This window comes from Saccharothrix espanaensis DSM 44229 (assembly GCF_000328705.1).
GTDB classification, from domain to species: Bacteria; Actinomycetota; Actinomycetes; order Mycobacteriales; family Pseudonocardiaceae; genus Actinosynnema; species Actinosynnema espanaense.
In genome coordinates, this window is record NC_019673.1 from 395,365 (window position 1) to 453,035 (window position 57,671).

A 57,671-nucleotide genomic window follows, 5' to 3' on the forward strand; every position below is an offset into this window, starting at 1 on the left:
GCCTGCTCAAGCAGGTCAAGCAGGCCGGGAAGAAGGTCCGCGCGGCCTACGTGCCGGACGCCGCGACCGGCACCCGGTGGTTCGCCGAGCACGCCCACTGGGTGCGCGTGAACGGCGGGCTGCTGCCGTTCACGACCGAGGCCGCGGCGGCGGCCCGGGGCGCGGTGCTGACCTACGAGCAAGCCCTGGCGGGCGCGTGATGCGCGGCCGGTGGGCGCTCCGGGCGGCGTCGCTCGCGACCGGGTTGCTGCTGTGGCAGCTGTTGACGGCGACCGGCGCGCGGATCTGGCTGCGCTTCGACCAGCTGCCGACCGTGGTCGAGGTGGCCGGGCGGTTCGCCGAGCAGGTCCGGGTGCCGGAGTACTACCAGGACCTGGCGAGCAGCCTGGCCCGGATCGGCACCGGGTTCCTGCTGGCGGCGGTGGTCGGCACCGCCCTCGGTGTCGCGGTGGCCCGGTCCCGGCTGCTCGGCGACCTGGTCGGGCCGCTGCTGGAGGTGGCCCGGCCGATCCCGGCGATCGCGCTGGTGCCCATCGCCATCCTGCTGTTCCCGACCGACGAGCAGGGGATCGTGTTCATCACGTTCGTGGCCGCGTTCTTCCCGATCCTGGTCAGCACCCGGCACGCGGTGCGCGCGCTGCCGACCATCTGGGAGGACGCCGTGCGCACGATGGGCGGCGGTCGGTGGCAGGTGCTGGCGAAGGTGGTGCTGCCGGGCACGCTGCCCGGCGTGTTCGGCGGCCTGTCGGTGGGCATGGGCGTGTCGTGGATCTGCGTGATCTCCGCCGAGATGATCTCCGGCCGGTTCGGCGTCGGCTACCGCACCTGGCAGGCCTACACGGTGGTGGACTACCCCGGCGTGATCGTCGGCATGGTCACCATCGGCCTGCTCGGCTGGCTCACGTCGAGCGCGGTCGAGGTGCTCGGCCGCCGGGCGACCCGCTGGCTGCCCCGGGAGGCGCGGGCATGAGCGTGCGGATCGAGGGCCTGACCGCCGGGTACGGGCGCGCACCCGTGCTGCGCGGGCTGGACCTGGACATCGCCGACGGCGAGATCGTCGTGGTGACCGGGCCGTCCGGGTGCGGCAAGTCGACGCTGCTGCGCGCGGTCGCCGGGCTGCTGCCGATCACGGCCGGCCGGGTGCTGGTCGACGGCGTCGAGGTGCGCGGCACGTCGCGGGAGCGGGCGCTGGTGTTCCAGGACGACGGCCTGCTGCCGTGGCGCACGGCGTTGCGCAACGTCGAGCTGCCCCTTGCGCTGCAAGGGGTGGCGAAGGCCGAACGGCGGGAGCGGGCGCGCGGCTGGCTGGCCCGGGTCGGGCTGGCCGGGTTCGGCCGCTACCTGCCGCGCGAGCTGTCCGGCGGGATGCGGCAGCGGGTGCAGTTGGCGCGGACCCTGGCGCAGGCGCCGGGGCTGGTGTTGATGGACGAGCCGTTCGGCGCGCTGGACGCGCAGACCCGGGCGGCGATGCAGGAACTGGTGGTCGAGGTGCTGCGGGAAACCGGGACGACGACGATCTTCGTGACCCACGACGTGGACGAGGCGGTGCGGCTGGGCGACCGGGTGGTGGTGCTCGGCGCGGGCGAGGTGGCCGTGCGGCGCGAGGCGATCCTGGCGGTGCTGGGCTGATGACCGCGCCGATGGAGGTGCCCGACGTCGCCCGCCGGGTCGAGCTGACCTGCGACGTGCTGGTGGTCGGCGGTGGCACGGCCGGGTCGATGGCCGCGATCACCGCCGCCGAGCACGGGAAGTCCGTGCTGCTGCTGGAGAAGGCCCACGTGCGGCACTCCGGGGCGCTGGCGATGGGCATGGACGGCGTCAACAACGCCGTCATCCCGGGCAAGGCGTCGCCGGAGGACTACGTCGCCGAGATCACCCGGGCCAACGACGGGATCGTCGACCAGCGCACCGTGATGCAGACCGCGACGCGCGGATTCGCGATGGTGCAACGACTTGAGCGCTACGGCGTGAAGTTCGAGAAGGACGCCGCGGGGGAGTACCACGTCCGCCAGGTGCACCGGTCCGGCTCGTACGTGCTGCCCATGCCGGAGGGCAAGGACGTCAAGAAGGTGCTGTACCGGGTGATGCGCGAGCGGTCGATGCGCGAGCGGATCCGGATCGAGAACCGGGTGATGCCGGTGCGCGTGCTGACCTCCGCCGGCCGGGCGGTCGGCGCGGTCGGCTTCAACACCCGGACCGGCGAGTTCGTCACGGTCTCGGCGGGCGCGGTGGTGCTGGCCACCGGCGCGTGCGGCCGGCTCGGCCTGCCCGCCAGCGGGTACCTCTACGGCACCTACGAGAACCCGACCAACGCCGGCGACGGCTACTCCATGGCCTACCACGCCGGCGCGGAGCTGTCGGGCATCGAGTGCTTCCAGGTCAACCCGCTCATCAAGGACTACAACGGGCCGGCGTGCGCGTACGTGGGCAACCCGTTCGGCGCCTACCAGGTCAACGCGCTCGGCGAGCGGTTCGTGGACTGCGACTACTGGTCCGGGCAGATGATGGCCGAGGTGGCGGCGGAGATCGCCTCCGACCGGGGCCCGGTGTACCTGCGCACGACGCACCTGCCCGAGGAATCCGTCGCGGCGCTGGAGAACATCCTGCACACCACGGAACGGCCGACGCGCGGGACGTTCCACAGTGGACGCGGGCACGACTACCGCACGCACGACGTGGAGATGCACATCTCCGAGATCGGCCTGTGCGGCGGGCACTCCGCGTCCGGCGTGTGGGTGGACGAGCACGGGCGCACCACCGTCCCCGGCCTCTACGCGGCGGGCGACCTGGCGTGCGTGCCGCACAACTACATGCTCGGCGCGTTCGTCTTCGGCGACCTCGCGGGCGCGGACGCGGCGCGGTCCGCCGTGCCGCCGGGAGAGCTGCCCGAGGACCAGATCACCGACGCGCACGAGCTGGTCTACCGGCCGTTGCGCAACCCGGACGGCCCGCCCCAGCCGCAGGTCGAGTACAAGCTGCGGCGGTTCGTGAACGACTACGTGGCACCGCCGAAGACCGGCACGAAGCTCGAACTCGCGCTGGAGACGTTCGTGCGGATGACCGCGGAGATCGAGGGCATGGGCGCGCGCACCCCGCACGAGCTGATGCGGTGCGCCGAGGTGACGTTCATCCGGGACTGCGCCGAACTGGCCGCGCACGCCTCGCTGACCCGCGCGGAGAGCCGCTGGGGCCTCTACCACGACCGGGTCGACCTGCCCGAGCGCGACGACCAGGACTGGTTCCGCCACCTCAACCTGCGCAAGAACGCGGCCGGCGGGACGGAGTTCGTCACCCGGCCGGTGGCGCCCTACCTGGTACCGGTGGAGGGCTTCACGCCGCCGCCGGGCGAGGTGACCGTCCTGGCGGGCCGTGAGGTGGCCGTGGCGGCCCTCGCGGAGCCGGCGGCCGACAAGGCCGCGGGCGCGGGCTCCGAGCGCCTGCTGGAGCTGCTGGCGCTCACCGACGAGCAGCCGGACCTGGCGACGGTCGGCCCGTACCTGGCCGACCCGGACCCGGCCGTGCGGCGGTCGGCGGTCGCGCTGCTCACCGAGGCGGTGCCCGCCGGGTTCGAGTTCGCCCTCGTGCGCGCGATGGCCGACGAGGACGCCGACGTGCGGGAGGCGGCCGGGGCGGGCCTGCGCGAGCTCGTGGAGGTCGTTCCGGCCACCGAGGAGCTCGGGGAGGCGCTGCGGCTCTCCCCGTCGCGCGCGGTCGCCCTGGAGGTCCTCTGGGCGCTGAAGCTCGGCACGGTCGACACCTACGCCGAAGCGCTGGACGACCCGTCGGCCGCGGTCCGTTCGAGTGGGGTCCGAGGACTCGTCGCGTTGCGCGCGGCCGACGAGCTGGCGCGGGCGGCCGACGACCCGGAACGGGAGCTGCGGGTCCTGGTGGCCAAGGGGCTGGGCGGGCTGCGCGCCCGCCCGGACGTGCTGGTCGCCCTCGCGCACGACCCCGACCTGCTGGTCCGTGCCGCGGCGCTGGAGGCGGGCGCCGGGTTCGGGGTGCTGCGGCCGGTCGCGCGACGGGCGCTGGACGACCCGGCGTGGCAGGTCCGGGTGGGCGCGGTGTGGGCCGTGGAGGAGCCCGCGGCGGTGGTGGCGCGCCTGGCGGACGTGAACCTCGACGTTAGGAAAGCCGTGGTCCGGGTACTCGTGCGGTGGGCTGACCGGCCTGAAGTCGAGGTTGCGCTGGAACGGGCACTCGGTGACTCGGACGCGGACGTGCGCGCCTACGCGCGTCAGGCCCTCCGTTCGGTCGGAGGGCGCTAGTCGCGCGCCGGGTTCAGGCGGAGCGGGTGATCTCGGGCTCGTCCACGCGCGGCACGGGCAGCCGGTGGGCGTGGATGTCGATGCCCGCCACGCGGACCTGGTTGCGGCCGTTCTCCTTGGCCGTGTAGAGCGCCGCGTCGGCGCTGTGCTGCGCGGCCAGCAGGCTCTCGCCGTTGTCCGGGACCACGGCCACGCCGACGGACGCGGAGATCGCCCGCACCTCCGGGCCGTCCTCGGTCAGCGGCAGGTTGCGCCCGCGCAGGGTGACGGTGTTGCGGTGCTTGTCGGTGGTCACCACGGACATCTCGCCGATCGCCTCGCGCACCCGCTCGGCGATCGCGGTGCCCTGGGCCAGGCCGGTGTCGGCCAGCACGACCACGAACTCCTCGCCGCCGTCGCGGCCGGCCACGTCGCCCGGCCGGAGCTTCTCCCGCAGGATGCGGCCCACCTCGGCCAGCACCGCGTTGCCCGCCGGGTGGCCCCAGGTGTCGTTGATCCGCTTGAAGTGGTCGAGGTCGATCGCCAGCACGGTCACCGGCTGGCCGGCGTGCTTGCACCGGTCGGTCAGCTTGCCCGCGTGCTCGCTCAGGCCGTTGGTGTTGAACAGGCCGGTGCGGTAGTCGGTGTGCGCGTCCTTGGTCAGCTGAAGGTGCGCCTTGTGCTGCTCGGCGACCAGCCGCTCCAGGTGGGCCTGCCGCTCCGACGCGCGGTGCAGCAGGGCGTTGACCAGGATCACCGGCAGGACCAGCAGCAGCGGCGCGACCCAGTGCGTGGCGACCAGCAGCCCGAGCATCGCGCCGACGCCCAGCGTGGTCATCTCCAGCATGTTGTCGTTGCGCGTGCCCAGCGAGTCGACGAACCGGGTCTGCGGGTTGACGATCTTCAGCGCCACCGTCATCAGCAGCACCTGGACGAACCAGTAGAGCGTGGCCACCAGGACGAGCACGCCCAGCAGGGCCAGGTCGGTCAGGACCCGGCCGGAGGCGTCCAGCGAGAATCCCGACAGGTGGACGGCCGCGTTCGCGAGCAGCGTGCTGCCCACGATGTGCGCGGAGGTGAACACGAACCGGTACGGCTGCCGCCGGGCGATCGGCCACAGCACGATCCGCAGCCACACGGCGACCAGCACGGCCATGCCGGGCGGCAGCACGATCGCGGCGGCGAAAGTCCAGACCGACGTGAGGTCGAAGTACGGACCTGCGGATTCGTCACGTCGGGATTCCTCGGCGCGGCGCACGATCGTCAAGTGGACCGTGATCGCCAACAGCAGGGCCGCGAACCGCAGCCAATCCGTGGTCGGTGCGGAACCGAGGGTAGTCAGCAGCCAAATGGCGGCAATTCCGACCGCCAGTTCGACGGAAAGGATGTAGCCGATCGCGGTGCGGCGCAGCGCCCAAAGGTCCCAGTTGCGACTCAGCCGCCACTTGGCTGTCGCGGACGGCCCGTGGTCAGGCAAACTGTTCTTCACCACGTCCCCCTACACTCATGCCGCCGCCGCGCGGCCACTCGCCGGCGCAGCGACGGCCTCACGGCCCCCCTCGGTACCCAAGTCGCGAGTAGAGGAGCGTCTGCCATGCGTAACCGCGAGTGGTGACCCCATCGCTCTCCTTGAGCCCGGTCCGGAATCTTCACCGTACGTGCGTGCGTTCTCGCTGAGTGCGCACGAACGCCTCGTCATGACAATCGCCATTGATGATGAGTACGTTTCATGTGGTCACCGTGTTCGGGTCGGTCCTGGCCCTTGCCCGGTTCCAGGCTACGGTCGCCTGCCCCGCGAGGAGCAGCCCGATGGCGCCCGCGCCCGCCAGGGTCGCGGTCACCGAGCCGATGGCGTGCGCGACGACGCCCGCCAGGGCCATCCCACCACCCTGGCTGGACCGCAGCGCCGTCCGCGCGATGCCGTAAGCGCGGCCGCGGTACTCGTCCGGCAGGATCCGCATCCACGCCGAGCGCGCGGGCGTGTGGTACGCCCCGGCCATGCCGGCGATCACCAGCAGGGCGATCGTCCAGGTCAGGTTGGGGTTCAGCGCGAACATGACCAGCGGGGCCAGCGACAGGATCGCCAGCGGCCCGATCAGCCGCTCGCGCTTCGCCGGGTCTCTGACCAGCCGGAACAGCACCGCCACCCCCAGCACGTTGGCCGCCGGCTCGATGGCCAGGATGAGCCCCACGGCCCACACCGCGTCCAGGTCGGCCGCCAGCGGCACGGCCAGACCCTCGGGCACCATCGCGATGCCTGCCAACATGCGCATACCCATTAGAGAGCGCAAACGCGGTTCAGTGACGAGTAGGGCGAAAGCTCCTTTGCGATCTTCGGCATCCCGATGTGCCGAGCCGAGCGGGTCGGCCGCCGGGCGGAACGTCACCGAGGTCTGCACCAGGATCGCGACCAGCACGAACGTCGCCGCGTCGATCGCCAGGGCCACCTGCGGGCTGGTCGCGGTGACCAGGAAGCCCGCCGCGGCCAGACCGGCCATCTGGGCCACGTCCACCGAGGTGCCGAACAGGGCCACGCCGTCGTCGTAGCGCTTCTCCGGCAGCACCGACGGCAGGCTCGCCTCCTGCGCCGCCAGGAAGGGGGAGGCGACCATCAGCACGGTGACCAGGAGGACTATCATGATCCACAACGGGACACCGGGCACCGCCATCAGACCGACCAGGGCGGCCTGGACCCAGGCGCAGCAGACCATCACCGTGCGTCGGGGGAACCGGTCCGCGAGCCAGCCCAGCAAGGGGCCGGACACCAGCGACGGGAGCAGCGTCAGCGACCAGGTCAGGGCGGTCCACGCGGGGGAGTTCGTGCGCTCGAACACCAGGAGTGACAGGGCCACCGCCGCGAGCTGGTCGCCGACCGTGGACGCGGTCGAGCCGATCCACAGCCCGCGGAACTCGCGGTTGCCCACGAGCGCGCGGATGGTCCCCCCGGAAGTCACCGCTCCTCCAGGTTCGTCGGCCCCGATGAGTGAGTCACGTTACCCCCACCCGACGTAACAATTATCTCGGTTAGCACGGTAGAAGCTGCTGGTTGTTCACTCTCTGTCCTACCACAGTGTGTACCCGAACGGACTAGATCAGTTACATAAAGTAGTTACAATGGCGATAACCCGGGTACCTATTCTTGACAGTTGACGGTAGGTGACCCGCCGTGAGCAAAGCTCGCCTACCCAGGGTCAAGGCGACCTCCATTGGTCGTCGCACCGCTGGTCCGTGCGGTCCAGCGCGTTCGTGCGGGCCGACCAGTGGGTGGTCGGAGCACCGTTCGGCAATTGTTGCCGCGGCACGCTTGTCGATCATCAGAACTGGTAGTACAGGAACGGGCTGAACGTACCGCTGGCGACCAGGATCGCCGCGTAGGCAACGCCCACCGTCATCAGGGACACCCTAGCGGCTACCGCGATCTTGTCCCGCGAGGACTCCAGGTAGGGCCCCGTCACCGGGTGCGCGGGCATTACGACAATCGCCAGCGCGGCCACCAGCAGCACAATCCGCTGATTCGTCGCCGCCGCCGCCACGGCTTCGCCGAGACCGCCGGAATCGGGTACCAGAAGGTGCCCGATGATGGTGAACGCGTCGCCGAGGTCGGCCGACCGGAAGAACACCCAGCCGATTACCACGAGCACCGTGGTGAGCGCCCGCCGGCCAATTCGGGCGCGCGTGGTAACCGGTCCGGAATCCCAACCGAAACGCCGTTCCAGGACCAGCAGCGCGCCGTGGAACAATCCCCACACGAGGAACGTCCAGTTCGCGCCGTGCCAGAAACCGGTGAGCACGAAAACGATCCCGAGGTTCCGGTAGGTGCGCAGCACGCCGGTCCGGTTCCCGCCCAGCGGGATGTAGACGTAGTCCCGGAACCAGCGCGACAGCGACATGTGCCAGCGCCGCCAGAACTCGGTGATGGTCACCGAGGAGTACGGCCGGGCGAAGTTCTCCGGCAGCCGGAAGCCGAGCATCCGGCCCAGTCCGATGGCCATGTCCGAGTAACCGGAGAAGTCGAAGTACAGTTGCAGGGTGTAACCGATCGCGCCCAACCAGGCGATCGCGAAGGTCATCCGGTCGTTCGGGGTCGCGAAGCAGGCGTCCACCAGAGGGGCCAACGAGTCGGCGATGACGACCTTCTTGCACAGCCCCAGGGCGAACCTCGGGAACCCCGCCGCGATGTCGTCCCAACGGTGCAGCCGCTCCTGCGGCAACTGGTCGGCGATCTCCCTGAACCTGACGATCGGTCCGGCCACCAACTGGGGGAACATCGCGATGTAGGTGACGAACGCCACCGGCTCCCGCAGCGCCGGCCGCTCACCCCGGTAGACGTCCACCACGTACGAGATGTGGTGGAACGTGTAGAACGAGATGCCGATCGGCAGCGCCAGGTGCACCACCGGCAGGTCGACGCCGATGATCGACGCGATGGCGGCGAGCTGCTCGGTGGCGAACCCCAGGTACTTCCAGACCAGCAGCACGCCCAGGTTCAGGCAGATCGCGCCGACCAGCACCAGCTTCCGGTCGCCCGGCGCGCCCGGCTCCAGCCGGCGGCCGGCCAGGTAGTTCACCAGCATGGCGCCGAGCAGCAGGAACGTCGTCCCGCCCGCGCCGGTGAAGTAGAAGAACAGGCTCGCGACCGCCACGACCCCGTTGCGCCGCTTCGCGGGCGCGACGAGGACGGCCGCGAGCACGACCGGGAGGAAGAACCACAGGAACAGGGGCGTGGCGAAGGACATCGCCGGGAACCTTATCCGGCGGTCGTCGTCAAGGTCGCCGTTCGGGTGACCTGACGACCACCGTCACACCCGGTCAAAGCTCCAGCCTGCGCCGCCGGGCCACCTCGGCGAGCACCACACCGGCCGCCACCGACGCGTTGAGCGACTCCACGCCCGGTGCCATCGGGATCGACACGGTCTGGTCGCAGGTCTCCCGGACCAGCCGGGACAGCCCGCGCCCCTCCGAGCCCACGACCACCACCAGCGGCCCGGTGGCCAGGTCGAGGCCGTCCACGTCGACGTCGCCGTCCGCGTCCAGGCCCACGATCATCAGGCCCGCCTCGGCCCACTCGCGCAACTGGCGGGTCAGGTTCGTGGCGATCGCGATCGGCATCCGCGCCGCCGTGCCCGCGCTGGTCCGCCACGCGACGGCGGTGATGCTCGCCGAACGCCGCTGCGGCAGCACCACGCCCTGCGCCCCGAACGCCGCCGCCGAGCGCACGACGGCACCCAGGTTGCGCGGGTCGGTCACGCCGTCCAGCGCCACCAGCAGCGGCGGGTGGCCGGACTCCTTGGCGATCTTGAGCAGGTCGCGCGGCTCGGCGTACTCGTAGGGCGGCACCTGGAGCCCGAGGCCCTGGTGCATCGCGCCGCCGGTGATCCGGTCGAGCTCACCGCGCTGCACCTCCAGCACCGAGATGCCCCGGTCGGCGGCCAGCTTCACCGCCTCGGCCACCCGGTCGTCGGTGTCGATGCCCATCGCCACGTACAGCGCCGTCGCCGGGATGTCGGCGCGCAGGCACTCCACCACCGGGTTGCGCCCGGCGACCGTCTCCGGCGTGTTCTCGGCGTTCTTCTGCCGGCGCGACCGGGACTGGTCGGCCTTCGCGCCGGCCTGGGCCCGCTTGAACGCGGGGTGGTTCGGCCGCTCGGTCGCCTTCGGGGTAGGGCCCTTGCCCTGCAGGCCCTTCGACTTCTGCCCGCCGGAACCGACGACCGCGCCCTTCTTGGATCCGGGGTTGCGCATAGCACCCCGGCGCTTGGAGTTCCCTGCCACGAGCTCAGTCGTCCTTCAACGTCCACAGCGGACCGTCGGGGGTGTCCTCGACGGCGATCCCGGCCTGGAGCAGGTGGTCGCGCAGCGCGTCGGCCTTCGCGAAGTCCCTGCCCTGGCGGGCTTTCACGCGCTCTTCGAGCACGTGTTCGACCAGAGTGGCCAGCGCCTGGCGGCTGCCGGCCCCGGTGGTCGTGGTGTCGGTCCACGCGAGCGGGTCGACACCGAGCACGCCGGCCATGGCGCGCACCGACTCGGCCGCCGCGCGGGCGGACAGGTCGTCGGCCGCCTCCAGCGCCGTGTTGCCCTCCCGGACCCGCTTGTGGATCGCGGCCAGCGCGCCCGGCGTGCCCATGTCGTCGTCCATCGACGCGGTGAACGGCTGCGACAGCACGCCGTCCTCGCCGACCGCCCCGGTCCGCTCCACCACGCGGCGCAGGAACGACTCGATCCGCCGGTAGGCCGAGACCGCCTCCTCCAGCGCCTCGCGGGAGTACTCGATCGTCGACCGGTAGTGCGGGCCGACCAGGTAGTACCGCAGCTCCGGCGCCCGGACCTGCTTGAGCAGCTCCGGGATGGCGACCGTGTTGCCCAGCGACTTGGACATCTTCTCGCCGCTGAGGGTCACCCAGGCGTTGTGCATCCAGTACTGGGAGAACCCGTCGCCGGCCGCCTGCGACTGCGCCCGCTCGTTCTCGTGGTGCGGGAAGATCAGGTCGATGCCGCCGCCGTGGATGTCGAAGGTGCCGCCGAGGTAGGCGGTCGCCATCGCCGAGCACTCCAGGTGCCAGCCGGGCCGGCCCGCGCCCCACGGCGTCGGCCAGGCCGGCTCGCCGGGCTTCGCGGCCTTCCACAGCGTGAAGTCGCGCGGGTCGCGCTTGCCCTGGCCCGCCGACTCGCCCTGGTGCACCTCGTCGGGCTTCTGGCCGGACAGCGCGCCGTACTCCGGGAACGACGTGACCGAGAAGTAGACGTCGCCGCGCGACGCGTACGCGTGGCCGCGGTCGACCAGGCGTTGCATCAGCTCGACCATCTGGGTCATGTGGCCGGTGGCGCGCGGCGCGTACGACGGCGGCAGGCAGCCCAGCGCCGTGTACGCGTCCTCGAACGCGCGCTCGTGCTGGTAGGCCCACTCCCACCACGGACGCCCGTGGTCGGCGGCCTTGGCCAGGATCTTGTCGTCGATGTCGGTGACGTTGCGCACCAGTCGGACGTCCGCGTACGTGCGGCCCAGCCAGCGGCGCAGGACGTCGAAGTTCAGGCCGCTGCGCACGTGGCCGATGTGGGGCACGCCCTGCACGGTCGCCCCACACACGTAGATCGACGCCGTTCCGGAGACCTGCGGGTGGAATGCCCGCATGGACCGGCTCGCCGTGTCGTACAGGTGGAGGCTCACGTGGGAATGGTACGGGCGTTGGCCCCGCGGGGTTGAATCGCCCGCCTGGTTGTGCTTATGCCGGCTGCCTATGCCACGTGCTCGCGCAGCACCCGGAGCAGTGCGTCCGGCCGTTCGCCGGTCTCCAGCGGGGGCACGATCGCCACCTGGCAGCCCACCGCCGCCGCGCCGCCGTCGGCCTCCTCGCTGTCCCCGACCATGAGCGCCTCGCTCGGGTGCACGCCCAGCCGGTCGCAGGCGATCCGGAAGATCTTCGGGTCCGGCTTCACGTGCCCGACCTCGAAGGACAGCACGAACTCGTCCACCCGGTCCTGGACGCCGTGCCGGGCGAAGACGGTCCGGATGTCCCACGCGATGTTGCTCACCACGGCGGTCGGCAGGGCGGTGCCCAGCGCGGTCGCGGTGTCCGGGTAGGGCTGCCAGAACGGCGGCGAGCACAGCCGGGCGTAGAAGTCGTGCGGGTCCCGCGCCCCGGCCGCCACGAGCGCCTTGACGTGCAGGTCGCGGTGCAGGTCGCCGTCGAGGTCGCGGCGCTGCCACTCGTCGGGGTCGATGTCGAGGCCCTCGGCGACCCCGACCGGCGCGGTGAGCGCCCGCATCAGGTCCGCGTGCTCGGCCAGGGAGTCGTGCTCCAGGCGGAACAAAGTGCCGGAGAAGTCGAAGAGGACGGCGCGGATCGTCACATCCGCACGCTACGTGGTCTGGACCACTCGGGTGAAGCCCCGCACCCGGACCGCGACGCACACCACACCCCCGCGCCGGCGGTCCCGGCAGGACGCGGCGCGGGCCCGCCGCCGGCGTTTCCCGCACGCGCGGAGGTGTCGGCGTCACTTCGCGGCGTTGCCGGTGACCTTGGTCGGGGTCAGGCGGAGGACCACGCGGACGGCGTCGGGTTCCTCGCCGGGGTACGGGGTGCCCAGGTACTTCTGCGCCAGGGCGTTGACCAGCGTGCGGTCCTCGTCCTCGACGATCGACACGGTGCCGCGCAGCTCCACGTACGTCTCGGGGTCGTCCTTGGACCACACCGAGACGCTGGCCCGCGGGTCGCGGGCGAGGTTGCGCTCCTTGAGCCGGCCCCGGACGGTCGAGAACAGGATCTCGTCACCGTCCCGGGTGATCCACATGACGGAGCTCTGCGGGCTGCCGTCCTTGTTGAGCGTGGAGATCGTGGCGTAGTTCCTGCCGTCCACCAGGTCGCGCGTCGCCGCGCTGAGGATGATCGCCATGCGTCACAGGCTAGTGCGGGCCGGTTCAGTGCGACACCGGATCACTGCGACAGCGCGTCCGCCGGGACGACCAGCGCGGTGGCGATCGCCGCGATGCCCTCACCTCGGCCGGTGAGGCCCAGGCCGTCCGTCGTCGTCCCACTGACCGAGACAGGGCCGCCGACGGCCGCCGACAGCACGCGCTGCGCCTCGTCCCGGCGCCTGCCGACCTTGGGTGCGTTGCCGATCACCTGGACCGCCGCGTTGCCGACCCGCAGGCCCTGCTCGGCGAGCAGTCGGCGCACCTCGGCGAGGAACTCGACGCCGTGCCTGCCCGACCAGCGCGGGTCGCTGGTGCCGAACACGGCCCCGAGGTCGCCCAGGCCGCCGGCCGACAGCAGGGCGTCGCACAGGGCGTGCGCGGCGACGTCGCCGTCCGAGTGGCCGGCGCAGCCGGGCACGTCCGGCCAGAACAGGCCGGCGATCCAGCAGTCCCGGCCTTGTTCCACCTGGTGGACGTCGGACCCGATGCCGACCCTCACGCCTGGCCTCCCACGAGCAGTGCCTCCGCGACCGCGAGGTCGAACGGGGTGGTGATCTTCATGGCGTCCTGGTGCCCGGCGACGGTGGCGACCGGGACGCCCAGCCGCTCCACCAGGCCCGCGTCGTCGGTCGCGTGCAGCCCGGACTCGTGCGCGCGCAGCAGCACCCGGGCGTCGAAGCCCTGGGGGGTCTGGACGATCCTCAGCGCCGCCCGGTCGGGGGTGGCGACCACCACACCGTCCGCGTCGACCTGCTTGACCGTGTCGGTCACCGGGAGCACCGGGACGACCGCCGGCCGGCCCGCCTCGACCGCCTCCACCACGGCCCGCACCACGTGCGGCGGGGTGAAGGCGCGGGCGGCGTCGTGCACCAGGACGATGGTCGTGCCCGGGATCTCGCGCAGCGCGTACGCCAGCGCCAGCCGGACCGAGTCGGACCGCTCGGCGCCACCGGCCAACACGTGTACCGCCCCGCCGGCGGGTGCCAACGGGGCGGTGACGGTGTTCACGATGTCCACATCGGACGGTGGTGCGGCGATCACCACGTGCTGCACGCGACCTGCCTCGAACAGGCCCCGCACGGCACGCACCAACAGCGGCACGCCACCGACCGGCACGAGCGCCTTGGGCAGCCCGTAACCCAGCCGCTCACCCCGGCCCGCCGCGGGCACGAGCGCGACCACACCCATGTTCGCGGATCTCTACCTGGGAGTTTCGATGATCAGGACGCGGTGGCCAAGACCTCGTCGAGCAGGACCTCTGCCTTGTCCTCGTCGGTGCCCTCGGCGAGCGCCAGTTCGCTGACCAGTATCTGTCGAGCCTTCGCCAGCATCCGCTTCTCACCGGCGGACAATCCGCGATCCTTCTCACGCCGCCACAGGTCGCGCACCACTTCGGCCACCTTGTTCACGTCACCGGACGCGAGCTTCTCCAGGTTGGCCTTGTACCGCCGGGACCAGTTGGTCGGCTCCTCGGTGTGAGGAGCACGCAAGACCTCGAAGACCTTGTCGAGACCCTCCTGGCCGACGACGTCACGCACACCGACGATCTCGGCGTTGTCGGCGGGGACGCGGACCGTGAGGTCACCCTGGGCGACCTTGAGGACGAGGTACTTCTTCTCCTCGCCCTTGATCAACCGGGTCTCGATCGCTTCGATGAGAGCGGCACCGTGGTGCGGGTAGACGACGGTCTCTCCGACCTTGAAAACCATGTGTCCTCTGCCCCTTTCGCTAACCCCATCCTAACACGTCGAGCAATCCCCTCTTCGGCGTCCGGAGATCAGTTCGCGCAGGTCAGGGCCGCGAGGGGGGTTGACAAACCACCCGGTCGCGTGCAACGGCGCAGGTCGATCTTGCTCCACTGTGGACGGCCCCGGCGGCTGTGGGGCACCACATGAGGTGGGTGATCGGCGGCCCGGTTAGGCTCCTGGACTGGTGGTCGACCCGCTACGACCGGGTACGGCCCCGCCTGGTCAGCACACCGGAAGGATCCGAGAAGCCGTGGGTCGCGCACCGCAGAAGTCCCCAGCGCCACGCCGCCTGGTCCTCGTGGCCGCCGTCGCGGCGGGCCTCGGCCTGGCCGCCGCGGGTTGCAGCGCAGGTCAGATCACCCAGACCGACCAGCAGGTCGCCGCGGTGAACGGCGCGCAAGGCCAGGCCGGCGACATCGCCGTCCGGGACGCCCAGCTCCTGTTCCCGGTCGCCGAGGGTTACTACCACGAGGGTGACGACGCCCCGGTGGTCGTGGTCATCGCGAACAACGGCACCGCTGCCGACAAGCTGGTCTCGGTGACCGCCGACATCGCCGAGGGCGGCCGGATCAGCGGTGACGCGGAGCTGGAGCCGAACACGGCCATCCAGAGCGGCGCCGACCAGGACGACCAGGGCACCCGCCTGACCACCACCCCGCACGGCTCCTCGTCGGGCTCCGCCCACTCGACGGCCACCGCGACCACCACGCCGTCGGCGGACAGTTCGGGCCAGTCCGGCGCGCCCCAGACCACCGGCCGCACGGGGAGCACCTCGGGCACGTCCGGCAGCACCACCGGCAGCACCACCGGCAGCGCCACGGGGACCACCGGCTCGTCGGTGACCGGGACGTCGACGCCGACCTCCGGCAGCTCCGCGAGCCCGACCTCGTCGGCCGCGCCGTCCGAGCCGGGCAAGGTGAAGATCACCCTGAAGGGTCTCACCAAGGACCTGCGCCCCGGCCAGACGCTGCGGGTGACGTTCCTGTTCGAGAAGGCCGGCCAGGTCACGCTCGACCTGCCGATCGGCGCTTCTCCCGAGCCGCGCAAGGACGAGCCCGCCGAGCACTGACCGGGCAACCGCCCGCGAGGCCCCCCGAACCCGTCGTGCGCCCGGTGCGCGCGGCGGGTTCCGGCGTTGTCGGGGGTGGTCGTTAGCCTGCGTGGCGTGGTGAAGAACGGGCGCGCGACGACGACCTACCGGTGTGCCGAGTGCGGGAACGAGGTCGCCAAGTGGGTCGGCCGCTGCCCGGAGTGCCAGGCGTGGGGGACGGTCGAGGAGCGCGGCGTCACCCGCACGGCCGGCCGGGTGGTGGCCGGCGCGCCCAGCTCGCCGGCCCGGCCCATCGGCGAGGTCGACGTCGAGTCGGCGCGCGCCCGCAAGACCGGCGTGTCGGAGCTGGACCGGGTGCTCGGCGGCGGGCTGGTGCCCGGCGCGGTGGTCCTGCTGGCCGGGGAGCCCGGCGTCGGCAAGTCGACGCTGCTGCTGGAGGTCGCCTACCAGTGGGCGGTGAAGGGCGGCGTGCCGTCGCTCTACATCACCGGCGAGGAGTCGGCCGGGCAGGTGCGGCTGCGGGCCGAGCGGACCGGCAACATCCACGGGCAGATGTACCTCGCCGCGGAGAGCGACCTGGCGGCCGTGCTGGGGCAGGTGGAGGCGGTCCGGCCCGGCGTGCTGATCGTCGACTCGGTGCAGACGATGTCCTCGCCCGAGGTGGACGGCACGCCCGGCGGGGTGAGCCAGGTGCGCGCGGTCACCGCGAGCCTGGTGGCGCTGGCCAAGGAGCGCGGGCTGCCGATCGTGCTGGTCGGGCACGTCACCAAGGACGGCTCGGTGGCCGGGCCGCGGGTGCTGGAGCACCTGGTCGACGTGGTGCTCCAGTTCGAGGGCGACCGGCACTCCAGCCTGCGGCTCGTGCGCGGCATCAAGAACCGGTACGGGCCCGCCGACGAGGTGGGCTGCTTCGAGCTGCGCGACGACGGGATCGTGGGCGTGGCGGACCCGTCCGGGCTGTTCCTCAACCGGCGCGACCAGGACGTCACCGGCACGGCGGTGACGGTGGTCGTGGAGGGCAAGCGGCCGATGCTCGGCGAGGTGCAGGCGCTGGTCACCGCGACGAACCTGCCGTCGCCGCGGCGGGCGGTCAGCGGGCTGGACTCGGCCCGGGTCGCGATGGCGCTGGCGGTGCTGGAGAAGCGCGGGCGGATGTCGTTGCACAACAAGGACGTCTTCGCCGCGACGGTCGGCGGGATGCGGCTCGTGGAACCCGCCGTGGACCTCGCGGTGGCGTTGGCGGTGGCGTCGGCGGCGACCGACCAGCCGCTGCCGCACGACCTGGTCGTGGTCGGCGAGGTCGGGCTGTCCGGGGAGCTGCGGCGGGTCAACGGCGTGGGCCGCCGGCTCACCGAGGCCGCCCGGCTGGGCTACACCAAGGCGCTGGTCCCGCCGGACGCCGGCCCCCTGCCGCCCGAGACCCGCGCGCTGGTCGCGCACGACCTCGTCGAGGCCCTGCAACTGCTCAAGCTGAAGAAGTAGCACCCGGGAACGCGAAGGGGCCCGGCGCGGGACGTCCGCGCCGGGCCCCGGTCAGCCGGTCACCTGGCCGCGAGCAGCTGCGCGCAGCGGATCAGGCCGAGGTGGCTGTACGCCTGCGGGTGGTTGCCCAGCGAGCGCTCCGCGATCGGGTCGTACTCCTCGGGCAGCAGACCGGTGGGGCCGGCCGCGTCGACCATCTGCGCGAACAGCTCCTCCGCCTCCGTCCGCCGGCCGGTCAGCAGGTACGCCTCGATCATCCACGCCGCGCACAGGTGGAAGCCGCCCTCGTCACCGGGCAGGCCGTCGTCGCGCCGGTAGCGGTACACGGTCGAGCCCGAGCGCAGCTCCGCCTCGATGGCCGTCACCGTCGCCTGGAACCGGTCGTCGGCGGGGTCGATCAACCCCGACAGGCCCACGTGCAGCGACGCCGCGTCGAGGTCGTCGCCGTCGTACGCCGTGGTGAACGACTGCGACTCGTCGCTCCACCCGTGCTTGAGCACGTCGTTGGAGATCGTGTCGCGCAGCACCGGCCACGACGGGTCGACCTGCCGACCGTAGACCTCGGCCAGCCGCACCGCCCGGTCGAGGGTCACCCAGCACATCACCTTCGAGTACACGTGGTGACGGGGGGCGTGCCGCTCCTCCCAGATGCCGTGGTCGGGCTCGTGCCAGCGGCGGGCGACCGCCTCGGCCATCGCCTGCACCATCGCCCAGTCCGGGTCGGTCAGCGCCCCCCGGGCCGCGGCCAGCTGCACGACCAGGTCCACGACCGGGCCGAACACGTCCAGCTGGACCTGCTGGTTGGCGAGGTTGCCCACGCGCACCGGCCGGGAGCCGGCGTACCCGGGCAGGGTGTCGATGACCGCCTCGGCACCCAGCATCGTGCCCTGCAACGTGTACAGCGGGTGCAGGCGCTCCGGGCCGGGCAGCGTGGCCAGCACGCCGTGCACCCACCCCAGGTACGCCTCCGCCTCGCCGAGCGAGCCCACCGACACCAGCGCCTGCGCGGTCAGCGCCGCGTCGCGCAGCCAGCAGTACCGGTAGTCCCAGTTGCGGATGCCGCCCAGTTCCTCCGGCAGCGACGTGGTGGCCGCGGCCATGATCGCGCCGGTCTCGTGGTGCACCAGCCCCTTGAGGGTCAGCGCGGACCGCATGACCAGGTCGGGCTCGACGGCCGGCAGCGTGAGCGTGGCCGCCCAGTCCGACCAGTACGCGCCCGCGCGGGCCCGCCGCTCCGCCTCGCCCAGCGTGGCCTCGGACAGGTCGTCCGTGCCGCACCGCAGCTCCAGCAGGATCGACGCGCCCTCCCGGGGCCGGACGACCGCCGTGGCGGTCTCCTGCAGGCCGTCGGAGGTGATCTCCCAGTCCACGCCCGGCGAGCGCAGCACCATCGGGTCCGACGTGCCGACGATCCGCAGGCCGCCCCGCTCGCGCAGCAGCCGCACCGGCACCTGGCCGAACTCCGGCCGGGGCGCGAAGGTGATCACCGCGTTGGTCGACCCGGAGATCCGGCGCACCAGGTCGGTCCGGTGCGAGGCCAGGTCGTGGTCGAGGTAGTCCGTGACGAGCAGCCGCGACCAGCGGGTCTCCACGATCATCGTGCCCGGCACGTACCGCTGGCCCAGGGGCAGCGAGCCGTGCTCGGGCTTGATCGAGAAGTGCCCGGCCGCCGGTCCGCCGAGCAGGTCGGCGAACACCGCCGCCGAGTCCGGCTCGGGGTGGCACAGCCAGTTCAGCCGCGCGTCGGGGGTGAGCAGCGCGACCGAGCGCTCGTTGGCGAGCATGGTCAGCCGCTCGATCGGCACGGCCTGGTCGCCGTGCAGCCACGCGCGCCGCTCCTCCAGCAGGAAGGCCAGCACGGTGGCCACGTCGACGGTGTCGTCGATGTGGTACTCGGCCAGCGACTCGCCGTCGCCGACCTTGATGCCGACGTCCGGCCCGGTGAGCCGGGCGAACGCCTTCTCGTCGGTCACGTCGTCGCCGACGAAGACCGCGGCGGTGGCCGACACGCGGTGCCGCAGGACGTCGAGGGCGTGGCCCTTGTCGGTCTGCACCACGGCGAGTTCGATCACCGCCTTGCCCTCGGTCACCTGCACGCCGGCCCAGGTCGACGGGCCGCCGCGCACGGCGTCGAGAACCCGCTCCCCCACGGAGGGTTCGGCGCGCCGGACGTGCACCGCGATGCTCGCGGGTTTGGACTCCAGGCCGACGCCCTCGTGGCCGTCGACGATGAGTTCGAGCTCGGCTTCCAAGCGGCGGTGCAGGGCTCGCGCGTCGGCGTCGAGCGCGTGCACGAAGCCGACGTCGAACTCCGATCCGTGCGATCCGACCAGGTGTACCTCGGACGGGAGCCGCGACAGCGTCGCCAGGTCGCGCAGCGCGCGCCCGGAGATCACCGCTGTCGTGGTCTCGTGCAACCCGGCCAGGGAGCGCAGTGCGCCCACCGACTCGGGCAGCGGGCGGGCGTCCTCAGGGTTGGCCACGATCGGAGCCAGTGTCCCGTCGTAGTCGCAGGCGACCAGCAGGCGCGGGGTGCGCGCCAGCTGAACGATCGCACGGCGAAGTTCGGCGGGGAGGGCCTCGGCGGTCAACGCCCCTCCTCAAGACTCGGTGGGACAGGTCGGGTGCGTGGTCTGTACCGATTCCGAACGGAGTCGGTCAGGCCGTGGTCTGCGTACCCAAGGCGTCAAGGAACGAGCGAGCCCAGCGGTCTACGTCGTGCGTGAGGACTTGGCGGCGCAGCGCGCGCATCCTACGGCGGCCCTCCGCCGGATCCAGCGTGAGGGCGGCTTCCAGCGCGTTCTTCACGCCGTCGAGGTCGTGCGGGTTGACCAGGAAGGCACTCGTCAGCTCCGCCGCGGCTCCCGCGAACTCGGAGAGCACGAGCGCCCCGCCCAAGTCGTAGCGGCAGGCCACGTACTCCTTGCAGACGAGGTTCATGCCGTCCCGGACGGGGGTCACCACCATGACGTCGGCGGCCGTCATGAACGCGGTCAGCTCCTTGCGGTCGACCGATTGGTGCAGGTAGTGGACGACCGGGTGGCCGACGGTGGAGAACTCGCCGTTGATCCGGCCGACCGCCTGCTCGATCTCGCCGCGCATCTGCTTGTAGTGGTCGACCCGCTCGCGGCTGGGCGTCGCGAGCTGGACCATGGTCACCTCGGTCGGGTCGACCCGACCGTCCGCGATGAGCTCGTAGAGCGCGCGGAGCCGGACGTCGATGCCCTTGGTGTAGTCGAGGCGGTCGACGCCGAGCAGGATCCTCTTCGGGTTCCCGAGGTCTCCTCTGATCTGCTTGGCGTGCTGCTGGACGTCCTTGCTGCGGGCGAGCGCGTCCAGCCCGGCGGAGTCGATCGAGATCGGGAACGCGCCGACCCGGACCGTCCGGTCGCCGACCTGGACCACACCCGGGCGGGTGCGCACGCCGACCGCGCCGCGGCTGGGTTCCAGCCCGACCAGGCGCCGGGCCAGCCACAGGAAGTTCTGCGCGCCACCGGGCCGGTGGAAGCCCACCAGGTCCGCGCCGAGCAGGCCGCGGATGATCTCGGTGCGCCACGGGAGCTGCATGAACAGCTCCACCGGCGGGAACGGGATGTGCAGGAAGAACCCGATCCGCAGGTCCGGGCGCAGCTCGCGGAGCATCGCCGGGACCAGTTGCAGCTGGTAGTCCTGCACCCAGACGGTCGCGCCCTGGGCGGCCACCTTCGCGGTCACGTCGGCGAACCGCTGGTTCACCCGCACGTACGCGTTCCACCACCTGCGGTGGAACGCCGGCGGGGCCACCACGTCGTGGTACAGCGGCCACAGCGTGCCGTTGGAGAACCCCTCGTAGTAGTCGCGCACCTCGGCCGAGCTCAACGACACCGGGTGCAGCTGGAGGCCGTCCTCCTCGAACGCCTCGACCTCGGCGTCCGCGACACCCGGCCACCCGATCCAGGCCCCGCTGTGCGAGCGCAGGAACGGCTCCAGCGCGGTCACCAGGCCGCCGGGGCTGTGCTTCCAGCGCTGGGTGCCGTCCTCCAGGCGCTCCAGGTCGACGGGCAAGCGGTTCGCCACGACCAGGAAGTCCGCGCCGTTCTCGCCGATGCTCACCGGGTAACGCCTCCTAGGGGATTCGTCTCGCCCGCCCCCGAGGTTAACGGGAACGCCCGTACCGGATGCCCGCACGTCATCCCCGTCACACGCGGGTTCACCCTGGTTGGACGAACGTCACGTCCGGTCGGCGGCCCGCTCGCCCCGTCGGATGGCCGGGTGCGGTGGGCCGGACAACCGGGGCCCGGCCAACCTCCGTCCCAGTCTGCCCAGTCCGCTGCGCACCGGCCGGCCGAGGAACTCGCCCAGCACCACGCCGCTGGCCAGCGCCAACGCCGTGCCGGCGGCCAGCACCAGGGTGGACAGACCGGCCGCGTCGTTCTCGATGGTGAGCTGGTAAAGACCGCGGTAGACCGTCCAACCGGGCAGCAGCGGCACCATCCCGGCCACCGCGACGACCAGCGGGGGCGTGCGCAGCCGTCGGGAGATCACCGCGCCGCCGAACCCCACCACCGTCGCCGCGGCCGCCGCGCACGAGATCGCGTTGGTGCCGGTCAGCGCGAGCAGCCCGTACGTGGTCGTGCCGACCGCGCCGGCCGCCGCCGCGATCGGCAGCGCGCGCACCGGCGAGTAGCTGGCCAGCGCGAAGAACAGCGAGGTCGCCGCGCCCGCCGCGAACTGCATCGGCACGTCGGAGATCAGCGGCGGCAGCGGGTCCCGGATCGAGGTCGGCACGCCGAGCTGCACGCCGGCCCGCAGCGTGAGCGCGATGCCGGTGATCAGGCCCGCGGTGAGCAGGGCGATCTCCATCGTGCGGCCGGCGGCCGTCACGTTGTAGCCGGTGATCGCGTCCTGCACCGCGCCCACCAGGGACAAGCCGGACAGCAGCACCACGATCCCGACCGCCACCAGCAGCGACGGCCGGACGCTGGGCAGCAGGTCGGTGGCGTAGAGCGCGAGCGCCGTCGCCGACGCCAGCGCGCCGCCGACCACCTGCTGGAAGAAGAACGGCAGCCCGCGCCGGTTGAGCACCCGCCCGACCCGGTCGATCACCGCCGTCACCAGGGCGGCGGTCAGCGCGATCAGCGGCCCGCCGCCGACCAGGAACGCCACCGCGCCCGCCATGCCCGCCCACGCCGCCGTGGCCGTCCAGCGCGGGTACGGGTGCGGCTGCTTGCTGATCCGGTCCAGTTCGGCGTACGCGTCCGGGGCCTTGACCCGGTCGGAGGTGATCCGCCGGATCAGGTCCTCGACGGCCGCCAGCCGGGTGTAGTCCAGGCCGCGTGACCGGACCACGCGCAGCGACGTGATGGGGGCGGCCTCGGTGCCCCGGTGGCACGACACGGTGATCGACGTGTAGATCACGTCGACCTCGGTGCGCGGCAGCCCGTAGGCCTCGGCGACGGCCACCACGGTCGCCGTGACGTCCGCCGCGCCCGCGCCGCTGGCGAGCTGGACCTCGCCGACCCGCAGGGCCAGGTCCAGTACCAGGTGGACGGTCGAGTCGTCCGGAAGGGACGGTCCCTCGACCGGTTGCCACAGGCCGGGGGTGGTCCTGGGGTCGCGGTACCGCCTGCGCCGCAGCCGCACGGGCTTCCCTCCTCGTGATCGCTTCCTGCGCCACGCCCGACGGTGTCACATTCGTCGCTGTGTCATGCGCCACCCCTGGTCGAGGTACCCAGGGCGGGTGAGGCGATCACCGAGCGTTCAGTACTGTTGATGCCGCTGGCCAGCGGTTTTAGCCTGATCCTGGGCCACCCGGACGGGCTGCGCACCTCCGGACGGACCAACGGCGGCACACCCTGAGCAGACCGTTCGCCGCAGGTGGCACCCACTGCCGGCGCTTACGATGTTCCCGGCTTCGCGCCATGCCGGTGTAGCTCAATTGGCAGAGCACTCGCCTTGTAAGCGAAAGGTTAGGGGTTCAAGTCCCCTCACCGGCTCTCTGTTACATGGCCCTCCTCCGGAGGGCGGCTCGTGCCGCCTGGAAGTCGGCGGCTCGTGCCGCGTTTCCCGTCGATCGAAGAGCGTGATCGACGGGAAAGGCGACACGAACCACCGACGCGGCCTCGCGGCGGGCTTCGCCCGGACCGGGTGTCAGTCGGGAGTGGGCCGGGAGCCGATAGCCGGCCGATAGGCGATAGGCGATAGGCGATAGGCGATGGCCGGTAGGCGATGGCCGGTAGGCGATGGGCGGGGCTAGGAGCGGGAGCCGGGGGCCGGGGGCCGGTAGGCGATGGGTGGGGGCGGCGGCTGGAGCGGTAGGCGTGGGTGGGGCGCCTCGGTGAGTGGGGTGCTCGACGGGGTGGTGTGGGGTGGGCGAAAGGGATGTTGTTCGCATAGCGGGCGGTGTCGGCGAGTGGCGGTAGGCGGTTCGTCCTAACGTCGCATCCATGTTCGACCATGCGGCGGAGGGCCGTCGGGGATCGGTGGGGGTTCGGCCGCGGTCTCCTGTCCGATCGGGGTTGTCGGCGGTTGCGGGCGGTCTGGTGTTGGTGGGGGCCTGCGTGCTCTACCTGAGGTGGCACGGGGTGTGGGTGGCCGCCGGGGCGGAACTGGGCGACTTCAAGGTGTACGTGGCCGCCGGGCAGGCCGTGCTCGACGGGAAACCGTTGTACGAGCCGTGGAAGGCCGCCCTGCCGACCATCGCCGGCACGTTCAAGTACCCGCCCTTCGCCGCCGTGCTGTTCGTGCCGTTGGCGTTGCTGCCGACGTGGGCCCTGCCGGTGTTCGCGCTGGGCGGGAACCTGGTGCTGATGCTGGTGGTGATCCGGCTCGGCCTGCGGGCGACGGGGCAGCCGCCCGGCCGCACGGCGGTGGCGTGGACGGCCGTGCTCGGCGCGCTGTGCCTGGCCATGCAGCCGGTGGAGTGGAACCTGTTGTGGGGCAACGTCAACGTGCTGCTGATGGCCCTGGTGCTGGTCGACGCGGCGCTGCCGGAGGACAACCGGTGGAAGGGCGTGCTGACCGGCGTCGCGGCCGGGATCAAGCTCATCCCGCTGATCTTCATCGCGCACCTGCTGCTGACCGGGCGGTGGCGCGCGGCGGGCACGTCCGCCGCCGCGTTCCTGGTCACGATCGGGCTTGGTTTCCTGGTGCTGCCGGGGGAGGCCGGCTACTTCTGGGGCGGCGGCGTCACCGACCCCGACCGGGTCACCGGCACGGGTTCGGCGGACGCGCCGGAGAACCAGTCGGTCCGGGGCGTCGTCGCCCGCCTGCTGCACGACCCCGACCTGCCGTCCGCGTACTGGGTCCCGGTGGCCGTCGTGGTCGGGGTCGCCGGGCTGCTGCTGGCCCGGCGCGCGTCCTCGCGCGGCGAGGACTACCTGGCGACCTCGGTCGTCGGCGTCACGATGGTGCTGGTCACGCCCGTTGCCTGGTCGCACTACTGGGTCTGGTTCGTGCCGTTCTTCGTGCTCGGCGTCCGGTGGGCGGCGACCTCGCGGCGGTGGTGGCCGTGGGTGCCGGTGGTCGCCGGCTACCTGCTGGTGCTCGCCTGGCCGGGCGGCCGCAACTGGGACATGCCGTTCCCCGGCCTGATCTTTCTGCCGACCCACCCCGCGGCCGGGCTGGTCGCGAGGGGGCTGCAGAACGTCGAAGTCGGGGTGGGGCTGCTGCTCCTGGTCGCCGTCGCCGTTCACCTGTACCGGGGAAACCGCAGCTCGCGGCATAGTCGACGCTCGCTCGGGTAACCCTTACGAGTGACTATCGTGCGAAGGGACATCCCGGCCCTGCCCGACCTCGTGTTCGCGACGGCGGCGGAGCCGGTGCGCCTCGCCGACTGGTTGCCCCGACCGCTGGAGCTGGTCGGCGTCAACGACGACGTGCTGATCCTGCGCCACGGCGAGCGGCTCTGCCAGGTCCGGGCCACCGTCGACCTCGACCTGCTCCGGCTCTCCTGGACACCGCTGGCCGACGACGGCTGCGCCGGCACGCTGCGGGTCAGCCCGCGCGGCGTCGGGCGCAGCGTGGTCGAGCTGGACCACGAGGACGAGGAGCTGGCCGGTCGGCTGCTCGACGCCCTGGCGGAGCAGGTCGAGGCGACCTTCATCGAGGGGTGATCCGGGGCGGGCCGTCCGAGGGGCGGACGGCCCGCTGTCGCCGGTCAGCCGCGGTCGACGGTGATGCCGTAGCCGACGCCGCCGATGTCCTGGCCCTCGGCGAGCTGGACGACGTGCTGGACGAACTGGCCAAGCTGCGTGCCGGCGGTGAAGGTCAGCTCGGTGGTGTGCCGCTCACCGGGCTGGACCGGGATGCCGAGGAACGCCGCGCGCTTCGGGTCGGCGATCTCGAACTGGGTCTCGCCGACCTGCTTCACGCCCTCGGCCCTGGCCCCCGTGGAGCGCCAGAGCTCGACCAGCCTCGGGCCCAGGTCGATGACGACCCGGCCGTTGCCGACCAGCGGGCGGTCCGGGCTGGTGACGACCAGGTCGGTCTTGATCGGGCGCCCGGTGGCGTTGCCGACGGCGAACCAGGACTTGCCGGGGGCCTTCGGGGTGGCCCGGACGGTCTGGTAGTTGCGCCACGCGATGTTGTTGTTGCGCTGGGTGTTGAGCGAGGTGTTCGCGGTCTCCGGGAAGGTCATCGGGTCACTGGCCGACACCCAGCGGGCCAGCAGGCAGAAGTGGCCGGGGCCGGGGACCGGGCTCCACAGCACCTTCGCCACGGTCACGCCGCCCACCGGCACCGAGAGCGTCTCCTCGCCGATGTAGGTCCAGTCGCCGTTGGTCACCGGGTCCCAGTTGGTCGAGCCGCCGGGCGTGGTGCGGTAGACCTTCAAGGTGCCGAAGCCGTTCGCGGTGGCGTTCGGGCCCGGGTTGTTCAGCCGCACGTGGATGTAGTTCGCCTGGCCCACGACGGGCTGGATGCCGGGGCCGCAGTCCGCGAGGCCGGGGCAGACCTTGATGTCCGGGCTGTTCCAGAACAGCGAGTTCGGGTTCGGCTCGGCGCCGGTGTCGACGCCCTGGTCCTTGATGAACACGTCGCTGCGCTTGCAGTCGCGCAGGAAGTCGATGACCGCCGTGCTGACGCCGCTGCCGTCGGCCTGCGCCTGCGTGTACAGGCCGCCGGTGGTGGTGGCGTAGTTCTGCATGATCGGCACGATGGTGCTCGTCAGGCCGCCCGACGTGGGCACGTAGACCGACGAGACCTTGATGCCCTTGCTCAACGCCTGGGTGGCGCGCAGCGCGGCGTTGGTGGCGTCGACGTTGGCCGGGGTGGTGTCGTAGTCGTCGTCGAAGCCGCCGGGGCGGGCGTCGGTGATCAGCACCGCCAGCTTGGTGGCGTTGGAGCGCCAGCCGACGGCGAAGTCGACGTTCTGCGGGCGGCCCGCCGCGGGCAGGTTGTTCACCACCGTGTTGAGCGCCTCGTCGGAGGCTTCCGGCTCGTTGCCGCCGCCGCTCGCGGCGAGGGCGTTCACGCTCGCGATGACCGGCGTCCGGTTGTTGGGCGCGAAGTTGTCGACGACGGTGACGTTGTCCTTGAACGTGGCCAGGCCCAGCCGGTAGTCGAACCCGGTCAGGTTCTCGACCTCCTGCGCGATCTGGTTGATGCCGGTCTTGAGGTTGGTGATCGCGCCGCCCATGCTGCCGGTGTCGTCCACGACGAACACGACGTCCATCGGGCCGCACTTGCGCGGGGCGGTGGGCGCGGGCGCGGCTCCGGCCGGGCTCACGACCTGGGTGACCGACGCGGCCAGCGCGAAGGCGGCCAGGACCGTCAGCGCCGGTCTGCGAATGCGTTGCATCAGGGGGATCTCTTCTCGCTCGGGCGTTCGGACGCAGGGTCCGGGCGCGGATCCGACAGCGCGCCGGACGTCGTCGTCCGGCCCGCACCAGGAGGAGCGGGAGAGGTTTCGCGGCGTACTGCGCGATTCGTCGTCACTTTCTTGTCCGACGAATGGCCCTGTCCCGCGCTGGGCGGGTGACCTGCGGAAATGGCTGCGGAGAACCGTATTCCGACTACGCTTCGCGAGGTGGGATGGGCCGTTCGAGTCAATTTCGGGGAATGCGGATGGTGAACGTGGTGGAGCCCGGCCGGCTGTCCAGCCCGATCGTCCCGCCGTGCGCCACGATGAGTGAGTGCGCCACCGCCAGGCCGAGCCCGCTGCCACCCCGGTCGCGGGTGCGCGAGTTGTCCACCCGGTAGAACCGGTCGAAGATCCGGGCCTGGTCGGCGGCCGGGATGCCCGGCCCGGTGTCGCTCACCCGCAGCACGGCGTGCCGGCCCTCGACGGCCACCGACAGCGACACGGAGGTGCCCGGCGGGGTGTGCAGGGCGGCGTTGGCCAGCAGGTTGTCCAGCACCTGCCGCACCCGCATCGGGTCGAACCGCAGCCGCACCGGCTCCGGACCGGGGAGCACCGTCAGCGGGTGGTCCGGGCGGGCCGCCTGGAACGCGTCGGCCGCCTCCCGCACCAGCTCCGCCAGGTCGCCGTCCACCGGCCGCAGCGGCGCCTCGGTCTCGGCCGAGTCCAGCCGGGCCAGCAGCAGCAGGTCGTCCAGCAGCACGCTCATCCGCGCCGCCTCCGACCGCAGCCGCTCCAGGTGCGCCTCGCGCTCCTGCGGCGCGTTCGCGGCGGCGTAGCGGAACAGGTCGGCGTAACCCCGGATCGACGTCAACGGGGTGCGCAGCTCGTGCGAGGCGTCCGCGATGAACCGGCGCAGCCGCTGCTCGGCGGCCGTGCGCGCGGCCAGCGACGAGTCGATGTGCTCCAGCATGGTGTTGAACGCGGTCCGCAGCTCCTCCACCTCGACGCCGCCGCTGCCGCCCTCGGCGCGCACCGCGAGCCGGGCCGAGTCGGTCAGGTCGTGCGACGAGATGTCGTGCGCGGTCTGCGCCATGTCGCTCAACGGTTGCAGCCCGCGCCGCAGCACCGCCCGGCCGATCACCACGAACGCGATCAGCGCCAGCAGGAACGTGGCCACCACGACCATCACCAGCTGCCGCACGGTGTTCGTCAGGTCGTTCATCGGGGCGGCGCTGACCAGCACCAGCCCGTCGCCCATCGGGCAGCCGCGCAGCCGGTAGGTGCCCTCGCCGCGCAGGTCGGCGGTGCGGAACACCGGCTTGTCGCCGGTCACCTCGCGGGCGACCTCGCGCATCTCGGTGCTGTCCAGCGGCAGCCCGGCGGGCGGGCGCAGGGTGACCTCGTCGCCGTCGACCTGGTAGACGGCGGCGAACCAGCCGTAGATCGAGGTGTTGAGCTTGCCGTACTTGTTGACGTCCTTCTCCAGGTCGACCTGGGTCGCCTTCATCTGCTCGTCGAGCTTGTCGGCGAGGTAGCCCTCCATGTTGGTCACCATGACCATGCCGACCACCGCGAACACGCCCAGCGCCAGCGCGCCGAGGCCGAGCGCGAGCCGGGTGCCCAGCCGCAGCCGGTGCCGGCCGAACCAGGGCAGGCGGGCCACTAGTCCGGGGCCTTGCGCAGCACGTAGCCGACGCCGCGCACGGTGTGGATCAGCGGCTGGTGGCCGTCGTCCAGCTTGCGCCGCAGGTGCGAGATGACCAGCTCCACGACGTTGGACCGGCCGCCGAAGTCGTACTCCCACACGTGGTCGAGGATCTGCGCCTTGGTCAGCACGGCGGGCGAGCGGCGCATCAGGTAGCGCAGCAGCTCGTACTCGGTGGGCGTGAGGGTGACCAGCCGGCCCGCGCGGCGCACCTCGCGGGTGTCCTCGTCCATCGCCAGGTCCGACACCTTCAGCACCGACCGCTTCCACTGCGGCCCGGTGGAGCGCCGCAGCACGGCCCGCAGCCGGGCCATCAGCTCCTCCACCGAGAACGGCTTGACCAGGTAGTCGTCGCCGCCCCGGGTCAGCCCGGCCACCCGGTCCGCGGTGCCGTCGCGGGCGGTCAGGAACACCACCGGCACCATCGCGCCGGACGAGCGCAGCCGGTCCAGCACGGTGAACCCGTCCAGGTCGGGCAGCATCAGGTCGAGCACCACGATGTCCGGGTGGAACTCGGCCGCGGTCGCGAGCGCGGCCTCGCCGCTGGCCGCGGTGGCCGCCTGCCACCCCTCGTACCGGGCGACCGTGGCCACCAGGTCCGCGATGTGGGGTTCGTCGTCCACGACGAGCAGTCGAACCGCATTGGCCTTGTCCACGTGCTCATGGTGCGGCAACGCCGTGCGGCGGGCTAACCCGATCCCGCACCGGCCGCTGATCTACAGGAACTCGACAGGAAGCGGACAGGGCCCGCACAGCTCCCGTCCGCAGGCTCGAAGGCGGACCCACCGAACAGGGAGTGCTGATTGTGACAACCGTCCAGCTGTCGGCGCCGGCGGTGCGCCCGAAGGTGGTGGCCCGGACCGGCCTGCACGCCGTCCTGGCCGCGAACGTGGTCGTGGTCACCGCGCTGTTCGTCCAGTCCGGCCAGTCGGCCAACGCGCTGATCCTGCTCGGCCGGCTCGCCGGGCTCTACGGGGCGCTGCTGATGGCGTTCCAGCTCCTGCTGGTGGCGCGCCTGCCGTGGTTGGACCGCCGGCTCGGCATGGACCGGCTCACGTCCTGGCACCGCTGGGTCGGGTTCTCGCTGCTGGTGACCCTGGTGGCGCACGCGGTCCTCATCGTGTCCGGGTACGCCGAGGTGACCTCGCTGCCACCGGTCGACGAGCTGGTGACGATGGCGACGACGCTGGAGGGCGTCCTGCGCGCGGTGGTGGCGCTGCTGCTGATCCTGGTGGTGGGTGGCCTGTCGGCGCGGTTCGCGCGGCGGCGGATGGCCTACGAGACGTGGCACTTCGTCCACCTGTACGCCTACATCGCGGTCTTCCTGGCGTTCTCGCACCAGATCGGCCTCGGCGGCACGTTCACCTCCTCGCCGGTCGCGACCGCGTACTGGTGGGGCCTCTGGGGTTTCGCGCTCGGCGCGGTGCTGGCCGGACGGCTCGTGCTGCCGCTGTGGCGCAACCTGCGGCACCGGCTGCGGATCGCCGCGGTCGTGCCCGAGTCCGACGACGTGGTGTCGATCTACATCACCGGCCGCGACCTGCACCGGCTGCCCGCGCGGGCGGGCCAGTTCTTCCTGTGGCGCTTCCTGACCCGCGACCGGTGGTGGCAGGCCAACCCGTTCTCGCTGTCGGCCGCGCCGGACGGGCGGCACCTCAGGCTCACCGTGAAGGCGCTGGGCGCGGGCAGCGCGTCGCTGCGGGCGTTGAAGCCGGGCACGCGGGTGTTCGCGGAGGGGCCGTACGGGGCGTTCACCGCCATGCACCGCACGCGCCCGCACACGGTCCTGGTGGCGGGCGGGGTCGGCATCACGCCGGTCCGGGCCCTGTTGGAGGAGCTGCGCGGGCACGTCGTGGTGATCTACCGGGTCAGCCGGCCACAGGACGCCGTGCTGCTGCACGAGATGCGCGACCTGGCACAGGCGCGCGGCGCGGTGCTGCACGTGGTCTCCGGTCCGTCGAACGCGCCCACGCCGCACGGCCCGCCGCTGGGCGCGCGGGCGTTGGCCGCGGCGGTGCCGGACATCCGCGACCGGGACGTGTTCGTGTGCGGGCCGCCCGGGATGACCGGGGCGGTGTTGCAGGGCCTGCGCGAGCTCGGGGTGCCCAAGCGGCAGGTGCACGCCGAACGCTTCAGCCTGGCGAGTTGAGGGAGCAGCCGTGAAGTCGAGGGAGCAGCCGTGATGTCGAGAGGACAGCCGTGAAGCGGGCAGTGCCGATCCTGTTGTTGACCGTGGCGGGGCTGGTCCCGTTGTGGCGCTTCGAAGCCCGGCCCGAGACGGTGGACACCGCGCAGGTCGCGGAGGCCGCCCCGGAGACGGTCCCGAAGACGTCGGCACCGGGGACCTCGGGGACGGCCGCGCCGGAGGTGGTTGGGGAGACGCAGACCGTCAAGGGGTCGCTGGTGCGGACCAGCCACGGTGACGTGCAGGTCGAGGTGACGTTCGAGGGCGACCGGATCACGGCTGTGCGGATGCTCAAGCAGCCGAACAGCGCGCCGACCCGGAAAGCCGTGCCGCTGCTGGTGGAGGAGACGCTGACCGCGCAGAGCGCCGAGGTGGACACCGTGTCCGGCGCGACCGCGACCAGCGAGGGCTACGTGCGGTCGCTCCAAGCCGCGATCGACGCGAAGGGCTGACCATGCGCAAGGTCGAGCACATCATGGGCCTGCCGATCTCGGTCGACCTCCGCGACGGGGACACCGCCGCCGTGGACCGGGCGTTCGAGTGGCTGCGCGAGGTCGACGCGCGGTTCAGCCCGTTCCGCCCGGACAGCGAGGTGTCCCGGCTGGACCGGGCCGAGCGCGGCTCGGGCGCGCTCGACTCCGGTGGGGCCGACTCCGGTGGGCTCAGCCCGGACCTGGCCCACGTGCTGGCCCTGTGCGAGCACTACCGGTTGGCCACCGGCGGCGCGTTCCAGGTGCGCCGGCCGGGCCGGGGGCTGGACCCGTGCGCGGTGGTGAAGGGCTGGGCCGTGCAGCGGGCGGCCGACCTGCTGGCGGCCGGCGGGGCGTCCCGGTACGTGGTGAACGCGGGCGGTGACGTCGTGGCGGCCGGCGGGCCGTGGCGGGTGGGCGTGCGGCACCCGGTCGAGGCGGACCGGTTCTGCGTGGTGCTGGAGGTCGGCGAAGGCGCGGTGGCCACGTCCGGGCGCTACGAGCGCGGCGACCACATCGTGGACGGGCGGACCGGCGAGCCGGTGACCGACCTGGTGAGCCTGACCGTGTTCGCGCCTTCGCTGACCGTCGCCGACGCGACCGCCACGGCCGCGTTCGCGATGGGGCTGGACGGCATCCCGTGGGCGGCGGGGCAGGACGGGTGCGAGATCTACGCCGTGGACGCGTCGCGGCGGGTGTACCGGACGCCGGGGATGCCCGTCGCGGCGTGAACCGCGCGCGGGCTGCGGAAGGTCGGGGGCGGCCCGTCCCAGCGGCCCAGGGCCTTGAGCGTGCGGTAGCGCATGGCCCGGACGACCTCGCGGAACCTCAGGTCGTCGTCGGCGGGGAAGGTCGCGGCGGCCTCTTCGAGCCGGCCCAGGTTCGCCAGGACGGCGGCCCGGTGCCCGAGCAGTTCGGTCCGGTCGATCCACCACGCCCACGGCGGCGCGGTGGCGTCCGCTTCCAGCACGGCCTCGGCCTGGTCGAGGGCGCGCAGGGCGTCGGCGGCGCGGCCGGTCCGGGAGTGCGCGCGGGCCCGGCGCAGCGCGAACATCGCCCGGACCTTCGGCGAGCGCGTGCCGGCCGCGCCCCGGTCGGCCAGGTCCAGGGCTTCGGCGAACCGGCCGACGTGGGCGCGCTGCATGGCCATGGTGAGCAGGGTGAGCGTCGCCACGTCACCGCCCGGCCGGGCCAGGGCGAGCGCGGCCAGGTTGTGTGCGTGCGCCTCGGCCTGGCGCTCCTCCTCGAACAGGATCCAGCCGGCGACCTCGGCCAGTTCGGCGATCGCCTCGGCGGTGGCCGGGGTGGGCCGCGGCGCGGCGCGGAACGCCCGGACGGCGAGGGTGCCCAGGTCGCGGGTGTCGGGGCGGCCGTCCAGCGCGATCAGCAGTTCGGTGACGGCTCGGACGCCTTGCGGCATCAGACAACGGTCGGGTGAGGGCCGGTTGCGGGTGTGCCGGTTGTGCCAGGTTCTGTCACGGCTCTCCAGGTCGGTCCGGGGTGCGGAGGCTACCCGCCGAAGCGGGACAGGCGCAGGCCCGACAGCAGCAGGTGCAGGCCGTGCTCGAAGCGGGCGGCGGCGGCGTCGGCCACCAGGTCCCGGTGAGCCTGGCCATGCCGTCGAGCAGCTCGGCCTCGTTCTTGGCGGATGGTGCCCTACTCCTTCACGGTGTCAAGGAGATGGGCCGGGTGTGATGGTCCGCACGCGTTCTGCTACGGTTTTGCGCACGGGTTTTCCCGCTCTACGCAGGTCAGCCGGGTTACGCGCTCGGGGCGTGTGCCGGCAGTGACCGCGTGGAGAGCCGGCCTCGGTCGCACGCATTCGGGAACGTGCGGCCGAGGCCGGCTGTACATCACCGGCTTCCGCGTGAGCGCAAAGCCGCAAGAGCCCCCAGGGCCGGGCTTCGCCCGCGTGGGTGGCTACTCGTAGCGGGAGTGGTCGAACTCCGCCCCCACCACGGAGTGGCCCAGGTCGGAGCCCAGGCGGGTGAGCAGGTCGACCAGTTCGAGGCCGGCCAGCCAGTCCCTCGGCAGGGCGTCGGTGCCGTGCATCGCGCCCAGGAGGTTGCCGGTCAGGGCCGCTGTCGCGTCGCTGCCGCCCGAGTGGTTGGCCGCCGCCCGCAGCGCGTCCACGAACTGCGTGCGCTTCGGGTAGACCAGGACCGTGTGCACGGCGATGGCCATCGCCTCCGGGCCGGTCCAGCCGCTGCCCAGGCGGTCCACCCGCACCGAGTCGAAGCCGAGCGCCCGGTGCTCCTCGGCGAACAGGACCGCCCGGTTGAGGGTGTTGGCGGTGTACGGGTCGTCCCGCAGCACCCGGCCGATCACCTGGTCCACGGCCTCCCGGACCGGGCGCGCCTTCACCGCGATCAGGTGGATCAGCAGGGCGAACGCCCCGCCGGCCACCCAGCCGCCGGTCCCGCCGTGGGTCAGCGCGGCGAACCGGCAGCCCAGGTCGTAGGCGATGTCGGCGCTCGGCGCGAAACCCGCGGGTGCGGTCCTCGTCACACCGTTGCACCCGGAGGACTCGTTGTGGGGCTCCTCCGGGGTCGGCGCGGTGTCCGCCGCGAGGGCCCGCAGGCAGGTCAGTCCGGGCGACCGGCTGGAGTACAGCCGCTCGTCGCCGACCAGGCCGGTGGCCCCCGGTTCCGGGGCCGCCACCTGCTGCGTCATCAGCCAGCGGCGGTAGCTGCGCCACACCGTGTCGACCGGGTCCCACTCGCCGGTGTTGCGGCCCCGGACCCAGGCCCGCAGGTAGCCCTCGGCGGTGAAGAGGGTCAGTTGGGTGTCGTCGGTCACCAAGGCGGGACGCGGCGGTTCCAGAACACCTTCCGGGCCGTGGTCTCGTTGGATGTCCGTCCACCCCAGGTACTGGACGGGGGCGCCCAGGGCATCGCCCAGGGCGCCGCCCAGCAGGCAGGCGGCGCCACGGTCGACCACGCTCATCGGCTCGCGCGGCACTTGCCCTCCTGCACTGCGTCGTCGGGGCCAAAACCCTAGCCGTCGCGGGGTCGTCCGGTCATGGGAGCACGGCTAGTTGAGCAAGCAACATCTACCGACAGGTATCCAACGGCCCGTCTGGCGCACTTGATCCAGTGACCGAGCCGGACTGACCGGTGCACTACCGAGGCGGGGGGAGGGGCATGGCCGAGCGGAGCAAGAACGGGCTGGAGTTCGGTGTGCTCGGACCGTTGCAGGTGCTCGCCGACGGCCGCCAGCTCGTCATCGGCCGGCGTGGGATGCGCGGCCTGCTGGCGATGCTGGTGCTGGCCGCGAACCGGGTCGTCCCGATCGACGAGATCGTGGACAGCCTGTGGACCGACGACCCGCCCGCCACCGCCCGGACCATCGTGCACGGCTACGTCTCCCGCCTGCGGCGGATGCTCGACCAGGCCGACCCGGCGGGCTCCGCGCGGATCCTGACCACGCCGCCGGGCTACCAGCTCGCGGTCGACCCGTGGCGGCTGGACTTCCACCGGGCCCGCCAGCTGGTGGCCGGGGCGCGCGGCAAGCCCGCCCCGATCCGGGCGCAGCTGCTGCGCGAGTCGCTGGGCCTGTGGCGCGGCCAGGTGCTGGCCGACGTGCCCGGCGAGCCGGTCACCACCGACCTCGAAGAGCTTCGGCTCGCCGCACTCGAAGAGCGCGTCGAGGCCGAGCTGGAACTGGGCCGGCACCTCGAACTGGTCGGCGAGCTGCGCCAGCTGGTCAGCGAGTACCCGTTCCGGGAACGGCTGGTCGGCCACATGGTGCGGGCGCTGTACCGGTCGGGTCAGCGGGCCGACGCGCTGGAGGCCTACCAGCGGTTCCACCGGCGGGTGGTGGACGAGCTGGGCATCGACCCCGGCCCCGAGCTGCGCGTCCTACACGAGCAGGTGCTGCGCGACGACCCGGCGCTGAGCTCGCCGGGCCCGGCCGAGCCGGTGGCGCCGGTGCCGCCCCGGCCGGGGGTCGTGGTGCCCGCGCAACTGCCCGCGGCCGCGTCCGGGTTCATCGGGCGCGACGAGGAGCTGGCCTGGCTGGACCGGTTGTGCGACTCGCGCGACCCGACCGCGACGACGGTGGCCGTGGTCAACGGCGCGCCGGGGATCGGCAAGAGCGAGCTGGCGGTGACCTGGGGGCACCGCCGCGCCGAGCAGTTCCCGGACGGGCTGCTGTTCGCCGCGCTGAACGGCTTCGCGCCGGACCGGGACCCGGTGGAGCCCGCCGAGGTGCTGGCCCGGTTCCTGCTGGCGCTGGGCGTGCCGTCCGACGGCGTGCCGCGCGACCTGGACGACCGGGTGGGGCTGTACCGGTCGGTGCTGGCCCGGCGGCGGGTGCTGGTGGTGCTCGACGACGCGTGGGACCCGGAGCAGGTGCGGCTGCTGCTGCCGCCCGGGGCCGGGTCGGTGGTGCTGGTCACCTCCCGGCTGCGGCTGGAGTCGCTGGTGGTCAGCAACGGCGCGCGGATGCTGACGCTGGACACGTTGAAGCAGGACGAGTCCGTCCGGCTGGTCGACGAGGTGGTCGGCAAGCCGTTGTCCGAACAGGAACCGGTGGCCACCCGGATGCTGGCCGAGCTGTGCGGCAACCTGCCGCTGGCGCTGCGGATCGCCGCGGCGAAGCTGGTGTTCAGTCCGGAGTGGACGGTCGAGGCGCTGGTGGCGCAGCTCTCCGACGACGACGCCCGGCTGCGCACCCTGGACCTGGCCGACACCGAGGTCGGGGTGGCGCGTGCGCTGGCGGTGTCCTACCGCAACCTCCCGCCGGAGCTGGCGGAGACGTTTCGGGCGGCGGGACTGGTTCCGGGGCGGTGGGTGAGCCCGCACGCGATCGCCGCGCTGTGCCGCACGGACCTGGGCACCGCGGCGGGCCGGCTGGCCGACCTGGCCGACGCGCACCTGCTGGTGGAGCAGTGGCGCGGCGGGTACGTGCTGCACGACCTGGTGCGCCTCTACGCCCGCGAGCTGCTCGGCGAGGAGCGGTCGGCCGGGCGCACCGCGGCGCTGCGCAGGCTGATGGACCACTACCTGGCGGCCTGCGACCACGCCCGGCGGCTGATCCGGCCGGTGGACGACGGGCTGGACTTCGTGGCCGGGGAGCCGACCGCACCACGCCCGGCCACCTCGGGGCAAGCGCTTTCCTGGTTCGACAAGGAGTGGCCGAACCTGATCGCCCTGGTGCACGGCGCGGCGGAAGCCGGTCTGCACCAGCAGGTCTGGCAGCTGGTCCGGCTGGTCTACCCGTACTGCGTGGCCCGGCTGGTCGGCCGGGAGTGGCGGGCCATCGCCGAGTTCGGCCTGGCGTCGGCCCGGGTCGGCGGCGACCGGCGCGGCGAGCTGCTGGTGCTGCACGCGATGCACGCCATCAACGTGTGGACCGGCACGATCCGCGGCACGCTCCCGGACGCCGAGCGCGCCCATCGACTGGCCCAGGAGCTGGGCGAACCGCGCTACCTGGTGATGGCGCTGGACCAGTTGGCGTGCACGCTGTCCGCCGAGGAGCGCAACGAGGAGGCGCTGGCGCACTACCGCAGCGCCGTGGAGATGGCCCGGCGGGACGGCGACGCGCTGGGCGAGGCGACCGTCCTGAACAACCTGGCCCAGGTGGAGCAACGCCTCGGGCGGCTCGAAACAGCCGCCCAGCACCAGTTCCAGGCGATGGAGATCCACCACCGCAACGGCAACGAGCGCTGGTACGTGCTGGCCATCGGCAACCTGGCCGAGCTGTACGCGGAACTGGGGCTGCTGGCCGAGGCGGAGGACAACGCGCGGCAGGGCGTGGAACTGGCCCGCGGCGGGTCCATGCAGTTCGAGGAGGCGTTCGGCCGGCAGGTGCTCGGCACGGTGCTCGCCAAGCGGGGGGAAGTCGTTGCGGCGCAAGCGGAGCTCGCGGAGTCACTGCGGTTGTTCGAACGGCTGGGGTCGTCGCGGGCCATGTTCGTCCGAACGGCTCTTGAAGGCTTGACCACCGGGGTTTAGCGGCTGTTTAGCACCGGGCCGCGACTTCGTGGGAACTTGGTGACGCGCGCTGATCAACGTCGCGAGGCGGATCGGCGCGTCGGGTGGCTCTTGGAGGGGGATGCCAGGGGGGAAGCCACCCAACGGTCAGCCGGCCGGCATTCGGGGGAGAGTGCCGGCCGGCTGACCCGTTTCCGCAGTCCGCCGCCGGGACGCGCACGCCGCCGAGCCCCGTCACCGGCCGCGCCGACGCGACCACCACCGGCGGCCCGCCCCCAGGGGCTGGGTGCGCCGCTGGGCGCGGCCCGGACCGGCGGTGGTGGTCTGCGGGTGGGTCAGCTGTCGGCGCAGACCGGGAGCAGTTCCGGGCGCTTGGGGACGACGCCGTCACCGATCGACTCACCGCGCAGCTGGCGGGCGATCCACGGCACGACGTGCTCGCGCGCCCACTTCAGGTCGTGCCGGCGCTGGGCCATCCAGTCCTCGTCGGCCGGTGGCGGCCACGGGATGCTCCAGTCCTCGTCCGGCTTGAAGCCCAGGACCTCCGCCGCGCGCAGCGCCACCCGGCGGTGCCCCTCCGTCGACAGGTGCAGGCGGTCCGCGCTCCACGCGCGGCGGTCGTGCAGCACGGTCATCGACCACAGGTCGACCACCCGGCAGTGGTAGCGCTCGGCGACCGACCACAGGTGGCTGTTGTAGATGGCGATCTTGCCGCGCAACGACCGCAGGAACGGCGTGTGCTTGGGGTCGAAGCCGGTGAAGATCACCACCTCGGTGCCCGCCGCGCGCAGGTCCGCCACGGCGATCTCGTACATCTCGGCCAGCGCGTCCGGGTCCGAGCCCGGCACCAGCAGGTCGTTGCCGCCACCGCAGAACGTCGCCAGCCGCGGCTTGAGCTCGACCGCGAGCGGGATCTGCTCGTCCACGATCTCCTGCAGCATCTTGCCCCGGATCGCGAAGTTCGCGTACCGGAAACCCCGCTGGTGGCTGGAGATCATCGCCGCCAGCCGGTCGGCCCACCCCAGGTACGTGCCGTTCGGGCCCGGGTCGTCCATGCCCTCGGTGAAGCTGTCCCCCAGCGCGACGTAGCTGTCCAATCCGTCCACCGCATCCCTCCCCTTCCTCCGCGGCACCCCCGTGACCGCGCCTGACAGGATGCCTCCCGAGGTCGGGGCGACGCCACCGGCCTGCCGGGACACCGTTACCGGAGTGTCACTCGATAGTGGGGAGGATGTCGGCATTGGGCGATTCGTCACGGGCTCGGGCCTAGGGTTTCCGGTCGTGCCGCGTCTGCCCGTCCCACTGTTGTCCTTCGGTTCCCTGGCTCTGGTCGCCGGGCTCGTCACCGGGGTCGCCCTGGTCCGGGGCGAGCCGGAATCGCCGCCCGAACAGCGGATCGACGGCACTCCCGGGGTCGTCCAGGAGCCCGGCGGCGACGGCCCGCCGATGGAGTACCGGGGCGGGGACGGGTCCGGCCCGACCGCCGCGCGCCCCCGGACGGGCCCGCCGGCGACTACCGTCGGGACACGGTCGAATGCAACGGAGATCACGCCGCCCACGACCGCCGGCGGGCCGTCCGCCGCGGCTGTGCCGGAGCCGTCGGTCAGCACCGCGACAACCACCGCGACGCCCACCGCGACCACCACGGCGCCCTCGGGGACGCCCCCGGCGACGACCACGACGACGACTGAGGCCCCCGCGACGACGTCGGGCGCTTGACGTCGTCGCGGGGGGTCGGGCCCGCTGCCCGGCGGAGCCGCCGCCGAACATCCCCCGGGCAGCGGGGTCTGGGCCGGTGCGCAGGGAGGGCCGCCGCCGATCACCTCCCCGCGCACCGACGTCTCATCAGCCCCCGGCGGCCAGGTCCAGGGGCTCGTAGGCGGCGCGCAGCCGCAGTTCCGCGCCCGGCGCGGCGCCCAGGGCGTCCAGCCCGAGCAGGGCCGCGCCGACCACCGGCGGCACGTCGACCACGCGGACCTCGGCGCGCGGCGCGAACTGCCCCAGCCGTTCCCGCACCGGGTCCACGACGGCGCCGCCGGTGCCGGTCAGCACGCCGCCGCCGAGCACCACGTCCACCGGCTCGTCCAGCAGCGCGAGCCGGCGCAGCGACACCGACGCCAGCAGGACGACCTCCTCGACCAGCCGGTCGACCACGGTGAGCGCCACCGCGTCACCGCCCGCCGCGACCTGGAACAGCAGCCGGCACAGCGCGTGCGGGTCGAACTCGACCTGCTCGAAGTGCAGCCGCTCGACCACCTCGGCCAGCGATCCCGCGCCGTAGTGGGCGATCAGCGCGGGCAGCAGCGCGGTCGGTGCGCCGCGGCCGTCCTCGGCCCGCACGGCCAGCCACAGCGCCTTGCCGCCGATGTGTCCGCCGCCGCCCCAGTCGCCGGAGATCGGGCCCAGGGCGGGGAACCGGTGCGTCCGGCCGTCCGGCGCCACCGCCACGCAGTTGATCCCCGCCCCGCACACCACGGCCACGCCGATGCCGTTCGACGTGCCGGCGCGCAGCAGCGCGAACGTGTCGTTGCCGACGACGGTCGTGGCCGACCACCCGCGCTGCTCGATCGCCGTGCGCAGGTCTTCCTCTTCCTGCGGCAGGTCGGCCCCGGCGAGGTAGGCGGCGGTGTGCGCGGCGATCGGCTCGTCGGGCGCCAGGCCCGCCTGGCGGGCCGCCGAGCGGGCCAGCCCCTCGAACACCTCCAGGCTGCGCGGCAGGCCGACGTTCTGCGGTGACGCGCCCGGCCCGCGGACCTGGGCGAGCACCCGCCCGTCCAGGTCCACCAGCGCCACCGCGGTCTTGCTGTTCCCGCCGTCGATGGCGAGCACCCGGTCGGTCATCAAGCCCCCCGGCCCTTCGCCCACGGCAGGAAGTCGCGGTTGTGCGACACCAGCTCGTCGGCCAGCCGGTCGGCGATCGCGTGCTGCCCGACCAGCGGGTGCGCCAGCAGCGCGTTCGCCACCCGGTCGCGCCCGCCGTGCACGGCGGCGTCCAGCGCCAGGTGCTCGTAGGCGGTCACGTGCGCGATCAGGCCCGCGATCGCGGGCTCCAGCGGCTCCACCGGCAGTGCCCGCGCGCCCTGCGAGGTGACCGCCGCCGGCACCTCGATGACCGCGTCCTCGGGCAGGAACGGCAGGGTGCGGCCGTTGCGCACGTTGACCACGTGCTGCTCCGCGCCCGTGCCGCCGGTCAGCGCGTGCACCAGTTGCACGGCCGCCTCGGAGTAGTACGCGCCGCCGCGCTGGGAGAGCTGCTCCGGCTTGGTGACGACGTTGACATCGCCGTACAGGCCGAGCAGTTCCTTCTCCACCCCTGCCACGACTTCGGCGCGCGGAGGACTGGTCTTCTGCTGCCTGACAACGTCGTCGTGGTCGTAGAAGTACTTCAGGTAGTACGACGGCACCATGTCCAGCCGGCGCATCAGCGACGCGGGCAGGCCGATGTGCTCGGCCAGCGCGTCGCCGTGGTGCTCCAGCAGTTCGGGCAGCCGGTCGACGTCGTTGACGAACACCCCGCGCTCCCACGTGAGGTGGTTGAGCCCGACGTGCTCCAGCCGCACCGACTCCGGCTCGACGCCGAGCAGCGCGGAGGTCCAGCGCTGGAACGTGATCGCCACGTTGCACAGGCCGACCGCCCGGTGCCCGGCCCGCAGCAGCGCGCGGGTCACGATCCCCACCGGGTTGGTGAAGTTGACGATCCACGTGTCCTCGCCCGCGATCGCGCGCACCCGGTCGGCGATGTCCAGCACCACCGGCACGGTCCGCAGCGCCTTGGCCAGGCCCCCGGCACCGGTCGTCTCCTGCCCGACGCAGTCGCACACCAGCGGGAACGTCTCGTCCCGGGCCCGCGCCGCCTGGCCGCCGACGCGCAGTTGCAGCAGCACCGCCGATGCGCCGTCCACGCCCTCGTCGAGGTTCGAGGTGGTGACGATCCGCGCCGGGTGGCCGGCGTGCTCCAGCAGCCGCTGCGAGAACGCGCCGACCACGGCCAGGCGCTCGGCGTCCGGGTCGACCAGGACGATCTCGTCCACCGCGAGGCTGGTCCGGCGTCCGGCGATGCCGTCGACCAGCTCCGGGGTGTAGGTCGATCCGCCACCGACAACGGTGAGCTTCATCCTTTGACTCCAGTGAAGGTGATGCCCTTGACGAACGAGCGCTGGGCGAAGGCGAACAGCACCACGGCCGGGATCATGATCAGCAGCGTCGCGGCCATCGCCAGGTTCCACTGCACGTGGTGCATCCCCTTGAACGACGACAGCGCGAGCGACAGCGTCCACTCGTCGGGCCGCTCGCCGGTGTAGAGCAGCGGGCCGAAGTAGTCGTTCCAGGTGTAGAGGAAGCAGAACAGGGCGGTCGCGGCGATGCCGGGCCGGGCCATCGGCACGATGATCCGCACCAGGGCCTGGAACTCGGTGCAGCCGTCCACCCGCGCGGCGTCCACGTAGGACTGCGGGATGGTGAGGATGAACTGGCGCAGCAGGAAGATGCTGAACGCGTCGAACAGGAAGTACGGCGCGATCAGCGGCCACAGCGTGCCGGTCAGGCCCAGGCTGGACCAGGTGTCGTACAGCGGCACGGCGACCACCTGCGGCGGCAGCATCATCGCGCCGACCACGAGCAGGAACACCACGTTGCGCCCGCGCCACCGCAGCTTGGCCAGCGCGTACGCGGCCGGGATGGACGACAGCAGCATCCCGGCGGTGGCCAGCAGCGAGTACAGCAGGCTGTTGCCCAGGTACTTGAGCAGCGGGGCCTTGTCGAAGACCTCCAGGAAGTTGCCCCAGTGCCACTCGCGCGGCCACAGGTCCTTGGTGAACGCCTGGTTGTCCGACATCACGGCGGTGAGGAACACGAACAGGATGGGCAGCGCGAACATCAGCGCCATCGCGATGCCGATGCTGTGCACCGCCACCCAGTCCAGCATCCCCCGCCAGTCGCGGGGCCTCGGGGGCGCCTCGCGCACCCCGGCGTCGCGGTCGAGCACGGCGGTCATCCGCCCCCGCCCCCTTCCTCCTGGTGGCTGGCCTTGCGCATGCGCTGCACGAGCAGCGCCGTGGCGGCGAACGAGACGACGAACAGCACGGTCGCCATCGCCGCCGCGTACCCCATGTCGAAGAACCGGAAGCCCTTGGCGTAGAGCCACACCGGGAACGTCAGCGTCGAGTTCTCCGGGAAGCCGAGGTTCTTCGTCGCGCCGGTGATGTCCGCCGCGCCGCTGGCCGCCGAGCCCGCGACCACCGCCTGGGTGAACAGCTGGAGCGCCAGGATGATCGAGTTCACCACGCCGAACATCAGCACCGGTGAGATGGTGGGCAGCGTGATGTGCCACCACCGGCGCAGCGCGCCCGCGCCGTCCAGCTCGGCTGCCTCGTACTGCTCCTGCGGCACGTCCAGGACCGCGGCCAGGATGATGATCATCAGGTCGCCGGACACCCACAGCATCACCGCGGTGATGCCGACCTTGGACCACGCCGGGTCGGCGAACCACAGCGGGCTCTGCACCCCGAACCAGTCCAGGAACGTGTCCAGCGGGCCCTCGTTCGGCCGCATGACCAGGAAGAACACCAGGGTCGCGGCGACCGGCGGGGCGAGCGAGGGCAGGTAGCACAGGGTGCGCACCAGGCCGACGCCCGACTTCAGCCGGGCCACCACCGACGCCACGCCCAGCGCGAACAGCACGCGGGCGAAGGTCAGCACGACCACGAACCACAGCGTGTTGTACGCGGACGTGAGGAACAGCTTGTCCTTGAACATGAACGCGTAGTTGTCGAACCCGATCCACTCGGGCGGGTTGATCAGGTCGTACTTGGTGAACGAGAACCCGACCGTGGCGACCAGCGGGTAGCCGAAGAACAGGACGAACCCGATGATCGCCGGCGACAGGAAGGCCAGCACGGTCAGCCGGTGGCGGGCGCGGGAGCGGGACCGCCCCTTGGCAGGGGCGGGCCGCGCCGCGTCCACGCGTTCGAGCGTGGCTGTCATGGTTACTTGCCGCTCTTCGCGATCTCGTCGTCGATCTGCTTGTCGACGTCCTTCAGGCCGGCCATCAGGTCGGTGACCTTGCCCGACTGCCACGAGGTGGCGAAGTCGCCGATCGCCTTGATGTGCGCGTCACCGATCGGGGTCACCGGGTTGCCCTGGAGCTTGTCGCTCTTGGCCAGGTCGATGAAGGTCTTGAAGTTCTCGTCGACCTCCAGCCGCGGGTCGGCCAGCGCCGCCTTGGTGCTCGGGATGTTCTTGATCCCGTTGGACAGCGTGACGATCGTGTCGGTGTCGAACGACAGGTGCTTGATCAGCTCCCACGCCGCGCCGGCGTTCTTCGCGCCCTTCGGCACGCCCATGATCGTGCCGGTGGTGAAGCCGGTGCCGTAGAGCTCGGGCTTGATCGTCGGGAACGGCGCGGTGCCGAACTTGACGTTGGGGGCCTGGTCCTTGAGGAACGCGGTCCGGTACTCGCCGTCGATCATCATGGCGATCTTCTGCTGGTGGAACGCGTGGTCGGTGGAGTACTCCTGGCCCAGCCCCGCGCGGAACCGCTCCAGGTTGTCGAAGCCGTAGAAGTCGACCAGTTCCTTCTGGAACTTCAGCATCTCCGCCCACTCGGGCGTGGCCAGTGACGACTTGCCGTCCGGCCCGGCCCACTTCGCGCCGAAGTTCGGCGCCCAGATCGGCGGGCGGTTGGCGTAGAACAGCATGGTGGGCAGGAAGCCGGCGACCTCGATCGAGCCGTCCGGCGCCTTCTTGGTGGTGCGCTTGGCGAAGTCCAGCAGCTCGGCGGTGGTCTTCGGCGCGGTGGTGATGCCGGCCGCGGCGAGCAGCTCCTTGTTGAAGTACAGGCCGTACACGTCGTTGAGCATCGGCATCGCGCACCGGTTGCCCTTGTACTCGGTGTAGGAGCGCACCGCGTCCGGGATCTGGTTCAGGTCGACCTTGTCCCGGTCGATGTAGGGCTTGAGGTCCTGGAACGAGCCCGACGAGCAGAACTGGCCGATGTTGTCGGTGGTGAACGACAGCGCGACGTCCGGCGGGTTGCCGCTGCGGATGCCCGCGGTGATCTTGTCGTCGTCCTGGCTGCCCTCGTGCTTGATCTCGGCGTTGGGGTACTTCTTCTTGAAGCTCTCCAACGCCTTGGTGACCTCGTCCTGCTCACGGCCGGAGTAGTTGCTCCACACGGTGAGCGTGAACTTGTCGTCCTTGCCGGGTGCGGCGGCCAGGCCGCCGGCCTGGTCGGACTTGCCCGCGCCTGCCGCGCAGGCGGTCAGGGACACCGCGGCGGCCACGCATAGCAACGCTGCGCGCGAGACCTTGCGCATGTGCTCTCCTTCTCTCAACGTGCGGACGGGAACGTTGCGGCCCGCGGGACACCTTCGACGTGGAGTGACGTCTCAGGCGTGCTTCGGGCCCCGGAAGGGTTCGGTCGTGGCGGCGGGTAGGCCGAACACCTGTTCCCTGACGACCGACAGCGCGGAGTGCAGTGCGCCGGAGCGCACCGGTTTCCCGGTCACCAGGGCGAGTTGGACGGGGGTGCGGGGCACCACCAGCCGGCGGAGCTCCGCGGCGACCAGGTCGACCAGCGTGGTGCCGCCGGCCTGGGCGATGTCACCGGAGAGCAGGACGAGTTCCGGGTCGAGCACCGAGACCACGTTGGCCGCGCCGGTCGCGATCCGGCGGGCCAGGTCGACCAGGAACTCGCGGCCGGCCGTGCCCTCGGCGAGGGCCTTGCGCACGGCGGCCTGGCCCGTGCGCGCGGAGACCCCGTGCGCGCGGGCGAGTCGGACGATGGCGGGGCTGTCGAGCAGGTCGCCGTAGCGCCCGCCGGTCCGGTCGGTGCCGGTGTCGGCGGTGGCGTGGTCGGGGATCTGCATGGCGTCGATCTCGCCCGCGCCGCCGGTCGCGCCGCGCAGCAGCGACCCGTTGACCACGACGGCCGCGCCGACCGCGTCGGCGGGCCAGAGCAGGACGAAGTCCCGCACCCCGGTGGCCCGCCCGGCGACCATCTCCTCCAGCGCGACCAGGTTCACGTCGTTCTCGACGGTGACCGCGGTGTCGAGCAGGTCGGCGAGCGTGCCGGGGATGTCGAAGCCCTCCCAGCCGGGCATGTGCGGCGCGTAGTTCAGCCGCCCGGTGGCCGGGTCGACCGCGCCGGGCGAGCCCACCACCACGTGGTTGAGCGCCTCCGGCGAGAGCCCGGCCTGGTTGGCGGCCTTGGTGACCGCGCCGTGGAACGCCTCCAGCACGTCGGTGCGCGGCAGGGGGGCGCTGTGCTCGGTGAGCAGGGTGCCGGAGATGTCGGCGATCGCGACGTCGACGGTGCTCGGGGTGAGGTCGATGGCGGCCACGTGGGCGAGGGCGCCGTTGACCGTCCAGAGCTGGGCGCGGGGTCCGCGCCCGCCACCGCGCAGGCCGTTGCGCAGGACCGTGCCCTCGGTTTCCAGGCGGGTCAGCAGCTGGGCCGTCGCGGGCTTGGACAGCCCGATGATGCCTTCCAGTTCCGAGCGGGTGAGCGGGCCGTTGCGCAGCAGGGCCTCGATCGCCGCGCGGTCGTTGATCTCGCGCAGCAGTCGTGGGCTACCGGCTCGCATCGGTCCTCCTGTCTGTTAACTTTCCAGACGATTTCGGCCACCGTAGTGACGGGGCTCACCGGAGGTCAATGCTCCGAGACGGGTCCGTTACCTGGGTTAGGCTCGCCTAAGGCACCCTGAACGCATGACCGACACTCGTCCTGACTCGCTGGCCCGGCTGCTGGGCGGGCGTGGGGGTGCGCTGGACGCGTCCCTGCCGCCGCTGGCGTTCGCCCTGGGCTGGGTGCTCGGCGGCCAGTCGATCGCGGCGGGCGCGGCGGTGGCCGTCGGCTGCGGCGTGGTGATCGGCGTCGTGCGGCTGGCGCGGGGCGAACGGCCGCGCGCCGTCGTGGTCTCGGTCGCGCTGGTCGTGGTCGCGGCCTACATCGCGTTGCAGACCGGGCGGGCCGAGGACTTCTTCCTGTTGCAGATCTTCGTCAACGCCGCCTCGGCACTGGCCTGGGCGGCGAGCATCGTCGTGCGCTGGCCGTTCCTGGGCGTGGTGGTGGGGCTGGTCACCGGGCAGAGGTTCCGCTGGCGGGCCGACCCCGACCTGATGCGGGCCTACCGGGTGGCGAGCTGGGCGTGGGTCGGGCAGTACGTGCTGCGGGTGGTCGTGTTCGGCGCGCTGTGGCTGGCCGGGCAGGTCGTCGTGCTCGGCGTGATGCGGGCGATCCTGACCTGGCCGTTGCAGGCGGTGTGCATCGCGGTCAGCTGGTGGCTGATCCGCCGGTCGCTGCCCGCCGACCACCCCGGCCTGCGCCACCCGCGCGTGCCCGGCCGGTCGGGCTCGGCCAGGTCCGGTGCGGACGACCTCGACGGCGAGCCGGGTGACGACGTGCCGCCCGGCGCGGTCGGTTCGGACGCGGTGGGTTCGGACGCGGTGGGTTCGGACGCGGTCGGGCGGGACAGCTCGCAGCAGGCGTAGCGACGGGTCAGTTCGGGCGCGGGGCGGTGTCGCCCAGCACCTCCACGGCGGCCAGCCAGGCCGCGCCGGCCGAGCTCTCCGTCGCGACCCGGACCGGCGCACGGGTGCGGGCGGTCAGCTCGGCGCGCAGCAGCGCACCCAGCGGGTGGGCGTGGACCAGGCTGCCCACCAGCACGATCGGGGTGTCCGCCGCGGCCGGGCGGGCGGCCAGCGCCAGGTCGGCCAGCACCGCCACCGCCTCGGCGATGATCGCCTCGGCGGACCGGGCGGCCGAGTGCGCCGTCACCAGCGGCGCGTAGCGGGCCAGGGCGATCGGGGCGGCCTGGTTGACCCGGGTGAGCAACGCCCGCCGCGCCTGCGCCGCCGGGTGCGGTGCGACGTCGGACAGGGTCAGCACCGCCCGGGTCAGCTCGTCCTGCTCATCGCCCTCCAGCGCCCGCAGGGTCGCCCGGACGGCCTCGCGGCCGAGCCAGTACGCCGACCCCTCGTCGCCCAGCAGCCAGCCGTGGCCGCCGACGGTCGCGGTCAGCCGGTGCGCGGTGATCGTGGCCGCGATCGAGCCGGTGCCGGCCACCAGCACGGTGCCGTCCGGGGACGCCGACCCGGTCGCGAACGCGGCCTCGCAGTCGGTGATCACCCGCATCGGGCAGCGCAGGCCCGCGCCGGTCCAGGCCCGCTCGAACAGGGCGGCCACCGCCGGGTCGGTGAGCTTGCTCGACCCGGCCATGCCCAGCACACCGGACTCGACCTTGGTGGCGTCCAGCCCGTCCAGCGCCGCGGCCAGGGCCTGGTTGACGTGCGCCGCGGCCTGCTCGGGCGGGTGGGAGTTGGGGTTCGCGCCGCCCGCCACGCCCGCGCCCAGCCGGGTGCCGTCGAGGTCGAGCACGAGTGCCCTGGTCGACGTGCCGCCGGCGTCCAGTCCCACCACGAAGCCCATTCGACCGAGTATGGGCGAAAAGCCGGGGGCCCGGCACACCCGGAAGGGTTGTGCCGGGCCCCCGGACGGCGGTCAGCCGCGCGGCACCAGCACCTCGGCCCGCTGGGCGGTCGCGTTGTGGTGGTGCAGCAGGAGAAGCCCCTCGGCCTGGTCGGCGGCCAGCGCGGCCGGGTCGCGGTGGACCTCCAGCACGCGCCCCGGCTTGGCCAGGAACAGCACCGCCGACACCTCGCCGGTGCGCACCGAGTAGCCGGGCGCGAGCGGGTCGAACGACATGGTCGCGCCGATCTTGTCGACGAACCCGCCCTCGTTGCCCGGCGCGGGGTACTGCCCGGTCGTGCCCGCGGTGTAGGTGAGCCGGGCGGACGCCGCGGTCGGGTCGATGCCCAGCGCCGCGAGCGTCACCGGCAGCACGACCACGTTGCTGTCCATCACGTTCGTGTCGACGTCGCCGTGCTGGGTGTTGACCGGCTGCTCGTCCACCACCTCGTCGTCGGCCACCCGGGTGGTCCGCGCCAGCCACACGTCGGCCACCACGTTGCCGTTGCCGTCCACCGGTTTGACGACCTTCACCAGGTAGTCGTGCTCGCCGTCGCCGGAGGTGTCGACCCGGATCTCCGGGGTGTTGCCCGCGCCCAGGGTCACCCAGTTCTCCCACGTCACCACGCCGAACGCGAGCAGCGCGTCGGGCGACTTGTCGCTCGGTGCGGTGGAGGCCGCGCCGACGTAGCGCAGGTCGCCGCCCTTGGCGCTGCCGTTGACCGCGCAGTCGGTCTTCACCTCGTCGGTGCAGTCGGGCAGCCGGTCCGACGTGCCCTGCAGCTCGAACGCGCTGACCAGCGACCGGTACGCCTGGTCGCCCTCGCCCTGGGCGAGGCCCCGGCCGCGCAGCCGCAGCGCGGCCTGGTCGCCGCCGAAGGTGACGGCGTCCGCCCCGATCTCGGCGACCGGCTTGGGCGCGGCGTACACCGGCACCCGGAGCAGGGTGCGCCCGGACTTGAGCACGACCCGGCCGGACGCCTCGGCGAGGAACTGCCGGGCCACGTCCACCTGCTGCTTGACCAGCGTCGGGTCGGCGACCTTGCGCAGGTCGTCCGGGGTCACGCGGAGGGTGACCTTGACCTCCTCGGCGCGGTTCGGGTGGACGTTCACCACCGGCGGCCACACGTCGAACCGGACGCCCGGCACCGTCGTCGCGGCCTGGTAGGACACGTTGACCAGCTGCGACTTCCGCCCCTTGTTGACCACCCGGATGTTCTTGCGCAGCGTCACCGGCAGCCGCGCCGCCTCGACCGGGCCGAACGACACGCCGACCGCGCCGCGCTCGTCGTCGACCATGGCCAGCAGGTCGGTGCCGACGGCGGCCAGGGCGTCCACCCGGCCCGCGCCGACCCGCATCGGGGCCTCGGTGAGGCCGGTGGTGGTGTCGTCGCCGGACTTCACGTCGGTGCCGGCGGTGGTCATCACGGCCGCCTTGACCTCTTCGACGGTCCAGTCCGGGTGGGCCTGGCGGACCAGCGCGCCGATGCCCGCGACGTGCGGCGACGACATGGACGTGCCGCCCTTGCTCGCGCCCCCGTCCCCGGTGCCGACGTCGGCGGACAGGATCGTGTCGCCGGGCGCGGCCACGTCGGGCTTGGCCGCGATCGGGCCGCGCGCGCCGCGCGCCGACGAGGGGGTGATGGTGTCGGCGAGGGTCGGTGTCGTGGTGGGCACCGAGTTGCGCAGCTTGCCGGTCATCGTGACCTGGAGGGTGCCGGCGGTGAGCGCCGGGCGGACCTCCTCGGTGGCGGTTCCGGTGAACTGGAAGACCGGGATGGCCGCGTTGCCCGCGATGCCGGCGAGGAAGTTGTCCCGGGTGGACGAGAGCAGCACGCCCGCCGCGCCCGCCGCCGTGGCGTTGTCGGTGCGCCCGCCGGAACCGCACTTGCGAGTGGCGTCGGAGTCGTCCCACTCCAGCCAGACGAACTTGCCGCCCAGGTCCTCGCCGATCGGCGCGCAGCCGTCGGCGTTGGCCGGGTCGGTGACCGGCACGACCGGCCTGGTCAGGTCGAGGGTGTCGTAGCCGGCGTAGTTCTGGCTGTACTGGCCGGGCTGGTCGCCCTGGCCGGGCACGGTGACGCCGTCCTGGATCGCGAACGCGTCGCGGGTGTTGGCCACCGCGAGGGCCTCGGGGACGTTGGCGGGCGAGCCGCCGACGTCGTAGAAGTCGCCGCCGTTGCCGGCCGACGCCACGACCAGCACGCCGTGCTCGACGAGCTTGCGCACGAACTGGCCGTCCGGGTCGTCCTGGCCGCCGAAGTCCGAGCCCAGCGACATGTTGACCACGTCGAGGTGGTCGGAGAAGTCGCCGTCGCCGTTCGGGTCCAGCGCCCAGTCCATGGCCTGCGCGGCGAGGTTGGTGGAACCGCCGCAGCCGAACACCTTCAGCGCGTAGAGCGACGCGCGGGGCGCGCTGCCGGGGCCGATCTCCATGGCGGCCAGGGCGTCGGCGGTGAGCGACCGGTAGTCGCCGGTGAACGGGGTGCCGTCGGCGTTCTCGCCGTAGCCGGCGGCGGAGCCCGCGACGTGCGTGCCGTGGCTCTGGCAGTCCATCGGGTTCGGGTCGGGCTTGGGCGTGGCCTTCGCGGGGACGTTGGCGTCGTAGTCGTCACCCGCGAAGTCGTAGCCGCCGACGACCTTCGCGGTCGGCGTCCACGGCTGGGTGCGGTCGACCGCCTGGTAGGCCTCGCGGGTGCCGGGGCCACCGAAGTCGGCGTGGGTGTAGTCGACGCCGGTGTCGATGATGCCGATCCGGATGCCGTCGCCGTAGCGGCCGGTCTGCGCCCAGACCCGGGCGGCCTTGGTCAGCTGCACCGAACTGGCGTTCTGCACGACCTTGGGCACGGCCAGCCGGACGGCCTTGACCTCGGGCAGCGCGGCCAGTTCGCGGACCTTCGCGGCGTCGGCGTTGACCACGATGCCGGGCACGGCGTTCGCGGTCTTGGCGACCTCTCGGGTGGCGGAGTCCTTGCCGCGCAGCACGTCGAGCACGCGGTTCGCGGTGTCGTCGGTGCGCTGCCGGGTCGCCACGGCCGCGGCGGCGGCCTGCTGGTCGCCCGCGCCGCGGGCCTTCTCGGTGTCGAACGCCTCGGCGGCCGGGGTCTCGGTCAGCTCGACGAACGCGGTGACCGCGCCCGTCGCGGCGGCCAGCGTCGACCCGACCCGCTCGGCGGACCCGGCCTCGACGTGCTCGGCCCGGGTGGGCGCGACCGGGTCGGCGGGCCGGCCGTCGGCGTCGGCGACGCCCGAGGTGACCAGCGAGGCGAACAGTGCGGCGGTGGTGGCGGCGGACGCCCACACCGCACGGGGGTGTCTCATCGGAGCCTTTCGTCGTCGTGCTGCGGGTGGACGGCGGAGCGCGTCGAGCCCGGTCGGATCGTCCTTCGGTCGTGGCGGGCACCCGGTCGGCGGGTGGTCGCGGTGGCGACGGTGTGCAAGAGAATGGTTCCGGACCGTGACACAAGGGCAAGTCATCGGACCACTTGACGGCGAAACCGGGTGGCGAAGGGGTCGACGCCGGTCATACGCCCGATGTATGCCCTGCTGATCGGAAGACGTCCATCCTGCTCGGCCCCTTCCCGGTGCCAGCCGGCGTCGAGTTCGGCCACGCCGACCGCGAGCCGTACCTGGCGGGCCGGCGGCGGTCGCCGGCATCCTGGTGGCCGGGCGGCCGGGCACCGGGGGTGAGCGCGGCCGCATCGCCTCCACCTGGCTGGGAGCCGCCGTGATCACGTTGTCGCGCCTCGGTTTCGGGGCCGCCCCGATCGGCAACCTGTACTCGGCGGTGGACGACGGCGCGGCGTCGGCCGCCGTGGACGCCGCCTGGGAGGCCGGGGTCCGGTACTTCGACACCGCCCCGCACTACGGGCTCGGCCTGTCCGAACGGCGGCTGGGCGCGGCCCTGGCCGGTCGGCCGCGCGACGCGTTCGCGGTGTCCACCAAGGTCGGCCGCCTGCTGGAACCGGTCGCACCGGGCGGCGACGACCTGGCCAACGGGTTCGCCGTGCCCACCACGCACCGCCGGGTGTGGGACTTCAGCGCGGACGGCGTGCGCCGGTCGTTGGAGTCCTCTTTGGACAGACTCGGGCTGGACCGGGTCGACCTGGTGCTGCTGCACGACGTCGACCTGCGGCCCGCCGAACGCGACCGCGCCGCGCGGGAGGGCTTCCCGGCGCTGGCCGAGCTCCGGGCGCAGGGCGTGGTGCGGGCGGTCGGGGTCGGGCTGAACGCCTGGGAGACCGCCGAGTGGTTCGTCCGGGAGACCGACGTGGACGCGGTGGTCCTGGCCGGCCGGTACACGCTGCTGGAGCAGCCGGCGGCGGCCTCGTTCCTGCCGCTGTGCGTCCGGCGCGGCGTGTCGGTGATCGCGGCCGGGGTGTTCAACTCCGGGCTGCTCGCCCGCGCCGAGGTGCCCGACGACGCGACCTACGACTACGCCGCCGCGCCGCCGGACCTGCTCGCGCGGGCCCGGCGGATCGCCGAGGTGTGCGGGCGGCACGGCACGACCCTGCCGCAGGCGGCGATCCAGTTCCCGCTCCGGCACCCGGCGGTGGTGTCGGTGCTGGTCGGGGCCCGGTCGGCGGCCGAGGTCCGGGCCGACGCGGCGTACCTGGCCGAGCCGGTCCCGGCGGCGTTGTGGGACGACCTGCGGGCCGAGGGACTGCTGTGATCGACCCGGTGCCGGACTTGTCGGTGCGGGACCGGGGCTCCATCACCCACCCGGAGTGGTGCCGCGCGGACGTCCGGTTCGGGCCGGCCGTCGAGGTGTACGGTCTGGTGCCGTAAGCGAAACCCTGGTCGGCGCCAGGTTGGTGGTGGAGCGTGCCGGCCGTCCCGCGCGTGCGCGGGTACGGACCGAGAAGGACACCACCACCGTGAACGAACAGATCATCGAACTCTTCCGCGCCCACTTGGCGGACCGCGTCCCGGCGACCGAGCTGGACGACGGCGTCGCGCGCGTCGTGGCCCTGGTCGGCGGCGACAGCCCGCACCTGGCGCTCACCGCGACCGTCGTGGCCGGGTACCGGGCGCTGCTCGGCCGGGTGCCCCGCGAGCAGGCGCTCCTGCTTGTCGCACAGGCGTTCCACGAGCCGCTGCGGCCGTACGTGCACGACACGACCAAGGCCGCGCTGGACGCGGCGGACGACCCGTTCCGGGTGATCACGGACGTGTCGAAGGACCGCGAGGAGAACTACTTCGGCGCCGACTTCGCGTTCGCCAGGTCGTCGGACGAGGACAGCTACCTGGTGGACGTCACCCGGTGCTTCTACGTCGAGGTGCTGGCGGCGTGCGGCGTGCCGGAGCTGGGGCCGGTGTTCTGCGAGTTCGACGCCTCCTGGATCGGCGCGATCGACCGCGACCGGCACGGCGTCGACTTCACCCGCCCGACGACCATCGCGCGGGGCGGCGCCACCTGCCCGTTCCACTTCCGGCGCACCGGCCGCCGCCGGGCCTGAGGCGCGGACCTCCGGGCCGGCCCAGGCCCGGAGGTCCCGGTGCGGGACCGCGCACCCCGGCGGCCGGTCAGGCGACCGCCGGCCGTGACCGCCGGCCGCCGCGCAGGACGTACCCGGCGGCGACCAGGAACCAGACCTGGACCGTCGCGCTGCCCACGCTGATCAGCGGGCCCGCGTCCACGCCGAGCAGCTCGACCATCGGCAGGGCGAGGGCGGCGGCGGTGAGGACGGTGAAGACCCTGAGCCACGACGGGACGTCCGCGACCTTGGCCAGGCAGAGCAGCCAGCCGGCGGCGAACAGCGACACCCCGAGCAGCTCGCCGACGCCGCCCGCGAACGAGTTCAGCGCGTCGTACTGCACCTCGATCGCCGCCCGGTTCACGTCCGCCTGCCAGTCGTGCGCGAGGTCGGGCATGGCGGTGAGCCACCGGACGACGCCGACGCACCGCGCCAGGGCGGACAGGGCGGCGAACGCCAGGCCGAGCCGGGCCACCCGCGAGTCGTACCGGCCGGGCGCGAGGGTCGCCGTGGCCCACAGCGCCACCGGCAGGAACAACGCGGAGTAGGCGAGGTACGCGATGTACCCGAGCCGCAGCGCCGTCTCGTTCTCGGCCACGAGCGGCAGCACGACGGCAGCGGGGTCGCCCAGGCTGGCGGGCCAGCCCACGGCGGCCCCGAGCAGCACGATCGGGACGACCATCAGCAGCCCCTCCACCAGCAACAACACGGCGGCTGCCCGCCCCGGAACGCCTTTGCGTCCCCCACTTGCACTGCGATCGATAGTTGCACCGCGATCAGTGTTCACGCTTGCACGCTATCGCACTGCGAACACCGATCGCAACGCGCTACCCTCACGCACATGGCGACCAGGCGGGAACGGCTCCGGGAACAGACGTCGGCCGAGATCAAGGCGGCGGCGCTGGCCCACCTGCGGGAACGCGGCGGCGCGGCGCTGTCGTTGCGCGCGGTGGCGGTGTCGATCGAGATGAGCCCGGCGGGCCTGTACCGCTACTACCCGAACCGCGACGCGCTGCTGACCGACCTGATCACCGACGGTTTCGCGGCGCTGGCCGACGAGGTGGCGCGGGCGCGGGACGCGGCGGGAGGCGACGCCTTCGTGGCGGCGGCGCTGGCCTACCGGGAGTGGGCGCTGGCCCACCCGCACGAGTTCGCGCTGCTCTACGGAACGCCGATCCCGGACTACCAGGCCCCGGAAGCCGGCCCGACCTCGCACGCGAGCCGCACGGTGGGCGCCGCCTTCGTGCCGCCGATCATCCAGGCGCACCGGCGCGGGACCTTGAAGCGCCGGGAGGTCGCGCCGACCCTCGCCGCGCTGAACACCTTCGCCGCGGCGGTGGACCTGCCCCCGGACGCGGCGGCGGTGGCATTCGCCGCGTGGACCGCGATCCACGGCCTGGTGGTCCTGGAGACGTTCGGGCACCTGGCCTGGCTGGGCGAGGACCCGGCCCCCCTCGCCGAAGCCCGCTTCCGTGCCCTGTCCGAGGACCTGGGGATCGCCCCCTGACCCCCGGCGGGTGAGCCGGAGCTAGGCCAGGTCGGACAACCACTGCTCGACACCGGCCACGTGGACGGTGGACCACGATCGAGCCAGTTCGGTCTGGTGGGCGGCCACCGCGTCCACGATCGCGCGGTGCTCGGCGACCGTGCGGTCCACCGCGCCGCCCCGTGTGATGCCGCGCCAGATCCGCCCCCGCGCGGTCGGTCCGGCCAGCGTGTCGAGCAGTTGGGCCAGGTAGGCGTTGCCCGAGCAGCGCGCGATCGCGCGGTGGAACTCCAGGTCGTGCTCGACCAGCTCCTCCACCGACCGCGCCTGCTCGGCGGCGTCGCACAGGGCGCGCAGGGAGGCGATCTCGTCCGCTCCGACCCGTTGCGCCGCCATCGCCGCGGCGGCCGGTTCGAGGATGCGGCGGACCTCCAGCACCTCCAGCACGGAGTCCTCGCCGCGGTGCAGGTCCAGCACGAACGACAGCGCCCCCAGCAGGTCGTCGGCGCGCAGGCTGGACACGTACGTGCCGTCGCCTTGGCGCACGTCCAGCACCCTGACCAGCGACAACGCCTTCACGGCCTCGCGCAGGGAGTTCCGCGACAACCCGAGTCGCCCGGCCAGGTCGGCTTCCCGGGGCAGTCGGTCGCCGGGCTTGAGCTCACCGGACGTGATCATTTCCTTCACGCGCAGGATCGCGTCGTCGGTGACTGCCACCCGGCACCTCCGTAGACCTCGGATGTCTGCCGCAAGTATGGGCCACCCCCTCGCCGCCGGGCGTCCAGACCCGCGTCCAGAGGAGTATTCACATGTGAAAACACATTACGGTTATCTTCTAACCACACGTGACGTCGCCCACCGGTTACGGCCATAATGGTCCAGACCATTTGAGGAGGGACCTTGGACACGGTTGTCGCAGCTCCGCGAGTACTGCTCGGTCGCACCATCACCGGTCCCGCCAGCGTGCGAGTCAGGGCGGGCCGGATCCTGGACGTCGTACCGGGCGACCCGCCCGCCGGCGCCGAGGTGCTGGCCGGCGGGCTGCTCACTCCGGGCCTGGTGGACGTGCAGGTCAACGGGGCGGTCGGGGTCGACTTCGCCGAGGTGGACGACGAGGGGATGCGCTACGTCGCCCTGTCCCTGCCGAAGACCGGTGTGACCCGCTTCCTGCCGACCCTGATCACCGCGCCGGTGCCGGTCGCGCTGCGCCAGGCGCGGGCCGTGCTGGCCGCGTCGGCCGCGCTGCCCGAGGGCTCCGGCGCGCGCCCGCTCGGCGTGCACCTGGAAGGCCCGTTCCTGTCGCCCAAGCGGCCGGGCGTGCACGACCCGGCGCTGATGGTGGAACCGGGACCGGCCGAGATCGACCTGCTGCTGGCCGACGACCTGCGCGCCGCGCTGCGCATGGTCACCCTGGCCCCCGAGCAGCCCGGCGGCCTGGCGGCCGTGCGGCGGCTGTCCGAGGCGGGCGTGCTGGTCGCGGTCGGCCACAGCGACGCCACCGGCGAGCAGACCCGGGCCGCCGCCGAGGCCGGCGCGCGGATGATCACCCACCTGTTCAACGCCCAGCGCCCGCTGGGCCACCGCGAACCGGGCGTGCCCGGCGTGGCCCTGGTGGACGACCGGTTCACCCTGGGCCTGATCGCCGACCTGGCCCACGTCGGCCCGGACGTCTGCCGGCTGGTGTTCAACGCCGCCGGGCACCGGGTCGCCCTGGTCACCGACGCGGTGGCGGCGGCCGGCATGCCGCCGGGGCGCTACCAGCTCGGCGGCGAGGTCGTGGTGCTCAGCGAGGACGGCGTGCCGCGCTCGCCCGAGGGCACCATCGCGGGCAGCGCGCTCACCCTGGACCGGGCGGTGCGCAACATCGTCTCGGTCGGCGTGGACGTCGCGGACGCCCTGGCGGCGGCCACGATCACCCCGGCGGACGCGATCGGCGAGCCGACCCTGGGCCGGCTCGAACCCGGCGCGGTCGCCGACCTGGTCTGGTGGGACGACGACCTGCGCCCGCGCAAGGTCTGGGTGGACGGCGAGGTCGTCTTCGACGCCGAGCTGGACCTCAACCAGCAGTTCGCCGCGGCTCGGTAGCGGTACCCGCGACGGCCCGGCGCCCGGGGAGGGCGGATTCGAGAGGTCGTTGCAACACGATTGGTTGGCCGGCTTCGACCAGGGGTTCAGCGAGGTGCTCGGCTGGGGTGCCCCAGCCGAGCGTTGTGGTGGGCGGCCGTTCGGTGGCGTTCGCTGATCACGACCATCGGCCTGGTGAACCGGGGCTGCCGCTGTCGGGCCCGGCGGCGGGGTTCGCGCACGGTGCGGCCCGGCCCGGCGGCGATCTCGCTCATGCTCACGCCCTCGCGATGGCCGACCTGGCCACCCCGATGAGCCTGCGGGTCGCGGTCACCCTGGGCCTGCCGGACCGGCTGCGCGGTGCCGGCGCGGCCGTCGCGGACCTGGCCGCCGACGTGGGCGCGTCACCGCTCGCGCTCGACGTGCTGCCGGCCCACCTCGCGGCCCTCGGGATGGTGGAGCGCACCCCCGCCGGCTACCGGACCACCGAACGCGGCACGGCCCTGTGCGCCGACGCCGACAACCGGGTGGCCGACCTGGCCGACCGGCCCCGGCTGCGCGAGACGTTCGACCGGCAGATGACCGACCGGCTGCCGGCGATGGTCGCGGGCTACGACTGGGGCCGCTTCGCCACCCTGGTCGACGTCGGCGGCGGCCGGGGCACCCTGCTCGCCGCGATCCTGGCCGCGCACCCCGCGCTGCGGGGCCACCTGGTCGACCTCGACCCCACCGCCGCCGAGGCGGCCCGCACCTTCGCCGGCCACGGCGTCGGCGACCGGGCGCGCGTGACGGCGGGCAGCTTCTTCGACCCGCTGCCGCCCGGCGCGGACGCCTACCTGCTGTGCGACGTCCTGCACGACTGGGACGACGAGCACGCCCACCTGGTGCTGGCCCGCTGCGCCGAGGCGGCCGGCCCGACCGGTCGCGTCCTGGTCCTCGAACCGGTCGGCGGCCGCCAGGCGGGCACCATCGGCGACCTGGCCATGCCGGCGATCTTCGGCGGTCGCGAGCGCCGGGTCGAGGAGTTCCGCGCGCCCGCCTCGGCCCACGGGCTGGTGCTCGACACCGTGACCGACCTGGCCGGCCGGTGCCTGCTGGAGTTCCACGCGGCCTCCTGACCGGCGAGACGCCCCCGGCGACGATGGTGTTCCGGATCGTGCC

49 protein-coding genes and 1 tRNA gene (1 of these 50 running past the window's edge) are annotated in these 57,671 nt (G+C 72.8%); 21 read left to right on the forward strand and 29 right to left on the reverse strand.

Going from position 1 to position 57,671, the window contains the following annotated elements; all coding sequences use genetic code 11:
• The 4 genes in view from BN6_RS01930 to BN6_RS01945 are tightly spaced (each overlapping or abutting the next) and all read left to right on the forward strand, a layout consistent with a single transcriptional unit that may run on beyond the window.
• Nucleotides 1–200 carry the 3' portion of an ABC transporter substrate-binding protein gene (locus BN6_RS01930; RefSeq protein WP_015097838.1) on the forward strand. It extends 1,141 nt beyond the left edge of the window, so the window shows 200 of its 1,341 coding nt (coding positions 1,142–1,341); the start codon falls outside the window, past its left edge; it ends in the stop codon at nt 198–200.
• Entirely contained in the window at nt 200–970 is a 771-nt protein-coding gene (locus BN6_RS01935; protein WP_041311677.1) for an ABC transporter permease, read from the forward strand. The genes BN6_RS01930 and BN6_RS01935 overlap by 1 nt, the downstream gene beginning before the upstream one ends.
• On the forward strand, nt 967–1,629 hold the full coding sequence (locus tag BN6_RS01940; protein WP_015097840.1) for an ABC transporter ATP-binding protein: 663 nt from the start codon (nt 967–969) through the stop codon (nt 1,627–1,629). The genes BN6_RS01935 and BN6_RS01940 overlap by 4 nt, the downstream gene beginning before the upstream one ends.
• Nucleotides 1,629–4,268 carry a fumarate reductase/succinate dehydrogenase flavoprotein subunit gene (locus BN6_RS01945; RefSeq protein WP_015097841.1) on the forward strand — a complete coding sequence of 880 codons (2,640 nt, stop codon included), beginning with the start codon at nt 1,629–1,631 and terminating at the stop codon, nt 4,266–4,268. Before BN6_RS01940 ends, BN6_RS01945 begins: the two co-directional genes overlap by 1 nt.
• A 13-nt stretch (nt 4,269–4,281) precedes the next feature.
• Here the strand turns inward: BN6_RS01945 and BN6_RS01950 are convergent, their stop codons facing one another.
• From BN6_RS01950 to BN6_RS01995, 10 genes are all read right to left on the reverse strand, one after another.
• Nucleotides 4,282–5,736: a GGDEF domain-containing protein gene (locus BN6_RS01950; protein ID WP_015097842.1), complete on the reverse strand. Its 1,455-nt coding sequence runs from the start codon at nt 5,734–5,736 to the stop codon at nt 4,282–4,284.
• 238 nt (nt 5,737–5,974) lie between these two features.
• Nucleotides 5,975–7,201: an MFS transporter gene (locus BN6_RS01955; protein WP_015097843.1), complete on the reverse strand. Its 1,227-nt coding sequence runs from the start codon at nt 7,199–7,201 to the stop codon at nt 5,975–5,977.
• A gap of 360 nt (nt 7,202–7,561) precedes the next feature.
• Nucleotides 7,562–8,983: an MBOAT family O-acyltransferase gene (locus tag BN6_RS01960; RefSeq protein WP_015097845.1), complete on the reverse strand. Its 1,422-nt coding sequence runs from the start codon at nt 8,981–8,983 to the stop codon at nt 7,562–7,564.
• A gap of 73 nt (nt 8,984–9,056) precedes the next feature.
• Nucleotides 9,057–10,019, reverse strand: coding sequence for a 23S rRNA (guanosine(2251)-2'-O)-methyltransferase RlmB (gene rlmB, locus BN6_RS01965; protein WP_015097846.1), 963 nt, complete (start codon nt 10,017–10,019; stop codon nt 9,057–9,059).
• A 4-nt stretch (nt 10,020–10,023) separates the two neighbouring features.
• Nucleotides 10,024–11,412: a cysteine--tRNA ligase gene (gene cysS, locus BN6_RS01970; protein WP_015097847.1), complete on the reverse strand. Its 1,389-nt coding sequence runs from the start codon at nt 11,410–11,412 to the stop codon at nt 10,024–10,026.
• A 68-nt stretch (nt 11,413–11,480) separates the two neighbouring features.
• Complete coding sequence (locus BN6_RS01975) at nt 11,481–12,095, reverse strand: HAD family hydrolase (protein WP_015097848.1); 615 nt, start codon at nt 12,093–12,095, stop codon at nt 11,481–11,483.
• A 144-nt stretch (nt 12,096–12,239) separates the two neighbouring features.
• A complete protein-coding gene (locus tag BN6_RS01980; RefSeq protein ID WP_015097849.1) occupies nt 12,240–12,638 on the reverse strand; it encodes a PPOX class F420-dependent oxidoreductase in 399 nt (132 codons plus the stop codon).
• Between the two features lie 41 nt (nt 12,639–12,679).
• Nucleotides 12,680–13,159 (reverse strand): 2-C-methyl-D-erythritol 2,4-cyclodiphosphate synthase, encoded by a 480-nt coding sequence (ispF, locus tag BN6_RS01985; RefSeq protein WP_015097850.1) that lies wholly within the window; start codon nt 13,157–13,159, stop codon nt 12,680–12,682.
• Nucleotides 13,156–13,848 (reverse strand): 2-C-methyl-D-erythritol 4-phosphate cytidylyltransferase, encoded by a 693-nt coding sequence (gene ispD, locus BN6_RS01990; RefSeq protein WP_015097851.1) that lies wholly within the window; start codon nt 13,846–13,848, stop codon nt 13,156–13,158. The genes ispF and ispD overlap by 4 nt, the downstream gene beginning before the upstream one ends.
• A 32-nt stretch (nt 13,849–13,880) precedes the next feature.
• Nucleotides 13,881–14,369: a CarD family transcriptional regulator gene (locus BN6_RS01995; protein WP_015097852.1), complete on the reverse strand. Its 489-nt coding sequence runs from the start codon at nt 14,367–14,369 to the stop codon at nt 13,881–13,883.
• A 289-nt stretch (nt 14,370–14,658) separates the two neighbouring features.
• On the opposite strand from BN6_RS01995, the gene BN6_RS41495 reads away from it, so the two are divergent.
• Complete coding sequence (locus BN6_RS41495; RefSeq protein WP_015097853.1) at nt 14,659–15,477, forward strand: copper chaperone PCu(A)C; 819 nt, start codon at nt 14,659–14,661, stop codon at nt 15,475–15,477.
• A 96-nt stretch (nt 15,478–15,573) separates the two neighbouring features.
• On the forward strand, nt 15,574–16,941 hold the full coding sequence (gene radA, locus BN6_RS02010) for a DNA repair protein RadA (protein WP_041311679.1): 1,368 nt from the start codon (nt 15,574–15,576) through the stop codon (nt 16,939–16,941).
• 59 nt (nt 16,942–17,000) lie between these two features.
• On the opposite strand, the gene otsB is transcribed toward radA, so the two are convergent.
• From otsB to BN6_RS02025, 3 genes are all read right to left on the reverse strand, one after another.
• Entirely contained in the window at nt 17,001–19,532 is a 2,532-nt protein-coding gene (otsB, locus tag BN6_RS02015) for a trehalose-phosphatase (protein ID WP_015097855.1), read from the reverse strand.
• 67 nt (nt 19,533–19,599) lie between these two features.
• Nucleotides 19,600–21,033 (reverse strand): alpha,alpha-trehalose-phosphate synthase (UDP-forming), encoded by a 1,434-nt coding sequence (locus BN6_RS02020; RefSeq protein WP_015097856.1) that lies wholly within the window; start codon nt 21,031–21,033, stop codon nt 19,600–19,602.
• Nucleotides 21,034–21,150: 117 nt separating this feature from the next.
• Entirely contained in the window at nt 21,151–22,563 is a 1,413-nt protein-coding gene (locus BN6_RS02025) for a threonine/serine exporter family protein (RefSeq protein WP_015097857.1), read from the reverse strand.
• A 280-nt stretch (nt 22,564–22,843) separates the two neighbouring features.
• On the opposite strand from BN6_RS02025, the gene BN6_RS02030 reads away from it, so the two are divergent.
• The 3 genes from BN6_RS02030 to BN6_RS02040 all read left to right on the forward strand — a co-directional run bounded on the left by BN6_RS02030 (nt 22,844) and on the right by BN6_RS02040 (nt 25,034).
• Nucleotides 22,844–22,916, forward strand: a tRNA-Thr gene (locus BN6_RS02030).
• 564 nt (nt 22,917–23,480) lie between these two features.
• Nucleotides 23,481–24,665 (forward strand): glycosyltransferase 87 family protein, encoded by a 1,185-nt coding sequence (locus BN6_RS02035; RefSeq protein ID WP_231904947.1) that lies wholly within the window; start codon nt 23,481–23,483, stop codon nt 24,663–24,665.
• An 18-nt stretch (nt 24,666–24,683) separates the two neighbouring features.
• Nucleotides 24,684–25,034: a hypothetical protein gene (locus BN6_RS02040; protein WP_041311682.1), complete on the forward strand. Its 351-nt coding sequence runs from the start codon at nt 24,684–24,686 to the stop codon at nt 25,032–25,034.
• Nucleotides 25,035–25,078: 44 nt separating this feature from the next.
• Here BN6_RS02040 and BN6_RS02045 read toward each other — a convergent pair whose 3' ends face one another.
• The 3 genes from BN6_RS02045 to BN6_RS02055 all read right to left on the reverse strand — a co-directional run bounded on the left by BN6_RS02045 (nt 25,079) and on the right by BN6_RS02055 (nt 29,083).
• Nucleotides 25,079–26,719 carry a vWA domain-containing protein gene (locus BN6_RS02045; RefSeq protein WP_015097860.1) on the reverse strand — a complete coding sequence of 547 codons (1,641 nt, stop codon included), beginning with the start codon at nt 26,717–26,719 and terminating at the stop codon, nt 25,079–25,081.
• Between the two features lie 247 nt (nt 26,720–26,966).
• Nucleotides 26,967–28,385: a sensor histidine kinase gene (locus BN6_RS02050; protein WP_015097861.1), complete on the reverse strand. Its 1,419-nt coding sequence runs from the start codon at nt 28,383–28,385 to the stop codon at nt 26,967–26,969.
• Nucleotides 28,385–29,083, reverse strand: a complete 699-nt coding sequence (locus tag BN6_RS02055) for a response regulator transcription factor (RefSeq protein WP_041311685.1) — start codon at nt 29,081–29,083, stop codon at nt 28,385–28,387. Before BN6_RS02055 ends, BN6_RS02050 begins: the two co-directional genes overlap by 1 nt.
• A 146-nt stretch (nt 29,084–29,229) precedes the next feature.
• On the opposite strand from BN6_RS02055, the gene BN6_RS02060 reads away from it, so the two are divergent.
• From BN6_RS02060 to BN6_RS02070, 3 genes are read left to right on the forward strand one after another with little or no spacing between them, the layout of a single operon-like run.
• A complete protein-coding gene (locus BN6_RS02060) occupies nt 29,230–30,576 on the forward strand; it encodes a ferredoxin reductase family protein (RefSeq protein WP_041315888.1) in 1,347 nt (448 codons plus the stop codon).
• Between the two features lie 50 nt (nt 30,577–30,626).
• Nucleotides 30,627–31,064, forward strand: a complete 438-nt coding sequence (locus BN6_RS02065) for an FMN-binding protein (protein WP_015097864.1) — start codon at nt 30,627–30,629, stop codon at nt 31,062–31,064.
• Between the two features lie 2 nt (nt 31,065–31,066).
• The gene (locus BN6_RS02070; RefSeq protein ID WP_015097865.1) at nt 31,067–31,813 is read left to right on the forward strand and encodes an FAD:protein FMN transferase; all 747 of its coding nucleotides are present in this window, start codon (nt 31,067–31,069) and stop codon (nt 31,811–31,813) included.
• Here BN6_RS02070 and BN6_RS41500 read toward each other — a convergent pair.
• The gene (locus BN6_RS41500; RefSeq protein ID WP_015097866.1) at nt 31,753–32,502 is read right to left on the reverse strand and encodes a hypothetical protein; all 750 of its coding nucleotides are present in this window, start codon (nt 32,500–32,502) and stop codon (nt 31,753–31,755) included. The two genes, BN6_RS02070 and BN6_RS41500, sit on opposite strands and share 61 nt — an antisense overlap.
• An 80-nt stretch (nt 32,503–32,582) precedes the next feature.
• Here BN6_RS41500 and BN6_RS45240 point away from each other — a divergent pair, with 80 nt between their 5' ends.
• Nucleotides 32,583–32,777 carry a hypothetical protein gene (locus BN6_RS45240; protein WP_148302708.1) on the forward strand — a complete coding sequence of 65 codons (195 nt, stop codon included), beginning with the start codon at nt 32,583–32,585 and terminating at the stop codon, nt 32,775–32,777.
• Nucleotides 32,778–33,002: 225 nt separating this feature from the next.
• Here BN6_RS45240 and BN6_RS02080 read toward each other — a convergent pair whose 3' ends face one another.
• The gene (locus tag BN6_RS02080; protein ID WP_015097867.1) at nt 33,003–34,043 is read right to left on the reverse strand and encodes an ADP-ribosylglycohydrolase family protein; all 1,041 of its coding nucleotides are present in this window, start codon (nt 34,041–34,043) and stop codon (nt 33,003–33,005) included.
• A 182-nt stretch (nt 34,044–34,225) separates the two neighbouring features.
• On the opposite strand from BN6_RS02080, the gene BN6_RS02085 reads away from it, so the two are divergent.
• Nucleotides 34,226–37,039, forward strand: coding sequence for an AfsR/SARP family transcriptional regulator (locus BN6_RS02085; RefSeq protein WP_015097868.1), 2,814 nt, complete (start codon nt 34,226–34,228; stop codon nt 37,037–37,039).
• Nucleotides 37,040–37,353: 314 nt separating this feature from the next.
• On the opposite strand, the gene BN6_RS02090 is transcribed toward BN6_RS02085, so the two are convergent.
• Complete coding sequence (locus BN6_RS02090; protein ID WP_231904949.1) at nt 37,354–38,124, reverse strand: SGNH/GDSL hydrolase family protein; 771 nt, start codon at nt 38,122–38,124, stop codon at nt 37,354–37,356.
• 199 nt (nt 38,125–38,323) lie between these two features.
• Between BN6_RS02090 and BN6_RS44735 the strand changes: the two genes are divergently transcribed.
• The gene (locus BN6_RS44735; protein WP_148302709.1) at nt 38,324–38,737 is read left to right on the forward strand and encodes a hypothetical protein; all 414 of its coding nucleotides are present in this window, start codon (nt 38,324–38,326) and stop codon (nt 38,735–38,737) included.
• 126 nt (nt 38,738–38,863) lie between these two features.
• Here BN6_RS44735 and BN6_RS02100 read toward each other — a convergent pair whose 3' ends face one another.
• The 6 genes from BN6_RS02100 to BN6_RS02125 all read right to left on the reverse strand — a co-directional run bounded on the left by BN6_RS02100 (nt 38,864) and on the right by BN6_RS02125 (nt 45,600).
• Nucleotides 38,864–39,859 carry an N-acetylglucosamine kinase gene (locus BN6_RS02100; protein WP_015097870.1) on the reverse strand — a complete coding sequence of 332 codons (996 nt, stop codon included), beginning with the start codon at nt 39,857–39,859 and terminating at the stop codon, nt 38,864–38,866.
• On the reverse strand, nt 39,859–41,133 hold the full coding sequence (locus BN6_RS02105) for a 6-phospho-beta-glucosidase (protein WP_015097871.1): 1,275 nt from the start codon (nt 41,131–41,133) through the stop codon (nt 39,859–39,861). Before BN6_RS02105 ends, BN6_RS02100 begins: the two co-directional genes overlap by 1 nt.
• Complete coding sequence (locus tag BN6_RS02110) at nt 41,130–42,011, reverse strand: carbohydrate ABC transporter permease (protein WP_015097872.1); 882 nt, start codon at nt 42,009–42,011, stop codon at nt 41,130–41,132. The genes BN6_RS02105 and BN6_RS02110 overlap by 4 nt, the downstream gene beginning before the upstream one ends.
• Nucleotides 42,008–43,000: a carbohydrate ABC transporter permease gene (locus BN6_RS02115; protein WP_015097873.1), complete on the reverse strand. Its 993-nt coding sequence runs from the start codon at nt 42,998–43,000 to the stop codon at nt 42,008–42,010. Before BN6_RS02115 ends, BN6_RS02110 begins: the two co-directional genes overlap by 4 nt.
• A 2-nt stretch (nt 43,001–43,002) precedes the next feature.
• On the reverse strand, nt 43,003–44,331 hold the full coding sequence (locus tag BN6_RS02120) for an ABC transporter substrate-binding protein (protein WP_015097874.1): 1,329 nt from the start codon (nt 44,329–44,331) through the stop codon (nt 43,003–43,005).
• 72 nt (nt 44,332–44,403) lie between these two features.
• Nucleotides 44,404–45,600: an ROK family transcriptional regulator gene (locus BN6_RS02125; protein ID WP_015097875.1), complete on the reverse strand. Its 1,197-nt coding sequence runs from the start codon at nt 45,598–45,600 to the stop codon at nt 44,404–44,406.
• A 124-nt stretch (nt 45,601–45,724) separates the two neighbouring features.
• Between BN6_RS02125 and BN6_RS02130 the strand changes: the two genes are divergently transcribed.
• Nucleotides 45,725–46,507, forward strand: a complete 783-nt coding sequence (locus BN6_RS02130) for a DUF3159 domain-containing protein (protein WP_015097876.1) — start codon at nt 45,725–45,727, stop codon at nt 46,505–46,507.
• 7 nt (nt 46,508–46,514) lie between these two features.
• Here the strand turns inward: BN6_RS02130 and BN6_RS02135 are convergent, their stop codons facing one another.
• Together BN6_RS02135 and BN6_RS02140 are read right to left on the reverse strand one after the other, a co-directional pair.
• The gene (locus BN6_RS02135; RefSeq protein WP_015097877.1) at nt 46,515–47,444 is read right to left on the reverse strand and encodes an N-acetylglucosamine kinase; all 930 of its coding nucleotides are present in this window, start codon (nt 47,442–47,444) and stop codon (nt 46,515–46,517) included.
• Nucleotides 47,445–47,516: 72 nt separating this feature from the next.
• On the reverse strand, nt 47,517–50,804 hold the full coding sequence (locus BN6_RS02140) for a S8 family peptidase (protein WP_051075417.1): 3,288 nt from the start codon (nt 50,802–50,804) through the stop codon (nt 47,517–47,519).
• Between the two features lie 406 nt (nt 50,805–51,210).
• Between BN6_RS02140 and BN6_RS02145 the strand changes: the two genes are divergently transcribed.
• Both BN6_RS02145 and BN6_RS02150 read left to right on the forward strand, forming a co-directional pair.
• On the forward strand, nt 51,211–52,155 hold the full coding sequence (locus BN6_RS02145) for an aldo/keto reductase (RefSeq protein WP_015097879.1): 945 nt from the start codon (nt 51,211–51,213) through the stop codon (nt 52,153–52,155).
• Between the two features lie 205 nt (nt 52,156–52,360).
• Entirely contained in the window at nt 52,361–52,942 is a 582-nt protein-coding gene (locus BN6_RS02150; RefSeq protein WP_158509337.1) for an L-2-amino-thiazoline-4-carboxylic acid hydrolase, read from the forward strand.
• A 67-nt stretch (nt 52,943–53,009) separates the two neighbouring features.
• Here BN6_RS02150 and BN6_RS02155 read toward each other — a convergent pair whose 3' ends face one another.
• Nucleotides 53,010–53,669 (reverse strand): DUF4386 family protein, encoded by a 660-nt coding sequence (locus BN6_RS02155; protein WP_041311691.1) that lies wholly within the window; start codon nt 53,667–53,669, stop codon nt 53,010–53,012.
• 132 nt (nt 53,670–53,801) lie between these two features.
• Here BN6_RS02155 and BN6_RS02160 point away from each other — a divergent pair, with 132 nt between their 5' ends.
• Nucleotides 53,802–54,467, forward strand: coding sequence for a TetR/AcrR family transcriptional regulator (locus tag BN6_RS02160; protein ID WP_015097882.1), 666 nt, complete (start codon nt 53,802–53,804; stop codon nt 54,465–54,467).
• A 21-nt stretch (nt 54,468–54,488) separates the two neighbouring features.
• Here the strand turns inward: BN6_RS02160 and BN6_RS02165 are convergent, their stop codons facing one another.
• The gene (locus BN6_RS02165; RefSeq protein WP_015097883.1) at nt 54,489–55,163 is read right to left on the reverse strand and encodes a FadR/GntR family transcriptional regulator; all 675 of its coding nucleotides are present in this window, start codon (nt 55,161–55,163) and stop codon (nt 54,489–54,491) included.
• Nucleotides 55,164–55,346: 183 nt separating this feature from the next.
• On the opposite strand from BN6_RS02165, the gene nagA reads away from it, so the two are divergent.
• Both nagA and BN6_RS02175 read left to right on the forward strand, forming a co-directional pair.
• Complete coding sequence (nagA, locus tag BN6_RS02170; protein WP_015097884.1) at nt 55,347–56,531, forward strand: N-acetylglucosamine-6-phosphate deacetylase; 1,185 nt, start codon at nt 55,347–55,349, stop codon at nt 56,529–56,531.
• A gap of 143 nt (nt 56,532–56,674) precedes the next feature.
• Nucleotides 56,675–57,628 carry a methyltransferase gene (locus BN6_RS02175; RefSeq protein WP_456238779.1) on the forward strand — a complete coding sequence of 318 codons (954 nt, stop codon included), beginning with the start codon at nt 56,675–56,677 and terminating at the stop codon, nt 57,626–57,628.
• Nucleotides 57,629–57,671 lie beyond the last annotated feature (43 nt).

What these genes read in the sequence shown, in the direction of transcription:
- BN6_RS02125 (WP_015097875.1), bottom strand. Translation starts at nt 45,600, where the DNA reads ATGCGAGCCGGTAGCCCACGACTGCTGCGCGAGATCAACGACCGCGCG.
- BN6_RS02135 (WP_015097877.1), bottom strand. Translation starts at nt 47,444, where the DNA reads ATGGGCTTCGTGGTGGGACTGGACGCCGGCGGCACGTCGACCAGGGCA.
- BN6_RS02045 (WP_015097860.1), bottom strand. Translation starts at nt 26,719, where the DNA reads ATGCAACGCATTCGCAGACCGGCGCTGACGGTCCTGGCCGCCTTCGCG.
- BN6_RS01960 (WP_015097845.1), bottom strand. Translation starts at nt 8,983, where the DNA reads ATGTCCTTCGCCACGCCCCTGTTCCTGTGGTTCTTCCTCCCGGTCGTG.
- BN6_RS02130 (WP_015097876.1), top strand. Translation starts at nt 45,725, where the DNA reads ATGACCGACACTCGTCCTGACTCGCTGGCCCGGCTGCTGGGCGGGCGT.
- BN6_RS02160 (WP_015097882.1), top strand. Translation starts at nt 53,802, where the DNA reads ATGGCGACCAGGCGGGAACGGCTCCGGGAACAGACGTCGGCCGAGATC.
- BN6_RS01980 (WP_015097849.1), bottom strand. Translation starts at nt 12,638, where the DNA reads ATGGCGATCATCCTCAGCGCGGCGACGCGCGACCTGGTGGACGGCAGG.
- BN6_RS02100 (WP_015097870.1), bottom strand. Translation starts at nt 39,859, where the DNA reads ATGACCGACCGGGTGCTCGCCATCGACGGCGGGAACAGCAAGACCGCG.
- BN6_RS01940 (WP_015097840.1), top strand. Translation starts at nt 967, where the DNA reads ATGAGCGTGCGGATCGAGGGCCTGACCGCCGGGTACGGGCGCGCACCC.
- BN6_RS01935 (WP_041311677.1), top strand. Translation starts at nt 200, where the DNA reads ATGCGCGGCCGGTGGGCGCTCCGGGCGGCGTCGCTCGCGACCGGGTTG.
- BN6_RS02070 (WP_015097865.1), top strand. Translation starts at nt 31,067, where the DNA reads ATGCGCAAGGTCGAGCACATCATGGGCCTGCCGATCTCGGTCGACCTC.
- BN6_RS02105 (WP_015097871.1), bottom strand. Translation starts at nt 41,133, where the DNA reads ATGAAGCTCACCGTTGTCGGTGGCGGATCGACCTACACCCCGGAGCTG.
- BN6_RS02085 (WP_015097868.1), top strand. Translation starts at nt 34,226, where the DNA reads ATGGCCGAGCGGAGCAAGAACGGGCTGGAGTTCGGTGTGCTCGGACCG.
- BN6_RS02110 (WP_015097872.1), bottom strand. Translation starts at nt 42,011, where the DNA reads ATGACCGCCGTGCTCGACCGCGACGCCGGGGTGCGCGAGGCGCCCCCG.
- BN6_RS01995 (WP_015097852.1), bottom strand. Translation starts at nt 14,369, where the DNA reads ATGGTTTTCAAGGTCGGAGAGACCGTCGTCTACCCGCACCACGGTGCC.
- BN6_RS02140 (WP_051075417.1), bottom strand. Translation starts at nt 50,804, where the DNA reads ATGAGACACCCCCGTGCGGTGTGGGCGTCCGCCGCCACCACCGCCGCA.
- ispD (WP_015097851.1), bottom strand. Translation starts at nt 13,848, where the DNA reads ATGGGTGTGGTCGCGCTCGTGCCCGCGGCGGGCCGGGGTGAGCGGCTG.
- BN6_RS41500 (WP_015097866.1), bottom strand. Translation starts at nt 32,502, where the DNA reads ATGCCGCAAGGCGTCCGAGCCGTCACCGAACTGCTGATCGCGCTGGAC.
- BN6_RS02120 (WP_015097874.1), bottom strand. Translation starts at nt 44,331, where the DNA reads ATGCGCAAGGTCTCGCGCGCAGCGTTGCTATGCGTGGCCGCCGCGGTG.
- BN6_RS01945 (WP_015097841.1), top strand. Translation starts at nt 1,629, where the DNA reads ATGACCGCGCCGATGGAGGTGCCCGACGTCGCCCGCCGGGTCGAGCTG.
- BN6_RS02115 (WP_015097873.1), bottom strand. Translation starts at nt 43,000, where the DNA reads ATGACAGCCACGCTCGAACGCGTGGACGCGGCGCGGCCCGCCCCTGCC.